Genomic DNA, 57,671 nt, shown 5'->3' on the forward strand with positions numbered 1-57,671 from the left:
GCCGACGACGAGGTGACGCAGCTTCAGGCCTGCGGGCCAGGGCCGGTCCAGGAGCGGCTCCGCCATGGGGGTGGCCGCGACACCGACGGTCACCCCGGCATCGCGCCACCAGTCCGTGAGTTCGGCCGGGTCCCAGCGGACGGCGTCGGGAGCGGGCACCAGCGCGGCACCCGACGTCAGTCCGGCCCACAGCTCCATCACATGCGGGTCGAACGCGACGCCGATCAGCAGGGACTGCCGGTCGCCGGGGGCCAGTCCGGTCTCGGCGCGGTACCAGTCCAGGAGGGTGGCCAGCGCGGGCTCCGCCACCGCGAGCGCCTTGGGGCGGCCGGTGGAACCCGAGGTCAGGACAGTGTAGAAGGCCTCCGGCGGTGCCGGACGGGCACCGGCGGCGGGCGGGGCGAAGGCGGCGACGACCGTGGCGGCGGCGTTGGCCCCCTCGCCGGGCAGCGGAAGTTCGACCCGCCCGGCGGCGTGGTGGCTCGCGGGCAGCAGGGCGGGGTCGCCGATCATGCAGACCACCGCGACGTCCTCGGTGACCGCGCCGATGCGGCGCTCTCCGGGGTGGCGGCCCAGCGGCAGATAGACCGCGCCGAGCCGGGCGAGTGCGATCGCCGTGGCGACCAGTGCGGCCGAACGGTCGAGGCAGACGCCGACGATGTCGCCGGGACGTATGCGGTCGCCGAGCGCGCGGATCAGCTCGTCGGCGGCCTCGTCCACCTGCCGGTAGCTCCACGTGTGGTCGCCGTCCACCACGGCGGGGGCCTGCGGGGAGCGGCGCACCCATTCCTGGTAGCGGGAGAGCACGCCGGACGCGCCGGACGCGGGCAGGGCCGCGCCGTGGGCGACGCTGGGCAGGACGGTCACCGGGTTGGCGCTGGTCAGGGTGTTCGTCATCACGACTCCTTCGGCGTGGACGCGGCGGACGCGGCGGACGCGGCGAGGGACAGGGGGTTGAGCGGACCCAGCGCGCGGGCCTGGTCGGCCAGGACCGGGTTGCGGAAGAGCAGCCGCAGCGGCGGCCGGTCGCCGAGCCGTGGTTCCAGCCAGGCCGCCAGGTGCGCGGCGAGCACGGAGTGCCCGCCGATCTGGAAGAAGTGCGAGGACGCGGTGAACCGGCGGTGGCCCAGCACCGCGCTCCAGCCCTCGGCGAGCAGCGCCAGCGCGGGGTCGTCGGCGAACGCGGCCGGGTCCAGCTCCGCGGCGGCCTCCTCCGCCGGCGCGGCGGGCTCCAGTGCGGCGGCCAGCCGGGCCAGCGCGACCCGGTCGGGCTTGCCGCCGGCCAGCGTCGGCATGGCGTTCAACGTCGCCCATCGTCCGGGGACGAGCGCGCCCGGCAGCCGCTGACTCAGCTCGCCGTGCATCTTCTGCTCGTCCCACACTTCGCTTTCGTCGGCGCTCTCCAGGAAGCCGACCAGCCGGGGTCCGCCGGCCGCCTCGCGGTCCAGGACGACCGCGCAGGACCGGCCGCCGAGCACGGCCGAGGCGGCGGCCTCCACCTCTTCCAACTCGATGCGGTAGCCGCGCAGTTTGATCTGGTTGTCCCGGCGTCCGAGGAAGTGCAGCAGCCCCTCGCCGTCCCGGTAACCGAGGTCGCCGGTCAGGTAGACCCGCTCGCCGCCCAGCGCCGGAATCGTCACGAACCGGGCCGCGGTCGCCTCCGGGTTGCCGAGGTACCCTTCGGCCAGCCCGGCCCCGGCGACGGCCAGTTCCCCGACCGCCCCGGTCGGCAGCGGACGGCGTGCCGTGTCCAGGACGTGGATCCGCTCGCCGGGCAGCTCGGTGCCGAGGGGGATCTCGGCGCCGTCCGTCAGGCTGTCGCGGGTGATCTCGTGCACGGTGGAGCTGATGGCCGCCTCGGTCACGCCGTAGACGTTGAGCACGGTGGCGTCGGTGTCGGCGAGGAACAGGCGCAGCGCGTCGGCCGGGATGCGCTCACCGCCGAGCACCAGCAGCCGCGGCGCCCAGCGGCGGTCGCGCAGCACGTCCCGCAACTCCGCGCGGGTGGCGAGGAAGTAGCTGGTGGGCAGGTTCGCGACGGTGACCCGACCGGCGGCGAGCAGCTCGGCCAGCTCGGCGCCGGTGGGCACTTCGCGTTCCGGTACGACCAGGCAGGCGCCCGCGTACAGCGACGGGAGGACCTCTTCGAGGGCCACGTCGAACGACGGCTGGGCGAACAGCAGCACCCGGTCGCCGGCCGCCAGCGCGAACCGCTCCGCCGCACCGGTCAGGTGGTTCACCAGCGCCGCCCGGCCCACCGCCACCGGCTTGGGTATGCCGGTCGAACCAGAGGTGTGGATGACGTACGCCGCACCGGGCACCACCGCGGCCGGGTGCGCGGCCGGATAGGAGTCGGCGTCCAGCGCGGTCACCGCAAGTCCCTCGGGCAGGGTGACGCCCGCGGCGGCGGAGGTGAGCACGAGCGCCGGCTCCAGCCGGTTCAGCAGCAGGTCCAGCCGGGACCGGGGGTCGGACGGGGACAGCGGGCAGTACACCGCGCCGATCCGCAGGCAGGCCAGCAGCGCCACCACCGAGTCGGCGCCGCGGGGCAGTACGACGGCGACCGGCCGACCGGCCGTCACACCCGCCGCCAGCATCCGGCGGGCGACCGCGGCGACCTGCTCGTCGAGGTCCCCGTACGTCAGGCGGCGGGCGCCGACCAGCAGGGCGGGCAGCGCGGGGTCGTGGGCGGCGGCCGGATCGAGCGGATCCGGGCCCTCCGACGCGACGGGCGCGATCGGCTCGGCGGCGGGCGCCGGGAGCGCGAGGTCGGCGAGCACGGTGCCGGGAGCGTCCAGGTAGCCGCGCAGCAGGTCCAGGAAGCGTTCGGTGAGGAGCTTCGCGGTGGCCTCGCCGAACAGGTCGGCGTCGTAGTCCCACACCAGGGTCATGCCCCGTGCCCCGTGCCGGGGGCTGACCCCGCGCCGGTCGTCCGGGAGCAGCACGACGTCGAGGTCGAAGCGGGTGGTGCCGGTGTTGAACCCTTCGAAGAGTGTGATGTCCAGGCCGGGCACGTCGATCTCGGGAAGCGGGGCGTCGTGCGCGCTGAACATGACGCTGAACAGCGGGTTGTCCGCTCCCGAGGTGTGCAGGCCCAGGGCACGGGTCAGTTCCTGGACCGGCACCTCCTGGTGCGGCAGGGCGCGGAAGAGGGTGTCCGTCACCTCGTCCATGGTGTCCTCGGCCGGGGCCGCCGGGTCCAGGCGCAGCCGTAGCGGGATCGTGTTGACGAACATGCCCACGGCGTCCTCGAAGCCGCGCGGGCGGTTGCCGACGGCGGTGCCGACGACCATCTGCTCGCGGCCGCTGTGCCGGCGCAGCAGTTCGGCGAACAGCCCCAGCAGCGTGGAGAACGGGGTCAGCCCGCGCTCCAGGGTGTGGACGCGCAGCCGCTCGGTCAGGTCCGCGCCGATCGACTGGCGCAACTGCCCGCCGCGGTGCCGGCGGCGCGCTCCGGGCCGGACCAGACCGGGCAGCGGCATGTCGAAGGAGGCGTCGCGCAGTTCGTTCGCCCAGTACTCCAGGCTCGACCGCCGCTCCGCCGTCGCCCGGTCGTCGTCCGCGTCGAGGGCCCGCACATGGTCGACGTAGGAGGTGGCGGCCGGCAGCGCGGCCGGCTCCCCCAGGACGTGGGCACGGTAGACGGTGAAGACGTCGCGCAGCAGGATCGCGAACGAGTGCCCGTCGTGGATCAGGTGGTGCTCGACGTGGATGAGCCGGTGCTGGTCGTCGGCGAGCCGGGCCAGCGTCCAGCGCAGCAGCGGCGCCTCGTACGTGTCGAGCGGGGTCTCCGCCTCCGTGCGCAGCAGCCGCGCGAACGCGGCCTCCGGGTCCGCCTCCCCGGTCAGGTCCACGGTGCGCAACCGGGGCTCGCACAGGTCGGCCTCCCGCTGCACGGGCATCGCGCCGGGGACGGCCACGAGCTCCAGGCGCAGTCCGGGGTGGCGGTCGAGGGCCGCGGCCAGCCCGCGGCGCAGCGCCTCGGTGTCCAGCGTGCCCCACAGGTCGAGGGAGGCGGTGAAGTTGTAGGCGCGGCTGCCCGGCTGCACTTGCTCGTGCAGCCAGACGATCTCCTGCGAGGGAGAGAGGGGGAGCATCGGCGATCCCTGGGGTTGTCGGGTCGGGGTTGTCGGGTCGGGGTTTTCAGGTGCGGGCGGAGGCACGGTCGTGCTGCCGCCCGCGGTTCACCGGCCGGTCCGCGGGTCACACGGTCCGGCCGTACTGGTTCGGGGCATCGGGCGCGGCGCGTCGGGTGCGGCGCGTCGGGTGCGGCGCCGGTCAGCCGACGGAAGCGGGGGCGGGCGCCGTGTCCGCGGCCGGGACGCGCACCGCGTCGCGGAAGGCGGCGAAGGCGTCCTGGGCCGCGTCGTCGTCGAGCACCGCGCGGTCCCACACCATCCGGCCGTGGAGCTCGGGTCCGTGGGTGACGGAGACCGCGAACGGGGCGCGCACCCGCCGGCCATCGAGGTGGACCTCGCGGCCCTCCACCCCGGCCAACCGCAGCGCGGGACGGCGCCGGGCGTCGTCCACCGTCAGCAGTCCGTCCAGCCGGCCGGACCACTGGGAGCCGGCCGAGCGGGCGGCGTGCACCACCTCGTCGAAGGGGGTGTCGGCCCGGTCCAGGTCGTCCCACCACTGCGTGGCCGTCTCGTCGGGGGCGTGCGGGACGTCTACCGTCGCCGCCGGGAAGACCACGGTGTTGAGGAAACAGCCGAGCACCGGCGGTGCGCCCGCCGGGCGGCCGCCCCACGGGTAGCCGATCGGTGGCACATGGCCCGGCCCGTACAGCACCCGGGACGCGGCCCGGCAGGCGTCGAGCAGCGTCGGGAACGGTACGCCGCAGGCGGGCGCGGGCAGCCGCAGTTCGGCGACGCCGGTGGGCAGGGCTTCGGGGGCGGGCGTCCGCGGGCGGAGCTGCGGGGCCCGTTCGTGCACCGCGCGCAGCCGGTCGCCCCAGTACGCCAGCGCCCCGGCGGACCCGGCGCGCCCTTCGGCGTCGAGCTGCAGGTGCACCGCCTCGCGGTAGGCGGCCAGTTCCGCGGCCACCTCGGCGGGCCCCGGCCCCTCGGACTCCTCGCGGTAGGCGGCGGTCAGTTCTTCGACGATGCGCGCGAGGGACTGGCCGTCGCACGCGGTGTGGTCCAGGACGACGGCGAGCAGCTCGTCCCCGGCGGACCCGTCCTCGACCAGGTACAGCCGCAGCGGTGAGCCCTGCGCGGTCCAGCCGTTCAGGACCCGGCGCAGCGCATCAGCCGCGTCCTCGCCGGGGGCGCGGACGACCCGTTCCACCGGTACGTCCGGCTCCGCGAGGCGGAGCACGGGCGTGCCGCGCACCACCTCAGGGCGGGCGCGCAGCACGGGGTGCAGGGCGGCGAGCCGGTTCGCCGCCCGGCGCAGCCGCGCCGGATCCACGGTGCCGCCGGGGAAGGCGAAGAACATCGGTACGAGGTCGGGCCGTCCCGCGGGGTCCATGGAGCGCACCAGGACGAAGCGCCGCTGGGCGCCGGTGACGGGCAGCAGGGAAGTACCGCCGCCGTCGGCGGCGATGCGCTGGTAGCGGGCCAGATACTGGTCCGTGATGGTGCGGGGCACGTGATCCTCACTGACGGGCGAAGCGGGACGGGACGGGGACGTTCCGGGTCGGCGTGGGGCGGTGCGGGGGTGGGCGGCGGGCCGGTCAGCTGACGGAAGTCGACTCGGTGCGGCCCTCTTCAACCGCGTCCTCAACAGCGTTTCCAGCGGCGCTCTCGGCGGCATGTTCAGCAGCGCTCTCGGCGGCGTGATCAGCAGCGCGCTCGACGTCGTCCGGCGCGGGCGGCAGATCACGCATCCGGATCAGCGGGGACAGCAGCAGGCGCAGCGGTACGACGAGGAACCCGACCGCGCAGACCCACAGGGCGGCGCGCGCCCCGAAGGCGTCGGCCACGGCGCCGCCCACCAGGGCCCCGAGCGGCAGCGTGCCCCACACCAGGAAGCGCAGGGTGGCGTTCATCCGGCCCAGGAGCCGGGGTGGGCAGAGGGTCTGCCGGAAACTCACCTGGGCGACGTTGTAGACGACCGCTCCGAAGGAGACCACCCCGGAACCGACGGCGAACAGGACCGCGGCGGCTCCGTGTCCCGACAGCGGCCACAGCAGCGCGAACGGGCCGGTGACCAGGGCGGACAGCCAGATGACGCGGGCCTGGCCGAGCCGGGCGGCCAGCTTGCCGGCGCAGAGCGCACCGGCGAGTCCGCCGGCGGCGGACGCGGAGAGCATCAGGCCGATGGCGGCCGGCTGCAGGCCGATGACCCGCACCAGGAAGATGGTTTGCGTGGCCATCAGCATGGCGGTGAAGAAGTTGCTCAGGCCCGTGGAGGTCGCGATGACGCGCAGCAGCCGGTGGCCGAGTACGAAGCGCAGTCCCTCGCCGATCTCCTTGCGCAGTGACGCACCGGGCACCGGCTCCGGTTTGCTCTCCGGCTTGTCGATGCGCGCGAGGAACAGCCCCGACACGACGTAGCCGATCGCGTCGGCCCCGATCGCCAGATGCGCCCCGACGAGCTGGACCAGCCCGCCGCCGAGGCCGGGCCCGGCGACCTGGGCCGAGGAGCGGATGGTCTCCAGCGCCCCGTTTCCCGCCATCAGCCGCTCTCTGGGCAGGAGTTCGGGCAGATAGCTCTGGTGGGCCACGTCGAAGAAGACCGTCGCCGCGCCGGTGACCAGCGCGACGGCGTACAGCTGCGCCATCGTCAGGACGTCGGCGACGGCGGCCAGCGGAACGCTCGCCATGGCCAGCGCCCGCACCACGTCGGCGCGGATCATCAGCGACCGCTTGCGCATCCGGTCGACCAGCGCTCCCGCGGGCAGGCCGATCAGCAGGAACGCGGCGGTCTCCGCGGCGGTGAGCAGCCCCACCTGGAACGCGGGAGCCTTGAGTTCGAGGACCGCCACCAGCGGCAGCGCGACCAGGGTGACCTGGGCACCGACCTGGCCGGCCGCGGCGCCGGCGAGCAGCAGGCGAAAGTCGCGCATGCGCAGCAGACCGCTCGACGCGGTTCGGGGTAAAGGGGACATGTGCCAGACCTTCACCGCAAACGCCGTCACCCGTCAAAGCGCAAAGAACACTTTCGGTCGAATCTTTTGCACTACCTCCACTAAATCAGCAAATCTTCCGCCAGATCCGGGCAACCTCGGGATGAACTATGCACGTTGGCGCCTTACGGCGACAGGATCTGACGGTCCCCGCCCGGCCGGAGCCGGATGAGCACTGGCGGTGCGCCGGGAATCGCACCTCTGACCGAAAACAGCCCCCGCGCTCTTTCAATGCCTTATGCACCTACCAACCCGTCGGCAGGACCGTCCCGTCGTATACCGTGCTGGTCGACGGCGAACGCGCGGATGCGAGGGCGGGATTCCATGGCGGAGCGGGCACTGATAGCCGATGTGGCGGGGCGCAAGCCCCAAGTGGATCCGGCGGCGTTCACCGCGCCCACCTCGGTCGTCCTCGGCGATGTCACGATGGCGGCGGGCTCCAGCGCCTGGTACCACGCCGTCCTGCGCGGCGACTGCGAGTCGATCAGCATCGGCGCCGACAGCAACATCCAGGACAACTGCTCGGTGCACGCGGACCCCGGGTTCCCCGTGGTCGTCGGCGAGCGGGTCTCGGTGGGTCACAACGCGGTGCTGCACGGCTGCACCGTCGAGGACGATGTCCTGATCGGCATGGGCGCCACCGTCCTGAACGGCGCGCACATCGGCGCCGGCTCGCTGGTCGCCGCGGCCGCGCTCGTACCCCAAGGGATGCGCGTGCCGCCGGGTTCCCTGGTGGCCGGGGTCCCGGCGAAGGTGCGGCGCGAGCTGACCGCGCAGGAGCGCGAGTCGGTGCTGTTCAACGCCGCGGGCTACGTCGAGCTGTCCCGCGCCCACCGCGCGGCCTTCGAGCCGGGTGAGGACGCGACCGGAACGGTGTGAGTCCGATCCGTCGGCCGCCGTGTCACTCGCCGGTGGGCGCCGCCACGGATCCGGGCCGTGCCGCCCACCGGCGCTTCCGGCGTCTCCACGGGGTCCGCGGCCTCGGCGGTCTCCGGCGGCTCGTGCGCCTTGGCACGGCGCTGGACGAAGAGGAAGGAGCCGATGCCGAAGAGCACGGCGGCCGCCAGCCCGAAGTAGCCGAACCGCTTGATCCACGGTTCCGCCACCACGCCGACGTTGTAGATGACGGCGGTGGTGCCGCCCGCCCAGACCACGCCGCCCAGCGCGTTGGCGATGAGGAATTTCCAATACGGCATCTTCAGCACGCCCGCCAGCGGCCCGGCGAAGATCCTCAGCAGCGCGACGAAGCGGCCGACGAAGACCGCCCACATCCCCCACCGCTCGAACGACCGCTCGGCGGTGGCGACATGGCCGGGTGAGAAGTGCTTGGGGAACTTCCGGCCGAGCTTGTCCAGCAGCGGTTTGCCGCCCTTGCGGCCGATCGAGTACCCGATGGAGTCACCGATCACCGCGCCCGCGATCGCGCAAGCACCGACGATCCACGGGTTGATGGTCCCCTGCGAGGCCATCAGTGACGCGGTGACGAGGACGATCTCGCCGGGGAGCGGGATGCCCAGGCTCTCGATCCCGATGACCAGGCCGACCACGAGGTAGACGGCGAGCGGGTCGATCGCCTCGATCCATTCCTGCACGTGCACTGCCGAGTCCTCCCCTGGACACCAAGCGGACCGTGTGCCGTGGCCCACGTCAGTGAAGCCTAACCGAACGGTTCCGCACGGCGGTCCGGTCGGCGGACGGCTCCCCCGGGCCCCGTCACCACAGGTCGGGGTCGGCCGACAGCCGCTCCTTCGCACGGGCGGCCAGCGCGGGATCCGGCTGCGGCGCCAGGTCGGAGTGCTTGACGGACCAGGCCGCCACGTACGGGCACAGGGGTACGACGGACCGGCTCTCGGTGGCGGCCAGCTCGTACAGCGCCCCGGCGAGCGCGCCCGCCACGCCCTCCCCCTGGTGCTCCGGTTCGACCACCGTGTGCACGGCCACCAGCGCGCTCCCGCCGCCGGTCCCGTCGTCCTCCAGCACGAAGTAGTCGATCCGGCCGAGCAGCTCGTCCCCGGCCCAGGCTCCCAGGCGGCCCGCCGCCCGATCGTCACGAATGTCCCTACCGTTGTCCATGCCGTCCATCATGCGCGACGGGGCGGACGAGCGCGGTACCAGCGGGGCCCGAAGGCCGAAACGAGCCCGGGCGCGGGCCGGCGGAGGCCGCCGACCCGCGCCCGGGTCGGGTCAGCGGTTGAGGCGCAGCGTCCAGATGATGCTCATCTCGCCGGTGACCGCGCCGTCCTCGCGGCGGATCGTGACGCGGACGGGGAACTCGGGGCGCTCGCCCTTGTCGAGTTCCGCGACGACGTCCGCGACGGGGCGGCCGAGCTCGGCGGTGGCGGTGACCGGGCCCATCGCGAGCTTCGCGTAGGCGATCTCCGCGCGCACCGCGAGCGGCACGGCGCGGGAGAGCTGGTCGCCGAAGGCGCTCAGCACGATCGCGCCGCTGGCGGACTCGGCCAGGGTGAACATGGCGCCGGCGTGCGGGCCGCCGACGTGGTTGTGGAAGTCGGGCTGGTCGGGCAGCGTGACGACGGCACGCTCCGCGCTGGTCTCCCCGAACTGCAGGTTCAGGGTGCGGACCATGGGCACAGTGGCCGCAAGCAGTTCGCCGGTCGAAGGCAGGGTCTCGGACATGCCTGAATGTTACCAGCGGGTAGCAATCCTGCCCAGGGCATCCGCGGCGCGTTCCTCTGGAACTACCGACCAGTAATGAGGGGCGGCGTGGAACCACAAGCCCGCACCCCCTAGTGTTTCTGGCCATGTGGCCAGGAGAGCAGCAGCCCGGGGGACAGCAGAACCCACAGGGGCCGTACCCGCAGGACCCGAACCAGCAACCGCCGTACCAGGCGCCGTCGCCCTACCCGACGCCGTCCCCGTACCAGACCCCGTCCCCTTACCAGACACCCGGCTACGGCTATCCGCAGCAGGCGCCGCAGCAGCAGTACCCGCAGCCCACCCCGCCCGGCCCGCCCCCGCAGTGGGGACCGCCCACCATGCCCGGCGGCCCCGGCCCCGGTGGGCCGCAGCCCGGCAACCGCAGGAACACGACGATCATCGTGTCGATCGTCGCCGCCGTGGCGGTGATCGCGGCCGTGGTCATCGGCGGCGTCTACCTGTCGGGCGACGACAAGGACAGCGACGTCGCCGACCCGGGCAAGAGCCCGAGCGTCTCGCAGAGCGCCACGCCGACCCCCACTCCCACCGCCTCGGACAGCGCGGCGGCCGCCGGCGGGACCGGCGACGACTCCCGCGGCGACCCGAGCGCCGTCGAGGTCAAGCCGGTGGTCCCGGGCTGGCAGGTCGTCCGCCGCACCGAGCGCAACGTCGCCTTCGACGTGCCGGCGAACTGGACGCTGGCCAGCGAGGGCACCCTCATCGGCTTCGAGGACAAGGGCAAGCCCGCGGTCACCATGGGCGCGCCCGCCTTCTACAAAGAGAACTGGTGCGGCACGAGCGACCGCGCCGCGGTGGGGACCAAGGGCGCCAGCGGCGCCAAGAGCGTCCAGGAGGCCGCCGAGGTCCAGGCCGAGTCGTGGGCGTACTGGGGCTACCAGGAGGACGGCAAGGTCACCGTCGCCAAGACCAGTGCCAAGCCGTTCAGCAACTCGCACGGCATCACGGGCTACTCCTCCTCCGCGACCGCCAAGAACGTGCCCAAGAAGGACAAGTGCTCCTCCGACGGCGTCGTCTACACGGTCGCCTGGGTGGACTCCGCCAAGGCCCTGACCGTGTGGGTGCTCTACGCCGACCGCGGCGCGGGCGTCACCGACGGCGTGCCGGACGCGACCATCACCACCATCATGGGCAGCATCCGCGAGCTGAAGAAGAAGTGAGCTCCGACGGCGGTGGGCCGGGCCGGCCCACCGCCGAAATCCGGTGGCACCGCGGCGGACCGGCCGCGATAGTCGCCAGGTGACTTCCGACGCCGCACCACGGACCCCCGGCCGGCCGCCCCGACTGCCCTCCTGGGCCGGCCGCAACTTCCAGCTGCTCACCGCGGCGTCGGTCATCACCAGCCTCGGCAACTCCGGGGCCCTCATCGCGGCGGCCTTCGCGGTCATCGAGTCCGGCGGCAGCGCCACCGACGTCGGCCTCGTGGCCGCGTCCCGCACGCTCCCGCTCGTGGTCTTCCTGCTCATCGGCGGCGCGCTCGCCGACCGGTTGCCCCGCAACCAGGTGATGGTCGCGGCCAACGTGCTCAACTCCGTCTCCCAGGCAGCCTTCGCCACCCTGATCATCTCGGGGCACGCCCAGCTGTGGCAGATGGCCGCGCTCACCGCGGTCGGCGGCACCGCGCACGCGTTCTTCTCCCCCGCCGCCGAGGGCATGCTGCTCGCGACCGTCGACCCGGCCCACGCCAACAAGGCGTTCTCGGTCTTCCGGGTCGGCATGAACGGGGCGACCATCGGCGGCGCGGCGCTCGGCGGGGCCCTGGTCGCCGCCATCGGACCCGGCTGGGTCCTCGCCGTCGACGCGGGCGCCTTCGCGGTCGCGGCGGCGCTGCGCTCCTTCCTCACCAGCACGGCGAACCCGCGGTCCGAGCCCGGCGGCGGCATGCTGCGCGATCTGCGCGACGGCTGGCGGGAGTTCGCCTCCCGACGCTGGCTGTGGGGCATCGTCGTGCAGTTCTCCGTCGTCAACGCGGTCTTCACCGCCTCCGAGGCGGTCTACGGGCCGCTGGTCTCCGAAGAACGCCTGGGCGGCGCCGGGCCCTGGGGCCTGGCGCTGGCGGCGTTCGGCGCGGGCACGGTGGGCGGCGGCGTGCTGATGATGCGCTGGAAGCCGCGCCGCATGCTGCTGGCCGGCACGCTCAGCATCTTCGCGCTGGCGCTGCCGCCCGCCGGGCTGGCCCTGGTGGTGCCCGCGGCCGGCCTCGCGGCGCTGATGTTCGTGACCGGCGTCGGGGTGGAGGTCTTCGCGGTCGGCTGGATGCTCGCCCTGCACCAGGAGATCCCCGGCGACAAGCTGTCGCGGGTCTCCTCGTACGACTGGTTCGGTTCGGTCGCCATGGTGCCGGTCGCGACGGCGCTCGCCGGCCCCGCCATGAACACCCTCGGCCGCTCCGCCGCCCTGTGGGGCTGCTCCGGGCTCGTCGTGCTGCTCACCGCCGCGGTGCTGCTCCTGCCCGAGGTGCGCGGGCTGACCCGCCACGAGACCTCCGCCGTCGCCGAGTCCGCGCCCGTCCCCGTCCCCGTCCCCGTCCCCGTCCCCGTCCCCGTCCCCGGAGCCACCGTTGTCGGGACGGCGCCGGCTCAGCCGACGGCGAAGGCGCCGTCCGGCGGCTCGGGCGACGGCACCGCCGTGGCGTCGTAGACCGGGGATGACCCGGCCGCGAGCCGGGCGAGGGCGCCCCCGTCGACGACCCGGGCGGGAAACGCGTCGGCGGCCGTCAGCCGGGCGATCCGGTCCAGCGGGAGCGGGTCGTGCGAACCGAGCAGCACCGCGTTGCCGAAGCGCCGGCCGCGCAGCATCCCCGGCTCCGCGATCACGCAGAGGTGCTCGAAGACCTCGCGCACGGTGGCGATCTGTGAGCCGAGGAACGCGAACGGCGCGGCATCGGCGAGGTTGGCCAGATACAGGCCGCCCTCCGCACGCACCACGGACGCGGCCGACCGCAGGAACTCCACCGTCGTCAGGTGCGCCGGCACCCGCGAGCCGCCGAACACGTCCGCGACCAGGACGTCGGCACTGTCCGGCGCGGCCCGCTCCAGCCAGCCGCGCGCGTCATCGGTGTGCACCACGACCGCCGGGTCGTCCACCGGCAGGTGTTCCGAGACCAGCGCCACCAACCCCTTGTCCGCCTCCACCACGTCCTGCCGCGACCCCGGACGGGTCACCGCCAGCCGGCGCGGCAGGGTCAGGGCGCCACCACCGAGATGCACCACGTCCAGCGGCCGGCCCTCGTCGAAGACCGCGTCCACCGCGTGGGCCAGCCGCCGCACGTACTCGAACTCCAGGTACGCGGGGTCGTCGAGGTCGACGTACGACTGGGGGGCGCCGTCCACGGTGAGCAGCCAGGCCCGCGCCCGGTCCACATCGGGCAGCAGCTTGGCGGTGCCGAAGTCGACGGCGCGGGTCACCGGTATCGGTTCTGGGTCCACCGCGCCATTGTCCCAAGCCGGAAGCCGTGCGGGCACCGACTCGAACCGGACGGGTCAGCCGCACCACACGTTGCGGACCTGCTCGGCGTGCACGGCGCTCTGGGCGCGGCCGGCCCGCGCGGAGCCGGCCCGCCGCGTCGGATCGAGCACGTTGCGCCCGAACGCGGTCCGTGACGCCCGGTTCGGGGTGATCAGCGCCACCTGCGCACCGGCCGCCGTCAGCGCGGCGGCTTGCGTCCGGGGTGCCGGGACCGGACCGCCGCCCCGGGCGATCGGCGCGAGGACCACCACCCGCTCGTAGCCCTCCGCGAGGTCGGCGTTGGCGCAGGACCGCACGCCGCCGTCGATCCAGCGCCGCCCTCCGGCGGTGATCGGCGGCCAGACGCCGGGCACGGCGCAACTCGCGCTCACCGCGTCGACGACGCCGACGCCCGCGGCTCTGTCGAAGACGGTGAACTCGCCGTTCTCCGCGTCCACCGCGGTGACCAGCAACCGCTGTTCCGGCCAGTCGTGCGAGACCAGCCGCCCGGCCATGGCGGCGCGCCGTTCCGCCTCGGGTGCGGTGCGCGCGGTCCGCGCGATGTGGCCCATGCGCAGCAGATAGGTCTGCACGTCGTGCGAGCGGGCCGCCGCCCAGACGTACCGGGAGATGAGCCGGCCGCTGAGACGGGCGACGGTCTCCCCGCTCGGGTCGATGAGCTGGCGCTCGTACAGCTCCTCGACCCCCAGCCGCCCGGAGGTGAGCTGCGCCCCGACGATGGCCCCCGCGGAGGTGCCGACGACCAGATCGGCCGTGCCGAGGTCCACCCCGGCCTCCGCGAGACCGGCGATCATGCCGATCTCCCATCCGATGCCGGTCAGTCCGCCGCCGCCCAGTACCAGCGCTGTGCCCTTCATGCCCAGGGTCCTCTCGCCACGGGCCGCGGCTCGGGCGGCTCCGGGAACACGGGAACAGTTGAGGAGCAGTGTGCCGCGTGTGCCGCGCGACGAACAGACGACGGGCCGTGTCCCCCGCACCCAGTGGTGCGGGGGACACGGATCCGGACGACGGTCGATCGTCGCCGGTCAGGCGTCGACGGCGGTGACGGTCCCCGCTCCGACCGTCCGGCCGCCCTCGCGGATCGCGAAGCCGAGCCCGACCTCGAGCGGTACGGGCCTGCCCAGCTCCACCGTCATCTCGGCGGTGTCACCCGGCAGCGCCATCGCGGCCGCGCCGAGGTCCACGTCCCCGACCACGTCCGCGGTGCGGATGTAGAACTGCGGCCGGTAGCCGGTGGAGACCGGGGTGCGGCGACCGCCCTCGGCGGCCGGCACCACGTACACCCGGGCGGTGAACCGGGTGCTCTGCGTCACGCTGCCGGGCGCCGCCACGATGTGCCCGCGCCGCACGACGTCCCGCTGCACCCCGCGCAGCAGCAGCGCCACGTTGTCGCCCGCCTGCGCGGACTCCATCGGCTTGCCGAAGGTCTCCAGACCGGTCACGACCGAGGCCGTGTCCGCACCGAGGACCTCGACCCGGTCACCGACCCGTACCGTCCCGCGCTCGACGGCGCCCGTGACGACCGTCCCGCGCCCGGTGATGGTCAGTACGTTCTCCACCGAGAGCAGGAAGGGGGCGTCGAGGTAGCGCACCGGCATCGGCACGTGGCTGTCGACGGCGTCCAGCAACTCCCCGACCGCCGCGGTCCAGCGCGGGTCGCCCTCCAGCGCACGCAGCCCCGACACCCGCACCACCGCGGCCGACTCCCCCGGGTACCCGTGCGCACTGAGCAGCTCGCGCACCTCCAGCTCGACGAGGTCGGTCAGCTCGGGGTCGCCGGCGTCGGCCTTGTTGAGGGCCACGACGATGTGCTCGACGCCCACCTGGCGGGCGAGCAGCACGTGCTCGGCGGTCTGCGGCATCACGCCGTCGAGCGCCGAGACCACCAGGATCGCCCCGTCGAGCTGGGCCGCTCCGGTGATCATGTTCTTCACGTAGTCGGCATGGCCCGGCATGTCCACGTGCGCGTAGTGCCGGGTGGCGGTCTCGTACTCGACGTGCGAGATGGTGATCGTGATCCCGCGGGCGGCCTCCTCCGGCGCCCGGTCGATCCGGTCGAACGGGACGAAGGTGCCGGTCCCCCGCTCCGCGAGCACCTTGGTGATCGCGGCGGTCAGCGTCGTCTTGCCGTGGTCGACGTGGCCCATCGTGCCGATGTTGAGGTGCGGCTTGGTGCGTACGTATGCCGTCTTGGACATGGGTGTTTCGCTTCTTCCTCGGAATTCCGCGCAACGCACCACGGTGTGGTGATCGCGCACAAGAACACGGGGACCCCCTGGGCCGTACCGACCCTCCCCCTGCGGGGTCCGCCGGAATGTCCGGGGAGGGTCAGCTTCGGGCGCCGTCGAGGAACGAAGCGAGGGCAGCCTCCAGCGCGTCCGCGACTGCGGACGTATCTGCGAAGGCATACCGGTTCATGCCGTTGATGATCCGTCACACGACATTCGCGGTCCAACGGTTTTCGCCCACCGGGTTGCGGTTTTCCCGATCGGGCGCGTCGACCTCATGATCGCTTGGCAACTCACGGTAATCATGCGGTAGCTTGCACCATCGCGCGCCGGGCTCCGGGAGCGCAGGCCACCGCCTGGCTCACGGATTCCGGTCTGCCTCCACCCGGTTGCCCCGCACCACCCCGTGCGCGAACCGGTCGTCGCCCATCACCGCGACCCGCGCGACAGCCACGATCAGCAACATGTCATGCTCATACCAATTGGAGTCGGAGTGGTCACGCAGTGAACGTTGTACGGCGCTTGGGCGATTCGCCACGGGTTCGGGGATGCCTGAACGAGACCAACTGCCCGGATGTCTTCGAATTGAGCACCGGCGACTTCGCCGTCATCGGGGAGGCGATGACCGACCGGCTTCGCGGTCTACTGCCCGACGACGCGGGCGTGGGACCCGACGAACACGTCGTAGTGATCCCGCGCGATGTTCTCGTCAGGGCTCGTCGGGACATTCCGGAGAAGTAGCGGACGGACGCCGAACGAGGGTGGGTGGCAGCGGCCGCTCACCCTCGGTGTCATCCGTTCCGGCGCAGCGGAGTCGTGGTGAGCGCGGCGACGTACGCGCGCTCGACTATCTCGGAGAATTCCGCCTCGGCCGTGCCCGGCGGAATCTCCTGGGCCCGCGAGACGCGCAGGCTCTCCCAGAACTCCCGCCAGAGCCGACTGGCGAACAGATGCTGGAAGGATCCTTCGATGTGCGCGGTGGCGTAACCGGTCTCGTAGGCGAGCAGGTGCAGGGAAAGGACCTGGTTCATGTACAGGTACTGCTTGTTCCGCAGATCTGATCCGTCGGAACTGTACGACGGCCAGGTGGCCGCCAGATCGGGATCGTCCATCGCCATCCGGTGCAGCGACATGTGCAGACCGCGCATCAACGCTTCCGAGGTGCGGTGCAGCTCGCCGTTGGCCCGCCCACTGACCTGACACTGCTCCTGCAGGGCGTCCTGCTGGGTCCGCAGCGCCTCGCGGTGCAACTCCACCTCGCGATGCTGTACACGGATGGCACCGGCCATGTAGACGAGCACCGCGGTCGAACTCACCGCCGAGGCGGCACCGAGCGCCTGGCCCGCGTTACTGCTGTTCTCGCTCTGCAGCCACGGAATGTGAACGAGCAGCAGGCTGAGCACGACGCACGAACAACAGGCCACCATTGTGGCGACCACGGCAAGAGCCACCTGCTTGGCACGAGTGTCCACCGATTTCTCACCCCCGGAATGCCAGTGGATGGCAGATTCCCTGCACGCAGTATCGATCCGCCGGGTGCCGTGCCCCAGAAGGAGATGCGGACGCCGCTCCTCCACAGCATCCGTGCCGTCACGGCGGCGTGGGTGTGGGTGCGGCCTGTGGGGCTCCCGCATCGTTGTGTGCCGAGAGCGTTCATCCCGGTTCGGGCCAGGGCCGGATACGCGGTCGCATGAGCTGTACCCGCCAGTAGCCCCGATCCGCACCACGCCCCCGTGCGACCGCCGTGCGCCCCCGCTTTGGAGGACCGGCCGCTCGCCTGACGACCGGGGTGCCCGTGGTCCCTCCGTCGCGGGCCGCACGATGCCGGCGACGGGGAGGGTGCGGACCCCGCCCGCTCCGGTTGTTCGCACGCCTCGGTTAGGCTCGCCTGATGCTCGACCGCCTCCCGACGTCAACCGGCCACGCCGTACGGTGCACCCGTGCGTTGCGCTCGCCGTGGGCCCGGCTGGCCCTGCTGGTCGCGCTGCTCATGGGCGCGGCGACGGCCGTCCTGCTCTGGCAGCCGCAGCACCTGATCATGGACGGCTGGCCCCAACTGTCGGGCGCCGCCGCCCTGGCGCTCTTCGGCGCCGCGTACGGGGTGTGCGCGTTCGCCTTCGTGCCCCGCCCGCTGCTCAACGTGGCGGCCGGCGCGCTGTTCGGGACGCAGGGCGGGCTGGTCTCCGCGCTGGCCGGCACCGTTCTGGGCGCCGGGCTGTCCTTCTGTCTCGGCCGACTCCTGGGCCGCGCCGCGCTCAGGCCCCTGCTGCGCGGGCGCCTGATCACCTCGGTGGACCGGCAGTTGAGCCGGCACGGCTTCCGCAGCATGCTCGCGATCCGGCTCTTTCCCGGCGTGCCCTTCGCCGCGGCCAACTACTCCGCGGCCGTCTCGCACATGCGCCTGGGCCCGTTCCTGCTGGCCACCGCGATCGGCAGCATCCCCAACACGGCGGCGTACGTCATCGCGGGCAGCCGCGCGTCGTCGCCGACCTCACCGGCCTTCCTGCTGGCCATGGGGTTCATCGCCGCGACCGGCCTCGGAGCCGTCCTGGTCGCCGCCCGGGCCCGCCGCACCCGGAACTCCCCGTCGTCCGGCTGACGTTTCCACGCCGCTCGCTGGTGACGGCCGGTGTGGTGGACGCCGGGGGCGCCGCGTTCGAGTGACCGGAGCCGCCCGGTCCGCGCCGGGCCGCCCGGTCCGCGCCGGGCCGCCCACTCAGGGCTGCGGCAGGACGGAGGCCGGGCGCGGCTCCGACCGGCTCACCTTCCGCAGCGTGACCCTTCGCACACGCCGTTTCGCCCGCATTGGTCGTCAGCGCGACCGGCAACCCGTAGCCTGTCGGGTATGCAAGCAACACCCGTGGCCGAGGCGAACGACGCCCTCCGCGCCTACCTTCACGCGCACGGTTCCCGTGCCTGGACCCCGGCCGAGCTCGCCGAGCTCGAACGTCTGCGGTCCGCGTTCCTGGCAGCGCAGCGCGCCCATTACCGGAAAGCCGCGTAGCGGCTGACCTTCCCGCCGGGCCCGCCGTTCACCGGCCGCCCGCACCCGACGACCGTCACGCCGCCCGCACCGCACATCGGTGCGGGCGGCTTCTGCTTCCGCCGCTACCAGCGCTCCGGGTGGTGGAGCGCGGGCGGCAGTTTCGTCGCGGCATCCCCGCGTGCCGCGTCCAGTTGCGACTGGATGAGGAAGACGGTCCCGGTGAGGTCGGCGCCGCGCAGATCGGCGTCCCGGAAGTCCGCGCCGATCACGTCGGCCATCCGCAGATCGGCGCCCGCCAGATCCGCCCCGATGAGATACGCCCCGCGCAGGTTCGCGCCCCGCAGGTCGGCGTCCCTGAGCCGGGCACCGATGAGGTCGGCTCCCCTCCGGTCCTTCTTCTTCCCCCGCACCTCGGCGCGTACGAGCTCACTGGCCCGCAGTAGCAGGGCGTTGACCTCACTCCGGTGCGCCGGCACGTCGAGTTCCATGAGGAGCTCGGGGTTGTACCGGGTGAGGCGTTCGGTCTCCCGCAGCGCGGCCTCGAGTTCGACGTGCAGCGGACGGGCCGGCCGCAGCGTCAGCGCCTCGGTCAGGTACCAGAGCAGTTCGTGCAGGTCCCGCATGACCGGGAAGACCCGGAACATCTGCTGCGCCGTTCGCGGCGCCTGCCGCCAGTCCTGGCCGCCGAACGTGACCTGCGAGACCTGCTGCCCGGCGCCGAAGCAGTCGTAGACGGTGCAGCCGCGAAAGCCCTTGTCCCTGAGGCGGGTGTGGATGCCGCAGCGGGAGTCCCGCTGCAGGTTCGGACAGGCCTGACCCGCGTTCTTGTCGATCGCGAAGTCCACCGAGGCGGAGAACGCCGGCACGACGCAGCACAGCGCGAAGCAGTTGCCGCAGTCGGCCCGCAAGGCGCCTCCGGAGCCACCCGCAGAGCCACTTTCGGGGCCACTTTCGCAACCTGAACCGGCCTGCGGCTCGGCCGGTGCACTTGCGCGTGCGCGGGTACGTGCGCGGTTCTCAGCCAACGTGCTCGGTCTCCTGTACGAAGCAACCGTGCCGCCCGGGGTCCGCCGGCACATCAGGGCATGGCTGGGTCCGGCACTCTCACCTCACACTTTATCGAACCCCGCACGCGGACTGCCACGCTCCGGGGCCGCCCGGCGCCCGGCCGTCGCCCAGCCGTCGCCCGGCCGGGGAATGGAAAGGCGGCGCTGCCGCGCCGCCTTGACCTTGACGCCGAATAGAACACATGAACTCCAATGCGCCGACTATTCGAACTATTGAGTTCCGCTTTCACGCTCCAGAGGTGAGCGCACCAATCCGGCGAATACCAGGAATCGCAGATGAGAGCCTCGCCGATATCGAACACCCTGCTTCGATCTCCCGTCGGCGCACGGGGGTTGCGAGCAGACCCGTAATGCCGTGCCGCCCCGATGTCGCATATGCCGTTTCTGAAAGCTGGATTCCGATTGCCGCACGGGGCCCATAGTCTTGTCGCATGCGCGGCACACACTCGACCCATGCGAATGATCGACTGCGCGCCTATGTCCAGGCGCACGGCGACCGATCCTGGACACCCGCCGAACTCAAGGAACTCGCCCGCCTCCGGGACGCCTATCTGGCGGCCCGCCGCGCCGAACGCGCGAGCGCCGCATAAGCGCCGCGTACCACCGGTCCCTCTCCCACACGTCCCCGGCCATTCTCTGCCGGGTATCCACCGGGTATGCGGCGGGCAGCCGCGCGCGCCGAGCGTCCGGCGTGCGCCTACTCCCCCGGGCGTAGTTCGGCTGCCTCCGGCCGGACGACGACTCCCGGACGCCCGCCGGGGAATCTTGGGGCATGCAAACCGACAACAGACGCCGTCTCCGTGGACGTGAGATATGGCGCGCCGCCCGGAGCAGCGAACGGCTCTCCTACGCGACCGGCGCCGCTCTCGTCGTCTCGGGCCTGGTGCACCTGGGAGTCTTCGCCGTGGACGGGGGTCCGTGGGAGGGGCCGGTCTCCTGGCGCAAGCCCTTCACGTTCGGGCTCTCCTTCGGTCTGACGCTGATCGCGGTCGCCTGGGTGACGTCGTACCTGCGGATGGGCACGCGCACCCGCGCCGTGCTGCTCACCGTGTTCGCGGCTGACTGCGTAGTGGAGGTCGCCGGCATCACGCTCCAGGCGTGGCGCCGGGTGCCGTCGCACTTCAACATGGAGTCGCCCGTCAACACCCTGGTGTCGATGTCGCTCGCCGTCGGTGGCGCGCTGCTCGTGGTGATCCTCTCCGCGTTCGCCGTCATCTCGTTCACCCGGCGGCCCGAGGGCCCGACCGGTATGCCGCTCGCGCTGCGCGCGGGTTTCGCCATCCTGCTCGTCGGACTCCTGTCGGGGGCGGCGATGATCGCCCGCGGAGTCATCCTGACCCGCACCGGCCACCAGGCCGCCGGTTACCGCAGCACCGCCTCCGTCAAGCCCCTGCACGGCATCAGCCTGCACGCCATCCTGGTCCTCCCCGTGCTCGCCCGGCTGTTGACGTTCACGACGTGGAGCGCGCAGGCCCGGTACCGGGCGGTGGTCGCTTCAGCCGGCTGCTACACGGCGGCCGTCGTCGGCGCTCTGGGGTGGGCGGTCCTGACGTACTGACAGGCGCTCGTGGGACGCGTCCGGCGGGCCGGTGGGCCGGTGGGCCGGCGGCTCGATGACGGTGTCACGGAGACCCGATGGCGGACAGCGGGGACGTCGGCAGGTCACGGGCGCGGCGTACCGGCGAGAAGACCAGGATCAGAGCGGCGAGCGGCACACCCGCCGTCGTGATCCACATGGCGGCGCGCAGGCCGAGCACGGTACCCAACGTGCCGCCGAGCAGCGCCCCGAGCGGGATCGTGCCGAAGTTGATGAACGACGTGCTGGCGGTCAGACGGCCGAGCAGCTCCGGTGGGCAGTAGCTCTGCTGGAAGCTCGCCTTGAGGACATTGCCCGCCACCACTCCGACGGACACGCAGAAGCCGCCCGCCACGTAGAGCAGCATTCCCGCGCCGCCGACGGTGAGCGGGATGAGCAGGGCGAACACCGCGAAGCCGAGCTCGAACAGGAGCGTGGCGCGCGCCGTCCCGACCCGGGCGGCGACCCTGCGGGCGGCGAAGGCGCCGGCGACCCCGCCGCTTCCGGCGGCCGCGATCAGCGCGCCGACCGTACCGGCGCCCACCCCGACCTCCCGCACCAGGAAGACGACCAGGATCGACTGGAACCCCATCAGCGCGAGGTTCGACGTCGCGCCGAAGAGCGTCAGGGTGCGGATCCAGGGATCGCGGGTGGCCAGCCGAAGCCCTTCGCCGACCTCCTTCACCAGTGCCCTGGGCGGACGTTCGGCTCGCGCGGTGCGGGGTTCACGGTGCCGGATGCCCGACAGACAGAGCAGCGAGACGAGGAACGTGGCGGCGTTGGCGAACATCCCGTCGACCGCGCCCGCCAACTGGGCGATCAGCCCGCCGGATCCGAGCCCCACGATCTGCGCGGCCGATGCGCTGCCGTGCAGTTTGGCGTTGCCTTCGGGCTGGTCGGCCGGGGCGAGGATGCTGGGGAGGTAGGCCGTGTAGGCAGTCTGGAAGAAGACCAGGGCCGTACCCGTCAGGAGGGCGATCACGAGCAACAGGCCGACGCTCAGCACACCGGCCCACGCGGCGACCGGGACGCTGACGTAGAGCAGGAGCGAGACGCCCGCCGCGATCAGCATGATCGGACGGCGGCGCAACCGGTCGACCCAGACGCCGACGGGAAGCCCGATGATCAGCCACGGCAGCCAAGTAGCAGCCGCCAGCAGGCCGACCTGGAAGGTGGTGGCGTGCAGCGCGCCGACGGCCGCCAAGGGCATCGTCACCCCGGTGACGGACGCGCCGAACTTGCCCGCCGTCTCACCGCACCACAGCAACCGGAAGTCCCGGTGCCGGCGCAGCAGCCCGCCGCGTAGGCCGACGTCCGGGCGTACGCGGTCGTCCGAGCCTATGCCGTCACCCGGACGCGGGTCATCCGCGGGAACTCCGTCGTCGTGGAGCGCGCCTTCGCCCGGACCGTGGCCCGTGTTCGTACTCACGCGCCGTCACATTCCTTCCGGGGGAACGACTGGAGCTGGATGATGACGGGCAGGGCGTCCTCGCCGGGTTCCGCGTCGGGGTCCGGGGCATGCCGGTCGATGACGGCCAGCAACTCGGCCGCGAGCGCTTCCAGTTGCGCGGGCGTCATCCGCAGGTCGGTCCGGTCGGAGAGGGTGCCGACGCCCTGCCAGGGACCCTGCCAGTCGTCGGCGAGGTAGTCGACGACCCGGGAAAACGTCTGCTGGACCAGTTCGTGCATATAGACGGAGAGGGCGCCCCGGGTGTCCGGGTCGTAGCGGAACTCCGTGCTGTCGAGCGTGCGCCGTTCCCTGACCGCCTGCCACCAGCGCTCGCGCTTGGTGCCCCGTCCGGTCACTTCCTCGATGAAGCCGTGCTCGGCGAGCTGACGCAGGTGCCAGCTGACGGTGCCGGTGTTCTCCCCCAGCCGCTCGGCGAGACGGGTCGAGGTGGCGGGCCCGTCGAGCTTCAGCAGTTCGAGCATCCGCATGCGCAACGGGTGCGCCAGCCCGCGCAGGCTGCGGGCGTCGATGTGCCGGACGGGGGTGCCTGGAGCGGACGCGTGCGACGAGCGTTCAGGGTCATCGGCCATAGCGGCATCGTATGCTACAGAGAACACTCTGCAAAGGATTATCTGCAGAGAAACCTCTGTCTATGTGGGCTCCGCGGCCGCTCGGCTACCGCCCCGCCGCGCCAAGCGGGGTCAAGGCGAGGGGATTCCCCCGCACAACGTCGAGCACGGTCCGGTCGCCGAGCGGACGCGACAGCCGGAACCGCGCGGGCGTCGTGCGCAGGGCCGCGTCGCAGAGCGAGCCCTCGGGCAGCCTCCAAGGGCCGACGCGGCCGATGAGGACGACAACGTTTCCCGTCTCGTACACCTGGCCGGGCAGGACGTCGACGCACGACCCGTGGGCCACCCGGGTAGTGAGGACCAGACCGTCGGAGGAGATCCCGTTCCAGCCCACCCCCGCCGCCAACCCCTCGATCCCAGACGCGGGTTGACCCGACTGCGGACCTTCCGGCGGTTGGTCGGGAGAGATGGCGGGATAGGTGAACGGCTGGGCGTAGCCCTCGATCGTGAACTCCCAGACGGGGATGGTGGCACGCCCGCGACTCGTCGCCAGTGTCCGGGTTCCGGCCTTGACCGCGGTCACGCGCAGCCGCCGATCGCAGTCCACCCCTGCACAGTCGGATCTGCTCCGCACCAACCCGTCGAACACGTGACGTGCTGTCAGCAGATGTCTTCCGGAGGACGATCCGTCCGACCACGTCACCGTCGCCTGCTGACCGTCCGGGCCTGGTGCCGGGAGCCGCGTGGCGAGGTCGAAGTGCCCCCTCAGGAAAGCGATTTTGTCCCCCCCGCTGTGGAACGCGTCCGGCGGAAGCCACGCGGCCCCGTCGAGCGGTCTGTACCCGGCGCGCCAGACGCGTTCCGCCGCCGATCCCGTCCAGGCTCTGGCCACTTCGGCCGCCCGCCGGGCGGCGGCCCCACTCGGACGCCCGGCGTCCCCGGCGGCCACCGCGTCGTCCCCGCTCACCAGGACCCCCCTTCCGGCGGGGGCGTCCGACGCCGTCCGCACCCCATCGGCGCCACACCCCGCGACGGTGAGCGACACGCCTAACAGGATTGCACTGACGCGAACGGCACGGCTGCGCATGACGGTTCCTCCATGACGACGCCCCGGCGGCGTGCCCCTTCGACGTGAGTCGGGTAACGGCGGTTCCGGGTACCGTGGGCCCGGAGAAGCCGATCATGCGGCGCCCGGGTGCGGATGCCGTCAACGCTCCAGGGGGCTGTGCCATGACGACGGACATCGAGATGACGAGCGGCATCACCTACGGGACCGGCGGCCAGTGCCTGGATGTCCACCGGCCCCCGTCCTCGCCGTCGGCGGCGCCCGTGGTGCTGCTCTGGCACGGCCGCGGCCCCGACGAACGGGACGTGCTAGCGCCGCTCGCCCGGGGTGCCGCGGGGCTCGGAGCCGTCGTCTTCGTACCGGACTGGCGTCCTGACGCCCCTGACGGCGGCCGGGCCCAGCTCGCCGAGTCGGTGACGTTCGCGCGCGAGAACGCGGCCCGCTTCGGCGGGGACCCCGAGCGGATGGTCCTGGCGGGCTGGTCGCTGGGCGCCAACGCCGTGCTGGGCGTCGCCCTCGATCCCGCCGCGCTCGACGGCTGGCGGCCGCGCGCCGTCGTGGGTATCGCCGGCGGCTACCGCCTCAGGGCGCCGACCACCGGAACCGTCCCGATCGACGACGCCTCCCGGCGCGGCGGTGCGGTGCCCCCCATTCCGGTCCACCTGGTGCACGGCACGACCGACCCGGCGGTGGACATCGAGCAGTCACGTGAACTGCGCGACGCCCTGGAGGAGCACGGATGGCCGGTGCGGCTCGACGAGCTCGCGACCGACCACGCGGGCGTCGTCATGACCGAGTACGACGTAGAACGTCAGCGCTGCCTGCCCAGTACGGCGCCGCACGCCGTCGACGCCGGCACGCACACCGCCCGCCTGTTGGCCCGCGCCGCCGGAATCCCCGGCATCTGACTCGGCACCCGACACTCGACCTGGGGTCACGGGACCATCGTGAGCCCCGCGGCTCCCCCACCACGGCTCAGGACCATGGTGCGGATGTGATCGCGGGCCCTGACGTAGTCGGCACGGCCCGGGTTCTTACGCAGCGCGTCATTGAGGGTCACGACGCGGTTCGGCGGCCCGAGATCCATCAGCTGCGGAATGAACTCGGCCTTCCGCACGCTCCACCGCTGCCCGGCCGCCGCGGGCGGAGCGAACGTGAACCGGGCGATGGACCCCATGTTGCCGCGGGCGTCCTGCTTGTCGTCGTAGGTGAACATCTGCCCGGCGACCTGATCGCCCATCCCGTAGACGACCCACGTGCCGTTGACCTTCTCGTACGCCTGGGGAATATGGGCGTGGGTCCCGAGGATCAGATCGATGTCGGCCCGCCCGCCGGTCCGCGCGGCGGTCAGTTGCCTGCCGACGGTCAGCTGCATCTCGTCCGGGTCGTCCTGCCACTCGGTCCCCCAGTGCAGGCTCACCACCACCACATCGGCCCCCGCCTTCCGGGCGGCCCGGGCGTCGGCGATGATCCGGTCCGGGTCGATGAGGTTGACCGCCCACGGGTGCCCTTCGGGCTGCGGGAACCCGTTGGTGTCATAGGTGTAGGCGAGCTGCGCGACAGTGGCGCCCCCCGCCTTGAGCAGCGCCGGTCTGCCCGCCTCGGCGGCGGTACGGGCCGAGCCGGCGTGCCGGACCCCGACCGCGTCCATGGCGTCGAGCGTGTGCCGCACCCCGTCCGCGCCGTCGTCGAGCGTGTGGTTGGAGGCGGTGGAACAGGAGTCGTAGCCGGTGTCCTTGAGCGCCTGGGCGACCTGCGGCGGCGACTTGAACGTCGGATAGCCGGTGAAGGGGCCGTCCTTGCCGCCATACACCGTCTCCATATGACAGATCGCCAGGTCCGCCGCGCTCACCACCGGTTTCACGCCCGCGAGCATCTTGTGGAAGTCGTAGCCTGACCCTCCGGCGTCCGCCTGGGCCTGCCGGATGATCACCGCATGGGGCAGGACGTCCCCCGAGGCGACGAGCGTGAACCCTTGCGCCTGCGCGGCAGCGCGTGCCAGTTCCCTCTTCGAAGCGGGTACGGCGTGCGGCCCGGCGCCACCGCCGCAGGCACTGACGGCAACGGTTCCGAGGGCGGCGGCCGCGGCCAGCGCTCTGTGTCGTGTGCGGATCGGCATCGGCGCGACTCCATGATCGGGAGATCCGACTATCAGCCGATCACACCACGCCATGCGCAAGACCCTCGGCCCCAGCCGCCCCCGTCACCCCTGCGAGGCCACGCGATCAGCCCATCCGGGCTAACCACCGGCGCCGGGCCAGTCCGCGTAGCGGATCCGGGAGAGCTCCAGCACCTCCCCGAGCGCACCCCACTCGTCCTTCCCCAACCGCGTCAACGGCCGCAGCTTCCGCACCTCGGGATGCCCGTCGACCAGCACCGCCTCGGACACGGCCGCGTGCACGACCCGCCCGAACACCACCGTCGAGTCCCCCATCCGCAGCATGCTGTGCATCTCGCACTCCAACGCCACCGGCGACGCCGCCACCCGCGACGGCCGCACCCGCAGACTCGGCTCCCGAGCGATACCCACCGCCTCGAACTCACTCACTCCGGCCGGAAAGTCCGTAGCCGTCGCATTGATCTGCTCGAACAGATGCTCCGGAGCGAAGTTCACGACGAACTGCCCCGTCCCCTCGATATTGCGCAACGAGTCCTTCCGCCCGACCGAGGTGAACTGCACGATCGGCGGACTGACACACGACACGGTGAAGAAGCTGTGCGGGGCGAGGTTGTCAGTGAAGCCGTCTGGGCTGATCGTCGACACCCAAGCGATCGGTCGAGGCACAACCACCGAGGTCAGGAGCTTGTAGAAGGCGGTCCGGTCGACGACCGCGGGATCAAAGTCGATGCGCATGCCAGCCAGTATCCACACAAGTCGGCCGTGGACCACCGTGTTCGTGACCACGGCGGACTGTACGTGGCGCCGACGTCGGGCGCCGGTTCAACCTGACGCTGACGCAGCTCCGGCAGGGCTCGGCGCTTACCCATCCGCCGACAGTCCCGTCGTGCGCAACCGATGTACCGTCTGCGCCGAAGTCGCGCGGGGCACTTGGGCCGCCAACGCCGACAGCAACCCTTCCCAGGCATGGGGGAGTCCCGCGTCCACGGCCGACCGGTAGGCGGCGCAGGCCTCGTGCAACCGTCCCTGTTCCAGGTACAAAGCGCCGAGCATGCTGTGGGCCTCCGCGTCACCGGCCGTGCAGCCACGGATGTAGGCGCGTTCGGCGGCGGCGGCGTCGCCCCGTTCCTCACGCACGCGGCCCAGTGCGGTCCAGGCGGCGGAGGCGCCGAGAGCGTCGGCCCGGAGCACCGCTCGCCGAGATCCGTCCCGGTCCCCCACCCGCTCCCGCATCCGAGACAGTGCAGCCCATGCCGCGGGAGAGCCCCGGTCGGCGGCCAGATCTGCGGCGAGCTCAGCTCCCTCGGAATTGCCGGCGCTCTCTCGGCGGCGAGCCAGCCTGATCCAAGCCTCCACGTCACCCACGCGGGCCGCCTCCGCCGCGGCGTGGGCGGCGCCCGCGGCGGAGCCGCGCTCTGCGCGCGCCTCGGCCAGCGCAGTCCAGGCCTCCGGGTCGCCGGTGCGGGCCACTTGCGCCGCGGCCGCCTCCGCGGCCACGCTGTCACCGTCCGAATCGGCGAGCAGGGCAAGTTCGCGCCAGGCCGCTCCGACGCCCAGAGCGGCCGCCTCGCGATGAGCGGCGGCCGCCCCCGACGTGTCACCGGCTGCATTCCGCAGTTGCGCCAGCAGCGACCAACCCTCGGGGTTTCCCGAACTCGCGCCGCCGATGGCTGCCGCCACAGCTGACGCATGGTCACCGAGTGACCACTGCAGCCGTACCAGAAGTGCCCAGGCCGCAGTAACGCCCGCGTCGGCCGCCCGGGTGGCGTGTTGCACCGCCTCGACGAGACCGCCGGCTCGTTCGGCGACCTGCGCGAGGCCCATGTGCCCCCACCCATCGCCAACGCTCACCGCCTGCTCGAACGCTTGCGCCGCCGCCGGGCCGTGCGACGCGCGCATCCGGCCGAGCGTCCGCCAGGCCTCCGCATGCCCCGCAGCCGCTGCCAGGGCAGCGACGGCATCCGCGCCGGCCGGATCCCTCGCCTCCTCCCGGATCCGGGCCATGGCCGGCCAGGCCCACACATCGCCTGCCTCGGCCGCACGACGGTAAGCGTCGTAGGCAGCAGAGTCGTCTCCGGCGCCCTCCCGCGACACGGCAAGGGTCGCCCAGGCGAGGGGGTCCATGGCGGCAGTCTCCTCGGCGGCGGCCCGTCCGTCGGTGGTCTCCCGCAGCACGGCCAGGGCGGCCCGGGCCCGGCTGTGACCCTTCTCGACGGCGTTCTTGTACAGCTCGGCGGCATAGCCGTAGCGACGCCGCTGCTCGGCGGCACACCCTAAGGCGTAGAGGTCATCGGCCGTCCTGGCATAGACCGCTCCGGTCCAGAACCCGGCCGGTGGTGCCCGATGTGCCCTGACCCGGCGTACGTGCTGCTCGAGGTAGTCGTCCGGGCGGTAGCTGTCGGGGTCGCCGACGTCCCGCGCGTACCGTTCCGCGATCAGCGGCACCGGACCGCCTGCCGTGGTGGTCAACGCGCTGATGGCCGCCGGGAACCACTCCTTGCCCGCGGTCGCGCGGGCTGTGGAGTCCATGAACCCCGCCGCGGCCTCCCTCAGCAGACGGGCCGGCACGGCGCTCGCGTGGCCGAGCCTGCGCGCTTCGACGGCGGCCGTCAGCACGGCGTGCTCGGGCGCGGTGAACCATTGGTCGGGGCCCATCTCCCAGCGGCGGACCAACTCCGGTCCCCCGGTGAGGTGCTGCAGGACACGGTCGCCAGGCCCGGCGGCCCGTACGGCGGCGGCCAGGCGCGGGTCACGGGCCGCTGCCGCGGCCACGGCCGAGGAATCACCCGACAGCGTGTCCGGCACCGTGATCATCGCGTGGCGTCCCGTCAACAACGCGTGGGTGTGCGGGGTCTCATCCCCGCTGTCCCTTCGGCTCTCCGTCAGTCGCCTCAGGTGTTCCGGCCACATGGTGCCCACCACGGAAAGGGGAGCGACCTGGTCGAGCAGCCGAGCCAGCGCCCTGGCGGCCCGCTCACCCGGGGCACCCGTCAAATAGCGTTGAGCCTCGTCGAGCCAGAGCACGGTGCGCGGGCCGATGTGCGACGCCTCGATCCACGCGGCCAGTTCGTCAGCGTCCGCCGGGTGCACCACGGGCCAGTCCGGCAGGACGGCCGCCACCGCCTCATAGGCGGCACGGGTCTTGCCGCTCGCCGAACGACCCACCAACAGGACGAACGCGGCGTCGTTCGTGGCGGCCGTGCCGGCCAGCCGCTGCCGCAGGGTCTCGTCATGCGGGCGCGGGAGGTACTCCGTCAACGGCAGGTCGACTGTTCCGTCGGGGCCCGGCGCGGGATGAACTCCCAGGCGTACGGGATTCCATTGGGCGGCGGTGCGGCTTCGGCCCCCGCTGTCAGACATGCGCCTCGGGAACATTTCTGCCGAGGTGCTCGACGGCTGGGCCCACGGTGTCGAATATGTGGAACACCTTAATCAGGCCGGTCAGCCGGAACATCTTCAGGACACTGTCCTTCCGCACGACCAACACCAGTCCGCCGTCGTGGGCGCGGACCCGCTTGAGGGCACCTATGAGCATATCCAACCCGGAGGTGTTGATGTGATCGAGGGCGGTCAAGTCCAGGACCACATGGAGCCTTCCCTGGACCACGAGGTCAACCAGCAGCTTGCGCACGGGCGGCACCGTGAATCCATCCAACGTGTCGCCCCCGACTCTCACCAGGGTGATGTCCTCGGAGAGGTGTTCGTACGCGTGGTCGCCCGATGTGACGACGCCCTGCTCGACTGCGCGCCGCTCGCGGGCCCGTTCCTCGAGGGCCGTACTTCGCTGCTCGATGCCTTTCTCCGCGCCTTCCCGCACGCAGTCGGCGGCAAGTGTCGCGACCGCGCTCGGCACGGCGTCATGAATGCGGAAGCCCCTGAACGGGCCGACCTTGGACAATCCGGCGCGCACCCGCTCGCTGGTGACGACCAAGGCGAGGGTCCCGCCTCTGAGGTGCACGCGCTGCAGGCCGGCGACGAGCACGGCCGAGCCCATGGTGTCGGCGACGTCGACCGCGCTCAGGTCGACGACCAGGACCAGCCGCCCGTCGTCGACCACCTCCACCAGTGCCGTGCACAGTTCCCGTGCGAAGCGGTCGTCGAGCACGGCGCCGCCCTGCCCGTCGCTGCCGACCCGCACGACAGTGATGTCGGCGCGCAGCTCCTCGTACGACATCTTCAGCTGCACCAAGCCCCCTTCATCTCTGGCTCTGCGGATCTTCTCCGCCCGGAGGTAGCGTGAACTCCCAGGCGCACGGGGTCCCACTCGGCGGGAGCGGTACGGCGGCGAGCCCCATCGTCATGCATGGGCGCGGAGATCCTCCCGGCCGAGGAACTCGACGGCCGGGTGCACCGCGCCGAAGATGGGAAACACCTTGGTCAATCCAGTGATCCAAAACTGCTTCCGCACTCTGTCGGACGCCACGACCAGCGCCAGCGCGCCGGCGTGGACATGGACGCGCTTGAGCGCGCCGACGAGGACACCCAGCCCGGTCGAGTCGATGGACTCAACGGCGGTCAGGTCGACCACCAGGAAGAAGCGGCCCTGTTCCAGCAGATCGACCAACGCCTCACGTAGGGACGGCGCACTGTAGACGTCCAGTTCCACCTCAACCGTCACCAGACTGATGCTCTCGGTCAGGTGCTCACGAGTGAAACCGTCCGACACGACGACGCGGGTCGCTGCACCGGCGGATTCCCTGGCGAGCCGCTCGCGGGCCCGTTCCTCAAGGGCAGCGCGTCGCTGCTCGATGCTTTCGTCAGCGTAGTCCTCAAGGAGCTTCCCGACCGCGCTCGGCACCGTGTCGTGGAGACGGAAGACCCTGGTCAGTCCACTCTTGGTCAAAACGGCGCGCACTCGTTCGCCGGTGACGACCAACGATAGCGACCCCCCTTTGAAGTGCACCCGCTTCAGGCCGCCGACCAGCACACGCAAGCCGCTAGCGTCGATGTCGGTTACCGCGCTGAGGTCGACCACCATGAGCAGCCGCCCCTCTTCGGCCAACTGCACCAGCATCTGCCTCAGCTCCGGTGCGGAATCGAACAGGAGCACGTCACCCTGGGCCTCACCATCGACGCGGACGACGGTGATGTCGTCGCGCTGGTCCTCGTACGACACCTTCAGCTGCACCAGGCCCCCTCCTCTCCCGCACTCGGGATCCTATCGACCTGGCACGCGCTACACAGGGATGAGCGCCATGCGAGCCGCATCCAGGAACGCCTCCTGCGCCACGCGGTGTTGGCTGCCGGACGCAGTGGTGGCGAGGGAACTCCACAGCGCCTCCGCCGCCGCCGTCACGGGGTCCGGTCCCTCCAGATGTACGACATTGAGCGCCTCCCCCACCGCGCCCATCGCGGCGTCGTACTCCCGCCGCCGTGACGACTCCTCCGCCGTGCCGATGGCGCTCTGCCAAGCTGACAGGGCCAGTTGCGCGCTGTCGGTCCGGCTCAGAAACGTCACGTATGCCCCCCGCCGAACGGCACGCTGGTTCGCGAGCGTCTGTTCGGCGAGCGTCCGGCGGGCCACGTCGAGCTGTGCCGTGGCCTGGAGTTGGCCCGCGTCCCAGGCGGCGGCTGCCTGTTGCCGTCCGGCCTCCCAGGCGGCGGCAGCCTGCCGTTCCCCCGCCGCCCAGGCGGCCGCGGCCTGACGCTTGGCGGCTGCCAGGCTGAACACCCCCGTCAACGCTCCGCCGCCGATCGCGGCGCCTGCGGCGACGAGCGCCGTCATCACTGCCTCGTCCACGTCAGGCGCCCAGCCCCGCCGCTACCACGGACCTGGCCTCCTTCTGGACCAGGCGCGGATGATCCTGTCCGAGGATGGACTCGCCGTAGGACTTGCAGGAGTCCCCGGTACCCAAAGGCCGGCCCGCCCAGGATGTGTTGGCGGCGGCGCCCTCGATGTCCCCCCGAGCGAGCAGGGCCAGGATGATGCCACCTTTGTCGGTCGTCCACGCCGAGCTGTTCCGGCGCAGGCAGGACGCCCCCGCCGACTCTTGGCCGCCGAAACCAAGCGTGCTGTCGAAGGGACCGTTCACGAACCACTCCGACCCGAAAGGGACTTCGACCAGCGGGCGGCCGACGTCCTCGTTGGCACCCGTTGTTCCCACTCCCACCCAGCACGACCCACCGGTACCACGTTCGCCAGACATGCGCTGACCGTACCGGTCTACCTTGGCCCCGCACCCGCACTGCCCCACGTTGGATCGAGGTCTCGTCTTCGTGAGTTCCTCGAGCGGAGGGCGGGGCCAAGGCCAAGGAGGCAGCCTCGCTGTCCTCGGGTACGGACCCACCGGGCGTGGAGTCATTCACCCGCACACATCTACTGGCCTCACGACCCTCTGTGTCAGCCCGGTCTCGGGCCACCGAGGTCCCCCGTCCGTCGTCCAGGAGTCCTTTGTGCCACCTCCCTGGGCTTCGGGTGGCCGGCGGCCCGGTCCTGCGGCTGACCGACTGGATCAAGGGTGTGACGAACCCCGCTTCTGGGCGGCCTGTTGCTCCTGGTCGACCCGAGCGCACCGTTGGCCGTGGTCGCTGCCTTGGCCGTGACAGCTGCCGTCACCGCAAGGGGCGATGGTGCTGCGGCAGCTCACCGTCCGAAGTCCGGCAGTCTGCGGATCGGATGTCGGACCGTGCGCCGGACTCCGGCGCCGGCCTGGCTGATCGGTGGTCTGGCCTCGTCGAACCTGGCCTTCGGTGTTCTGCAGGCTGCCGCCCCGATCACGGTCATCCACCAGTTCCACCACTCCCCCGCCCCGGTCGGCGCGATCTGGAGCGCGGCAGCCGTCGCCTCCCTGCTCGCCGTGTGGGTCGCCCGCCGAGCCATCGACCGTTGGCATGTGTGGCCGGTAGGCGCAGTAGCCGCCGCCGTGTCCACCGCAGCCTGCCTGGCCATCGCGCTCACTCCAACCTTCTACTCCTATGTCGAGTCGGTGGCCGTACTGATGGCTGCCGCGTGCGGTCGTTGGGAGCGCGGCGTCAGCCGACCTGTCCGGTCGGCCGCATGGTGATGTGGTTGATGTCCACGCCCGCGGGCTGATGGACGGCGAAGACGATCGTGTCCGCGACCTGCTCGGCGGTCATCACCGGCGCCGTCTCGGGGGTGCCGCCGCGCTCGTCCCAGAACGGGGTGTCCACCACCCCGGGGGCGACGACCGTCACGCCGACCCCGTCCTTGCCGACCAGCAGACGGGTGTTCTCGGCCAGTGCGTGCGCGGCCCACTTGGTGACCGAGTACAGGTTGCCAGGCGTGTTGCGCACCCCGGCGACCGAACCGATGATCACGATCCGGCCCTTGGACTCCCGCAGGTGTGGCAGGGTCTCCCGCACCAGCAGGGCCGGGCCCAGGACGTTGGTGAGGACCATGACGCGCATGTCCTCGGGGGCGTGGCTCTCCAGGTTGCCGGGCAGTGAGAAACCGGCATTGGCGATGACGTTGTCCAGTCGGCCCCACGCCTCCACCACGCGGCGCACGGCGGAGGCTACGTCGTGCGCGTCGCTGGTGTCGCCGGTGATCGTCAGCAGCCGCTCGCCCGCTGCGGCCGAAGCAGCGAAAGCGGCGAGCTTGCCCGCGCCACGTCCGGTGACGGCCACGCGGTGGCCCTGCTTGAGCAGGGCGCGGGCGGTGGCGGCGCCGATTCCGGTCGAGCCACCGGTGATCAGCGTGACGGGTTCCATGGGACGGCCTCCTTGGCGATGTGGTCATCGGGGCTCCGCCAGGCCCCCGGATGCCGATGAACACGAGGTGGCGCGTGAGGTCGACCGACTTCAGGTCGCCGGTTCCCCGAAACGCCTGCACTATACCCAGCGATCTTCCCGCTAAGCCGGTACGCCATCGCTGACTGGCCATGATGCCGCACGAATGGGGCCGAACCCGCGCTGCTGGCACCCCTGTTGGGACTGCGCGGCGCGCAGGTCCCAGGCTGCGCTCACGCTGTCGGTGTCAGTGACGGCTGTGATCACCTGGACCACATCCAGGGCCTGCTGAACTGCTGGACCGGCATCTGCACCACCTGGGGGCGTCCGCCCCAGCGGATGCCCCTCTCGCTGCGGATGCGAGCACGCTCCTTGCGTTGAGCGGCCAGGACGTCGGGGTGGCGGGCGCTGGTGTTGCGCCAGCGCAGGTAGGCGTGCGGAGTCCGGGTCTGGACGGTGTGGTTGCGGTGGTTGGAGTTGGCGATCGTGAACTGCCGCAAGGGCCCGAAGTGGGCCTCGATCGGCTTGGCCCAGGACGCGTACGTCGGGGTGAAGCACAGCTCGACCCGATTCTTCGTCGCCCATCGCCGGATCTCCTGGCCCTTGTGGGCGGACAGGTTCTCCAGGAGCACGGAGATCGGGGCGCCGTCCGAGCGGGCCGCACGGATCGACTTGAGGGCGGCCAGGGTGTTCGCGGCGCCCTTCTTGCGGCGGTTGACACCCCACAGGGTGTCGTCGCCGACCGAGTAGCAGCCGTGGAAGTAGCAGACGCCGTGGGTGCGGTGGTAGGTCGCAGGGTGTCGTTCGGGGTGCCCAGCCGGAGCCGCCGGTGGCCAGAGCGACCATTCAGCGTGCGCACGAGGCGACATAGCCCATCTACCGGCCGGCGCCCAGGCCCTCAGGGCTGTCCCGGAATCCCTGGCGGGCGCCCGACGACGGCTACGGCACCTCGCCTGTTGTCGGAACGCCCGAATACGTCCAGTATGCGAGCGCTCCCCCGCCGTGCGATGTACAGCACCTGACGCCGCGCGCTGATCCACCAGGGATTACGGAACAGCCCCTAGTACTACAGCCGGAGATCTTGTGACGGGGTCCGTGTGCCGTCGTTGACCGGGCATGATGCTGGATGTGACGGCTGAGCTGATAGCCGAGTGGCATGACGAACTAGCCAAGCTGACCGGCTCGTTGGAGAGCCTGTTCAACCGGCCGGAGCCGCGGGTGGTGTTCGCGCAGTTCATCGAGGGCCTGCTGGCGGAGCTGCCGAAGAAGAACGGCTGGACGCTCTCGGAGCGGGCCGGGCATGCGACCGCGGACCGGATGCAGTGGCTGCTGAACGGGTCGGTATGGGACGCCGACCAGCTGCGCGACGAGGTCCGCGACTACGTCGTGGAGCATCTGGGCGACGCGGACGCCTCGCTGGTGATCGATGACACCCAGGCCCAAAAGAAGGGCACCAAATCGGTCGGGGTGGCCTTCCAGCACTGCGGGCTGACCGGGGACGTGCGCAACTGCCAGACGATGGTGATGCTCACCTACGCGACCGCCGCCGGACACGCCTTTATCGATCGCCGCCTGTACCTGCCCGAGGAATGGACGTCCGACCGGGAGCGGTGCCGGGCTGCCGGTATCCCCGACGAGACCGCCTTCGCCACCAAGCCCGAGCTGGCCATCGCCATGCTCGACCGCGCCCTCGCCGCCCAGGTCCCCTTCACCTGGGTCCTGGCCGATTCCGGCTACGGGCGCGATCCGCAGTTGCGCGCCTGGTGCCACACCCGGGCGGTGCCCTACGTACTGGGCGTCCCGGTCGATCTCCCGCTGGACGGCCCGCCCGGCAGACCCCGCCATCCCGCCGTCAAACGCGCCGACGACCTGCTCCACTACGCCCGCGTCCGTGACCAGTGGGAACGCCGCTCGTGCGGCCACGGCGCCAAGGGCGATCGGCTCTACGACTGGACCGCCTTCGCCGTCGAGGTCAAGGATGAGAGGCCGGCCAGGGACTTCTCGCACTGGATGGTCCTGCGTAGATCGCTCCACCCCAACCGGCGCGGCAAGGACGGACAACTCCACCGGGAGATCGCCTACTTCCTGGTCCACGCGCCCGCCCGCACCACCGTCGTCGAGATCATTTCCCGAGCGGGCGGCCGCTGGCAGATCGAGGAGGACAACGAGATCAACAAGCAGCTCGTCGGCCTCGCCCAGTACCAGGTCCGCAGGTGGACCCCCTGGCACCGGCACGTCACCGCCTGCATGCTCGCCACCGCCTTCCTCGCCGTCCAACGCGCCGCCGTCCCCGAACCAGAACCAGAGAGCGACGCCGGACAGGAGCCCCATCCGGGAAAAGCGCGGACCACGGCCGAGGGCGAGGCCACCGGCTGATCCCCGGACCGCTGCTGCGGCCCTCCGCCCACACCATCCGGCACTGCCTGGCCGCCACCCGACTCAACCCCCACCACCCCGTAGAGACCATCCTGACCTGCGAGTTCTGGCGCCGCCTGCACCAGACCCGGGCCATGGTCAGCCACTACCGCCGCCGCGGCGACCCCCTCCCGCACCACCTACAAGCCTGGGCCCACCATCGACCGATCCCACCGATCACTGACCCTCAAGATCTCCGGCTGTAGTACTAGTCCAGGGCCACGGCCTGGGCAAATTGCGCCTCATGCAAACGTGCGTACGGGCCGCCCGCAATCACCAGGTCCGCGTGTGCCCCCTGCTCTACGATTGCTCCGCCCTCCATGACCAGAATGCTGTCGGCATCACGGATGGTGGAGAGTCTGTGAGCGATGACAAAGCTGGTCCGCCCGTGACTCAGTCTCTTCATCGCTCGCTGAATCAGTACTTCCGTTCGGGTGTCGACCGAACTGGTGGCCTCATCAAGCACCAGGATCACCGGATCGGACAGGAAGGCTCGTGCGATCGTGATGAGCTGCTTCTCGCCCGAGCTCACCCCTGCCCCTTCGTCATCGATCACAGTGTCATATCCATTCGGGAGCGTACGAATGAAGCGGTCTGCATGTGCTGCGCGGGCAGCGTCCTCGATTTGCTCGCGGGTGCTTCCCTCCGACCCATAGCCGATGTTCTCCGCGATGGTGCCGCCGAAGAGCCAAGTGTCCTGTAGCACCATCCCGATTCGCGCGCGCAGGTCGTCCCGTGCCAGCGTGGCGATGTCCACGCCGTCCAAGAGGATCTTGCCGGACGTCAGTTCGTAGAAGCGCAACAGCAGATTGACAAGGGTGGTTTTTCCCGCGCCGGTCGGTCCGACGATCGCCACGGTGCGACCCGGCTCCACCGACAAGGACAGATCCTCGATAAGAGGCCTTTCCGGCTCGTAGCGGAATGTAACCGACTCGAACTCGACCCGGCCGCGGAGCTTGCTCCAACGCACGGGAACGTCAACAGGGTCCGCACTCTGCTCGGGCGCGTCCAGCAGTTGGAATACCCGTTCTGCGGATGCAATTCCCGACTGGACAATGCTGAAGAGGCTGGCCACCTGTGTTAGCGGTCCGCCAAACTGTCGCGAATATTGGATAAATGCCTGGACGTCGCCAATGGACAATCCTCCGGATGCCACGCGCAGCCCGCCCACAACCGCCACCGCTACGTAATTAAGATTTCCGATGAATGCCATCATGGGTCCCATTATCCCGCTGATGAACTGAGCCCGGAATCCAGAACGCAGCAACAACTTGTTATGTTCAGCGAAAGCTTCCGCAGATTGGGCTTCGCGGCCGAAAGCCTTCACCAGCGAATGACCTGTGTACATCTCTTCGACGTGCGCGTGGAGATGCCCGGTGGTATTCCACTGTTCTGCGAACTGCGGCCGCGCGAGTCTGCGAACCCAGGCTGCGGCCAGTATCACCACAGGTAGGGTAACCAGCGTGATCAGTGCCAACAGGGGAGAGATCCAGAACATCATCGCCAGCACGCCCACGATAAGGAGAAGCGAATTTGTAATCTGAGTCATCGTCTGTTGAAGCGACTGGACAACGTTGTCGATGTCATTCGTGGTCCGACTGAGGATTTCCCCACGCGGTTGCCTGTCAAAATACGACAGAGGCAGGCGCGACAGTTTGACCTCAACAGCTGAACGCAGCTGGCAAGCCATACGTTGAATGAGCGTAGTCACCAATCGGCCCTGCATGATCCAGCACAGCCCGGAAATCGCGTAAACCACGAGTGCAACGAGAAGCACGGCGCCCACGAAGCGGAAATCAATGCCCACCCCGGGTGAGAAATCCGTCGTCTGCGCAATATTCGCGAGGGTGCCTTGGCCGTGTTCACGTAGGTTCTCGACCGCCTGGGCTCTGGTGAGGCCGGGTTCCATCTGTCTGCCGACAACCCCGGCGAAGACGGTGTCCGTGGCGCGGCCTAGAATCTTTGGGCCGGCGACGTTCAGCAGGATACTAACGGTGCCGAGTGTCATTACCCCATAGGCCAATCGGCGCTGCATCCGCATCATTTCCAACAGACGGGCGCCGCCTCCCTTCCGACTCTCCGGCCGGCTGTTGGGCGCTATTTCTTTGTCAATATGGTGGCCGGCGAAGGGCTTGGGGGCACGTTGCTGCTCCGTCGGTCGTGTTGCTTTCACGTATATGCACCAGCCCGGAAATGTGTCGGCACGCCTATGAGCTCCCCAAAATGGATCTTCGTCCTTGTCCCGCAGGTTAGTTTTAGCGTCTGGCGGCTTCCTCCTCGGTGACCTGTGAAAGCACGATGTCCCGGTAGATTTTGTTACTCGACATAAGCTTGAGGTGCGTCCCACTACCGACAATCTTGCCCTCGTCGAGCACGACGATGCAGTCGGCATCCCGGAAGCTGCTCACCCGCCGGGTGACGTTGATGATCGTCGCTCCGGCAGTCTCCGCAACCATTGCGGCCCTCAGTGCAGCCTCCGTTGCCGGATCCAACGCGGAGAAGGAGTCATCCAGGAGGTAGATTTCCGGACGACCAACCAAGACTCGTGCGATGGCCAGCCGTTGCCGCTGACCTCCGGACACGTTCGATCCGCCCTGAGAAATGGGCGCCTCCAGACCGCCCTCCAAGAGCTCCACGAATTCCTTCGCCTGTGCGGTTTCCAACGCGCGCCACAATTCGTCATCCGTCGCATCGTCCTTGCCGTAGCGAAGGTTTGAGGCAACTGTTCCCGACAGAAGGTGCGCTTTTTGCGGAACGAGGCCGATGGTCCTGCTCAGCAATTCAGGAGCTATTCTTGCCACGTTGGTGTCGTTCACAAGAACTTCTCCGGCGGTGGGATCGAAGATGCGTGATACCAGCCCCAGAAGCGTGCTTTTTCCGCTTCCCGTGGATCCGACGACCGCGGTCGTCGTGCCAGGCCTCGCGATCAGGTCCACACCACTCAGCACGGGTTTTTCAGCTCCCGGGTAACCGAACTGAATACCGCGCAATTCCAAGCCACTTCGCGTGGTGAATGTGCGTACGGGCTCGTCTGGTGACCGCACGCTCGATTCGGTCCCAAGTACCTGCCCGATGCGCCGCGCGCACACCTCAGCCCTTGGCAGCATAATGAACATCGACGTGGCCATATTCACGGATATCAAGATCTGCATCAGGTAGCTCAGGAAGGCCGTCAGAGCTCCAATACGCATACCGCCGCTGTCGATCCGGTGCGCGCCGAACCATACCACCGGAACAGTTATGACGTTCACCATGGTCATAAGCATCGGAAACATCAATGTCGTCAGTCGACCCGCCCGTACGGAAGCATCGGCCAGGGCAGTGTTTGCACGTTCGAAACGCCGTCGCTCGTAGTCGCTTCTGACGAACGCCCGGATGACTCGAATTCCCAAGATTTGCTCGCGCAGGACACGGTTGACAGCGTCGATTCGGTCCTGCATTACGCCGAACACCGGACGCATCCGACGGATGACGGCGCCGACCACGAAGCCCAACAGAGGGATTGCAGCCAGCAGGATCAGCGACAGCGGCAGGTCCTGATCCAACGCCATGATAATTCCCCCTACGCCCATGAGCGGCGCCGAGACCATGGTGGTGAACGTGGCGAGGACGAGCATTTGGACCTGCTGCACGTCATTCGTGGTTCGGGTTACCAGTGACGCGGTGCCGAACAGCCCAACCTCGCGGCCTGAAAAGCTTTGGACCCGATCGAATACAGCAGAGCGCAGGTCATGACCGATGGACATCGCCGTCCTGGCGCTGAAGAATAGCGCCCCGATTGCGCACAGCACTTGAAGTACCGTAATGGCAAGCATGACAGCGCCGAACCGGACAATGTAGCCGGTATCGCCCGCTACGACCCCTTGGTCGATAATGTCGGCATTGAGCGCCGGAAGATACAGGGTGGCGGCCGCCTGTACGATTTGTAGGAGCACGATGGCAGCGATCGACAACTTGTGCGGTCGCAGATAGTGGCGAAGAACTTGCATCATCATTGTCAGCCAGCCTAGATCCACTTGGCACTCAACATAAGAGTGCGGTTCCTCGCGTTATTACCTCCGCGAGGATGGCCAGTCCGCTTGGAACCGCGTCCGGGGTCCCCTCGACCCCACCCTGCGCATCCCGGAGGAATAGCTGGGCGGCGAGCGTTGGCTCGGACCTGTTCGGCAACGACGACGAGTCCAGCAGCACCGAGGCGCTCTCGGCGCGGACCGCGTCAGCGAGGAGATTCTGCCCGCCCTGCGGTCGCTGCCGAGTCGCCGCCCGAAGGGTTCCAGTTGGTGATCTCCGAGTGCGCGTCCACCGACCTCCCGCCGGTGCGCTCGTAGAGGATCTGGCGCACCAACCTGCCGGAACGGCTGACCGCGAGGTAGCCGCCGACCCGATGTCGTCCACGTCTTACCCGGTCCCGCCGTCCCGCAGCGACTGGGCGCGGCTCGCCTCGCTGAGCTCATGGCAGGTGTTCGACCGCCGCACCGCCGTCCGACTGGAGCGGACCTACGTAGCTGTGCCGGGAGCAGTAGATCGCAAGCACGGAGTGGTCAACTGGGCGAAGGGGGCCGGCCACCATGTGCCTCACACGGCGGCGCGAGGGCCCGGCACGGTGCTTCCTGCCGTCACCGACTGCGAGCGCCGGTGATTGAACAGCCGCTCGACAAAGGGGAGCTCCCACGTCTGGCTGTCACCATCGAAGCCACCGAACTGGTGCAGGAAGTCTTGATCACCAGGTTCGAACTGCGCGATGAGCTTGGCAGGGACATCTTCCGGGTACAGCCGTGCGGCGTAATGCAAGGCATAAAAGACGCTGTCTTCGCAACCGTAACTGCGGACACGTTCGGGAAGACTATTCAAAACGTCGACCGGTGTCCTGCGAAGGATCTCAACCAGGTCGATGAATTTCAGCAGCGTGAGGTCCTTGCCGATCTCTATGTAGTACAAGGTGGTGGCCTCTACGTGGAGCTGTACACACGCGTCAATGATTTGATCTGCTGGGTCGAGCATACGCGAGGGTTCGCCATAGATGACCGTGTCGACCGCACGCTCGAGAAATGATTCTGAGTCCGCGGTGATACCCGAGCTTTTCTGGAAGAGGCTGAAGCACGGATCGATTATGAACATCTCGACATCGTCTCGATGTGCGAGTTTGACATAAGGCAGGGAAACATTGGTCAGATTGACCTGCCAGAACATCCTCGTCTTTCGGTCGAAAGGTATCACTTCCTCTCCGCTGCGCGACTGCTGTCCCTGCACGTACCCGAGGCCAGACACCACCTTTTCAAAGTCGGGAAAATCCTCTCGCCTCAGAAGCACATCGAGATCGCCCATGCGCCGAACTCCGATATCGTGATAAACCCCCTCGCACATGACTGGCCCCTTGCGAATAGCGTGTTTTAGCCCAGCGTCGTTGAGTCCGCGCAAGAGCTTTGCGTACTCATCGCCCAGGGCGAGATTGCGCCTGCGGTTCCCCTCGTAGACATAGGAGTAGATCCATCGATAGGGCGCAAGAGAGCGTCCAACATCGGACTGGGCCAGGCGGAGTTGGATGAGATTCTTTCCCACCAGAGGCAGCACTCCATGTCGACCTGCCTGGTCGAGGAAGTATCCCCAATCCAAATTCTTTCCGTTGATTGTCAAGAAGTCGAATATTTGCTTCTTCAGATCGTTCGCCAGTCGCAGGCGCGCGAGGGCGAACAGGAGCTGGGCCTCCGGCCGCGCACCACTGACGTCGTTGGGATCCGCACCGGCTGCGGGGTCCATCAGATTCGCATCCGTATCCAACATATTGGGCTCCATTCGAAAGGACTCAAGGCCTGGACGTTATGTTGTGAGGTCAGGCGTCCGGGCCGGTGGGCCGCAATTGCTCCAGGACTTTCCACAGGCCGGCGGGATCTGCGAAACTCGTCGTCGTCAGCAACTCGTCCGGGATACTGATCGAGTACAGGTCCTCGAGGTCGATGAGCAGGCTGACGGTGGCCAGCGAATCCAGTCCGAATTCCACGAGAGGTAGGTCGGGGGTGACCGGGCTTTCCTTGTCCAGCAACGGCAGATAGATGCGGATCGTGTCCTCAAAATTCGGTGGCCACGGAACGGTTCCCATGAATTTCTGACCTCCTGTAGAGCGATGAGGGAAGGGGCTGCTCGGGCAGGCTCTGGTGCGGTGACAGGATCAGCGAGCGCTGCATCGGACGGCCACAGAGCGCTTCACGCCAGTCGGACCGCCCGGTCCAGCAACGTCAGGGTGCCCGTGGCCGTCAGAAGACGATCATTGGAGTAGTTCAGGCTGGCTGAGCGCAGATCCCGGAAGTGGCGTTCGAGTGGAATCGTTGAGCTCTTCAAGTACCCGGTGGACAGTCCAGCAAGTTGGACGAGCCGGTCGACTGCTTGAAACGTCATTTCGGCTGCCGTCACCTTGAGGGTGTTCAGATGGATCTGGGTAGTCGGGTTGTCCACAGAGATTCCGGCCTCTCGGTGGGAGACGATCTCGGCGGTAACGCGGTGCAGGTAGGCACTCACGAGTTCCAAGTCCATCCGCGCACGGGCCAGCCGCTCGGCCGTCAAGTCAGACCGAGAGTTCAAACTCTGCGGTCGCTTCGGAGAGCGTATGAGGCCGACGAGGTCGCACATCGCCGAGCGGGCCGCGCCGAGCCAACACGCGGCCCAACCCAGGTGACCTGTCGCGATCATGCTGTCCGTGGCCACGGCTCTGAAACCCCCGGGCTCGCCGACAATGTGGTCTGCGGGGACTTCTCCCGTCAGCTTCATGCCCACGCTGCGGGTTCCGCGCATGCCCAACGGGTCCCAGTTGCCACGAGTCTCCACCCGGAGCTGGTCCCTGGGCACGTACACCAGACTCACCTTGCTGTCAGGAGCATCCGCGGTGGCGCGCATGGTCATGAGGAAGCCGTCGGCATGTTCCCCACCGGTGACGATCGGCGCATCGCGTTCGATGGTCACCGTTTGACCAGACTGCTGGAGGGATGCCGTGACCGTCAGCAGATGACCGCCCTTGCCGGAGTCAGTGGTGACCGAGGCGATGTACACCTCGCCGCGGGCGATCTTCGGAAGCAGTTCCTCTCGCAGCCGGCTTCCGGCGTGCCGGACCAGTGCGTCCACCTGCTGGCAGTGCATCGCCCAGATCATCGCCGTGGACAAGCAGCCGGCAGCGAGCACCTGGGCGACCTCGACCAAGTCCGCGACGTCACCACCCAGTCCGCCGTACTGCCTCGGGATCAGCAACCCGAACAGTCCGCTCTCGCGCAGCGCGGCGACGCCGGCTACCGGGAAGGCAGCCGTTGTGTCGGTAGTGGCAGCGTGCTCAGACAGCACCGATTGCACAGCTCGCGCCGTGTCGAGAGCAGTCATCCGTACAGCCGTATTGGCGCCATCCATGCAGTACCTACCTTCACAGGCCCAAGGGGCCGTTGGTTGTGGGCACCGACTTGGCCTCTATCGATGTCCGGACGATGTTCAGCTGCGAGGCCGATTCGACGACGTTCCCTCGCAGCACGATCTCCGCGGGCGCCGGCCGGCTGAGGAAAGCCAGGAGACTTGCAGTGAGACCGTAGGCACCGGTGTTGGGGAAGGCCAGCAAGTCACCGGCGTTCAGATGCCGCACCGGTATGTCGCGGCCGATCACATCGGCAGGCGTACAGAGAGGCCCGGCGAGAGTCACGCGCCCAACACTCTCGCTGGAAACTGTGCCCGCATCCGAACACGGCGTCGCCGCCGGCCGCAGCAGACGGCCCAGCCCGGCCATACCGCCCAGGTGGTGGATGCCGCTGTCGAGGAGTACGAAGGTGCTGTCATGCGCACTCTTCACGTCGACGGTGGTGCAGAGGAGCGTTCCGCACTCGGCCACCAGGTATCGGCCGGATTCGAACGCAACCTCCGGCCGACCTTCGCGCCAGCCGGTGAGGTGTGCGTCCAAGGCGGTTTCCAAGGATGCGCGCAGCAACGGGTACCGAGGGCGCTCGCCCGGCTGGGCGTATGGCGCGGCGAAACCGCCGCCGAGGTCGACAACGGACATCTCCATCCCTGCTTGGTCCCGGAGACAGGCGGCCAAGGCGATGCTTGCCGTGAGTTCCGCGATGAGTGCGCCTTCATCGCGCGCATTGCCAAGGGGGAAGAAGTGGGCGCCGACAACGTCTGCACCCTCGACTCCAGTGAATTGGTCCGGCTTGTGCAGTACCTCCTCGGCCTCGACGCCGAACTGTGATACTCCACCCATGCGAAGCCCGGAGGCTCCGACGGATCGGGAGTTGATCCGCACCAGACACTCGGCCGTGACGTTGGCCTTCGCGGCCACTGCCCCCACTCGCCGCAGGTCAGCTGCAGATTCCACGGAGAATCGGCGTACCCCCGCGGTGAGGGCTGCGGCAATCTCCAAGCGGCCCTTGGCCGGGCCCGTGAAAAGGCAGTCGGCTCCTTTGAAGCCGGCCTGGAGGGCAGCACCGAGTTCGCCCGTCGAGCTGATCTCGGCCTTACAGCCTGAAACCCGCAACTCTTGGGCGAGCAGTGGATGGGGGTTCGCCTTCAACGAGTAGTACAGCGAACTGGGCTCGGGCAGCACGCAACGAAGGTCTTCCCGTGCTGCTCGCAGCGTGTCCAGCTGGTAGACGTACATCGGGCTTCCGAAGTCTTCCACAAGCTGGGACAATTCCCCCATCGCGTCATCCCTCCACCAGCGCATGGAGCGCTGTTCGGTCGATTTTTCCTGTCAGGCCACGCGGAAGAGCCTCGACCACCCGGCAAATACCGGGCACTTTGTTCACCTCGAGCCGATCTCGCACCCCACGCAACACGTCCGTTGGTGAAATGGAGGCGACGACACAGAGCACAGCGTCTCGCTGCTGCCCTGGCGGCACGACGGCCGCGTCGGACACTCCGCTGACCTGACGCGCCGCTGCCTCGATTTCCTGGGCACTCGTGCGGGTTCCTTTGAGTTTGAAGATGTCGTCGCGGCGCCCGTGGAAGTACAGGTATCCCTCCGAGTCGAGCCACCCGTAGTCCCCTGTGTGCAGGCGCACTTCGCCGGTTTCGGCGTCACGGCGGAAGACCTCGTCAGACAACGCGGGAGCCTGCCAGTATCCGGCCATCACGTGGGGGCCGGAGACCACGAACTCCCCGATGTCGCCCACGGGGACCGGTGTGCCCGATCCATCCACGACACGAACCCGCGTTCCTGTCAGGGGGAGTCCGACCGCGCCAGGACGGCTCCGGTCGCCGTCCGGCTCCATGATCGACACACGCTTGCACTCACTGATGCCGAACATCAACTGCACCTGCGCACCCGGGAACCGTTGGCGCAGACCATCGATCATGACCTGCGGCATCTCTTCTCCGGTGTTGGTGAACAACCTGATCCGGGTGGACAGACGGTCCCGCCGCCCCAGTTGAAGGAGCAAGGTCGCGAGCGATGGCACCACGGGGACGACGGTGGCTCCGCACTGACGGGCTGCCGCCAGGAGCCCAGCGTCGAACTCGGTTGATACCAGAACCAGTTCGGCTGCTGCCAAGCCTGCGAGGAACACCTGGTACAAGCCATAGTCGAAGGACAGTGGCAGGCGGCAGAAGATGACGTCGTCAGCTTGGTACCGCAGCCGGTCGGCAATGGCGGAGGCCGCGAAGATCACCTGGTCATGGGGACACACGATGCCCTTGGGCGCTGCGGTACTGCCGGACGTATATATGAGGAGCGCCGGCGCCAGGGGGGCGGCTTCCGACCAGTCCGCGGACGGTGCCGGCCTGCCACCCCGTGCGTCGCGATGGATGGCGCCGAGCAACTCACCGTCGTCGGGGGGCAGGTCCGATCCGCGGGCAAGAACGAGCGTCGGCCGGGCATCCCGGATGATCCCCTCTCGCGGGAGGCCCTTCACCGCGACTCCCAGCGGCACGAACGTGGCGCCAACGCGAGAGCAGGCGTAGAGCAGGGCCACCACGCGCCGGTCGGCCGCAGCGTGGATCAAGACCCGATCGCCCGGCCCCACTCCGCGCAAGCGAAGCCAAGCGCTGTACTGCTGACTGCGGGCCGCCAGCTCCGCATAGGTCCAACCCCCGCCCGCATCACGAACAGCAGGGGCGTTCGGGTGAGAGGCCCAGGCAGCGTCCAAAATCTCATGCACGGCCATGAAGCGGCGCAGCGGGTTCGCGGCGGTCGGGGCAGACGTCTCCATAAAAATGTACCCCCAGGTGGATTTTCTTAAGCGCGCTGGCACCCATTCCCTACGCACAAATCGCCATAATTAAGGCACGGCGATTCAGTGGGCTGTCTTGCCGGCCTCTGCGTGAGAGCGCGCGCAAGTCGGAATTCGCTCAGGGCGATGAACTCACCATGGACGCCGCCGTTCAAGGTCGACGCGCTGCAAGGAATCGATCATGAGCACGAGGCTGCCGGAAGTCACAGCGAGGTGTCAACCACGCCTCCCGAGGTGGCCAGTATGCGCGACTTGGTTGATATTGTCAGTCCTTAATAGTCTATGTAACCGCTTACCTAAATGGGGCCAATAATCGGGTTATCCGGCGACGTAGTTAACTAAACCAGCAATTAAATTTCGCGATACATATTTCAAGCCATCCGTTGACACGGAGTTGATGAACTGATGTACGTTTGTAGTGGATCAACCAGCCCGTGCCATTCAACTGGCCTCAGCCGGCGTTCGTGCAAATGTCGGCGACGAGTAGCCCGCACTGACGTGCCGGCTGAAGATAGCCAAGGGGCGTAGCGGCTCCCACCGTCGATGCTGACCCAGTCAGGGTTCGGACACCGGTCAAGCAAGATCAGGAAGTACATCCGAAACGCCACGGCGCGAGGAGAATCAAACATGCCTGATTCACTTTTCAAGCAAGTATCGGCCAATAAGTACTCGGCTGAAGAATTGCTGCTCAACGATGGGCGCGAGAGAATCATCTCGGAGATCTCTCCGTATAGTGATCATGGACCAGTACACGCTTCAACCTGCTACGTGTGGCCTTCTTCCGAATGCCCGGTGGGGTGCGGCCACTGCAACTATGCCGCCCCGATGTCACTGGGCACCCTGACCAGGTACAGCGTCGCGCGTGACCCGGAACCGGTGCTGCGGGTGATGAACAGTATGGGTCTGTGGAAAGCGGTGCTCTCAGGCGGCCGGCGAACCGATGGTGGAGCCGGAGTTCTGCGAGCGTTTCGTGCACGAGATCGACTCGCCGAATCTGGAGGAAATAGAGCTCATTACAGCCGCGCACTTCGCCGCGAATGTCGATGAGACCCGTACCAGACTACGTCGGCTCGTCGACGCGTGGCGCGCCCGTTCAGGAGACTTGGCCAGCGCCAACTTCACGATCCGGATCAGCCTCGACTGGTTCCACGCCCAACGTATCGGGGTGGAACCGGCGGCCCGAGTCATCCGCATGCTCGGGGAGGACGACTTCCGAGACGTGGGCTGCTACATACGTTCAGTGCTGCTCAAGGATGACACGACCATCCTTCAACTTTGCGAGGCTCTCGGGGGACGGCTCACTGAACCCAGTGACTATCAGCAAGAGATCCTGCTGCCAGATGGTCGCTCCATCCTGGTCTACTACAAGAACTTGATCGTCGACGGGCGTATGAGCGAACGGAAGTTGTCCCGCCTTCCGGTAAGTCTCCCCACCGAGTCGCGTGCGGACGTCTTCGGTGAGCGATTCAAGAGCGAGAGCGGCAAACAGGTTCCGGCTCGTGTCTACAACGGGCCGGAAGTTCGACATCTGGACGGACTGGCCTGTCTTATCGAAGACGATGGGAAAATCCGTATCCTCGAGGGCAACGATCCCCACCGATGCCCAGATGTCCGCAAGGTGGACAGCTGGTCAGAGGCCATTACTTTTCTCTACAGCGATCCGATCACCGTGTATTTGGTGGACAACGGACCCCAGGCTTTGGCAGCGCTGATGTCCGACGCGTTTCCTGATTCGGCCCGGATGGCTTCGGATACGAACCAGCTCTACCATCTGACCGAATTGCTCCTGAAATCTCCGGATCGCCGGCTCTACGCAACCTTGCGCACATTGGAGACGCAGATAGCAGAAGGCCGGGTAACGGTGGACGGCAGTGCGATGACCGGTGCGTGGAACCTCCTCGCGCAGCAGGGTATCGCTGTGGGGAGCCGGGGTTGACGATACCGGACCGGGACACCTTAGCCGTCTTCCCGGTGGCGGGGCCGCCTGGGGCCGGAAAGACGACGGCCTTGATCACCCTCGACCGCCAGTTCCCGCATCTGGCTCGCTTCGGCGTTCGGGAATACGGCCTGCGGATCGCTCATGAAGGGGAGCCGCTGGGAATTGAGATGCGGGAGACACTGCTGCAGAACGAGCTGTTGTCGAACGAGCTTGTCCTCCGTGAGTTCTTGCACTTCCTTGATCGAGTCCCGGCCGAGGTCCGGTCGATCGCCGTAGAGGGCTATCCCCGGGATCGCAACCAATGCGCCGACTTCATGGGAGCAATCGCGTCGAGGAAGGCGCGCATTGGTGCTTACGTCATAGTCGATGTCCCCGACGACGTGGTGAGGGCACGCGTAGCCTGCCGGCGTATTTGCGCGCGATGTGGGCTGCCCTCATCAACGGACTCAAACGCCAAGAATTGCTCGGAGTGCGCAGGCCCTGTCAAAGCCCGCAGCGACGATGCGTCCAGCCGACTCAGCCGTCGGCTGGACGACTATCGGCGCCTTGGGGGGGAAGTGCGTTCCTACTTCGCAGGGTACGACATGGTAAAGAGTATCGACGGGCTGAGTAGTCCGGATGAAGTCCGCAGACGGCTCACGGAACTCATGCTGAGTGGCTGAGCCGGGCGGATCCTCCGGCCAGTGACTTGCCCTGCCTTGGTGGCCCTTATGCGGCCCCTTGCGATGGGACGCGTATTCCTTATAAGGAAAGGGGAAGAAGTGTCAGATTCTGCGCTGAATATGATGACTGTGCGGAAGGAGGCGCTCGACTCTATGGCGACGGGTCGCCATCTGCCCGTTCCCCGGCGCCCCTTCAGCGGAATCCACGTTGCACTGAGCGAGCATCCGCCGCTGAGCGGGCCCTCGGTAGCGCCGGCCACCCTGGTCCAGGAAGTAGCCGACCGCCTGGTGCAGGCCCAGGGGATGCCGAGCCAGGGAGCAGCAGTCGTTGTCGGGCTCTCGCAATATTTCAGTCTGAACGACGCACGGATGTTCCATGAAACACTCTTCCGCGCGGTCTGGGGGGAAGTTCAGCATCGGTGCAGCCATGCGGAAGAGACCGGACCGGTCAAGCAATACAGGATCAAGACCAATATTACTTCCGATGGCGCAATTCCGCCCGAACTCTACGGCAGTACCTGGAGTTTCAAGCAGCTTCACATAGACCGGGATGCGCTGTTTTTCTCTCATCTGTACGGCCCGGCATCAGGATTCAGCGGCGGCGAACTCCTCCTTTTGGATATTCGCGTCTATATGTTGCGACACGCCCTTCGCTTTTCGGACGTATTCACCTGGTCCGACGAGCCCACCGAGGGCAGCAAGCCGGTCCTGCGCTCGGAGCACCAGGACGCCGCCATGGCCGAGTCAGGAATCAATCTCGGCGCACTGGGCGCCGATGATGTGCTTTTCGTGAATAACTCGCCGCACGCGGGAATACTGCACGGGGTGATGCCGGTGGTCATCAAGGAACCGGACCGCTTCGTTCGAGAATTTCATCGATGCAGCGTAAAGGAAATCGACGGTTCGTAAATATTTGACTTCACCACGATGAAAGACAATCTTCCATGCTTGACGCGAAGACAGGTACCAGAATTGACTTTCCTTGCAGCAAGAAAGACACAGATCGTTGCTACTCTGGGTCCAGTCAGCGAAACACGGTCCTGCCTTGAAGGCCTTATTCTCGCTGGAATGGACATGGTCAGGCTCAGCATGAGCAACGGCACACGGGAGCAGCACATCAACACCGTGGCGCTGGTCCGTGAGTTGGCAACGGAGTGCGGTCGACCAGTCAGAATCCTTGCGGATTTGCAGGGGCGGAAAAATCGTCTCGGGCGGCTCCCAGGTGGCCAAGTAGAGTGGCTGACAGGCGATCACGTCGTACTGACGACGTCCCAGGAGCAGTTGACATCTCATCGTACGTGGACCCTGTACCCCTGGATCCCGAATCTCGTCCAGCCTGGCTCCGCGGTACTGATCGACGACGGCGCAGTCGTCCTGACCGTCCAGCACGCGGACAGTGCGGAAATGCACTGCACCGTCGCCGAAGGTGGGACCGTCACCGACGGCCGAGGGTTCACTATTCCGGGCGCAACCACATTCGAGCCGGGCCTCAATCAGAAGGATGCCGACGACCTCCTCTTCGCCGCGGACCTCGGCGTTGACCTGGTCGCGCTGTCATTCGCGTGCTCGGCAGAGGATTACGCTGCTGTGCACGCGTTGGCACCGTCCCCCCTTGTCATCGGAAAGGTCGAACATCCGGACGCGGTGAAGGCTCTCTCGTCGATGGCGGGAGCTTTCGACGGCTTGATGGTCGCGCGCGGCGACCTCGCACTGGAGATTGCCTTCGAGGACGTCCCTATTGTGCAGAAGAGCGCAGTGCGAGAATGCTCCCGCATGGGGAAAACATCCATGGTCGCCACACAGCTGTTGCACTCCATGAGAGAAAGCAGCCTGCCGGCGCGCGCAGAAGTCGCCGATATCTTCAACGCAGTTGTCGACGGCGCGGACGCCCTGGTGCTAACGGGAGAGACAGGATACGGCAAGCACCCGGTGCGGGTGGTCGAGGTCATGCGACGTGTGATCGAGAGCGCCGAGCGCCATCTTATGGATGCGGGGCCCAGCCGAACATCCAGCCGCTAAATGCGCTGCCCTGCAGCTCCACGCAAGGAGGTAATGAAAAGTGGCAGTTCGCACAGTACTCGTCACCGGCGGCGCCGGCTACCTGGGTTCGTGCCTTGTCGACCTGCTCGGTCGCCAAGGGTACACAGTCATCTCCCTGGACAACGGGATGATCCCCGATCATGAATCTTCGCATGAGAATGTCCGGCATATACGGGCCGATATTCGGGATGTGAGCGACTGGCGCTCCCTGATGCCGACCGTGGATGCCGTAGTGCACCTGGCAGGGCTCGTCGGAGACCCTGCCTGTTCGGTGAATCATGACCTGACGTGGGAAATAAACTATCTGGGAACCGTATATGTTGCCGAGGCCGCTCGCAAGGCGGGCGTCCAGCGGTTCGTCTTTGCGTCTACGTGCAGCAACTACGGTCTGTCTTTCGGTACGAGTGCTGACACCTTTTCGCCACTTTTTCCTCAGTCCGTTTATGCGGCAAGCAAAATTCAGGCCGAACATTATCTTCTGAGCGTGCGAGGCGCTGATTTCAGCCCTGCGATATTGCGTTTTGCCACCCTTTTCGGGATCTCCCCAAGAATGCGATTTGACCTTGCTATAAATATCATGACGGCAAGAGCCGCAATGGAGGGCTCGATCCTGGTGATCAACGGGGAGCAGTGGCGCCCATTCTTGCATGTGCGCGATTGTGCCAAGATTGTAGCCTCTCTCATACCTGTGGACTGGAGCCGTCCAGGCGCCGAGATATATAATTGCGGATCAGACAGAGAGAACTTCAAGATCAGTGAGATCGGACGGATCATTCAAGAAGAGATCCCACTGGCCACGCTGGACATCAAGAAGTCTGCCGACGACATGAGAGACTATCGCGTCGATTTTGACCTGCAACCGAATTCGATCAACTTTAATAGCCCGATAGGCGTCAGGGAGGGAATACGAGAGATCCGAGACGCGCTGGAGCAGGGTCTTTTTGCTGACTATTCGAACAGGGATTACAACAACTATGAGACGTTGATCCACCGACTGCAAGAAGGTCATTTGTCGACAAGTCTGCGGCATGATCACCCATGGCCTGAGCTGGTTTCAAGCAGTGTATGAAAGTCTATTTGGCCGCGGTGCCGGCCAAGGCAGGAGTTGAGGGGCATGGGTTACATCCAAGAGATGCGGGCGTTGGTTGGAACGAGACCACTACTTCTTCCGGGCGCGCTCGCCATCATCCGGAACGATCAACATGAGATCCTGCTGACCCGGCGCACGGACACGAAAGAATGGTCCCTTCCCGGGGGCCACATGGAACCGGGCGAAACGCTTGCCGAGACTGCAGCACGCGAAGTTCACGAGGAAATTGGTCTAGGGGTGGAGGAGCTCGAGTTTATTGATTTCTACTCGGGCCCGGAATTCTTTTACCGATACCCGAACGGTGATGAGATATACAAGGTAACCGCCGTCTTCGCCACGCTGTTCTCCGGGGGGGATCTGAATCTTGACGACGCCGAGGTGCTAGAGGCACTCTTCTTCAGTCGTGACAACCTTCCCGGCGATCTATTCAGCCAAGAGCGGTACATCATCGAGAAATACTTCGAAAACCGCTAGTCATCCAGTGTTGTGGAGGAACCCTCTGTGGGCGCGATCGAGAAAACGTTCCCGTTGAATGCCGCCCAAGAGAGAAATCTGAGAAACTGGGCCGAGGAAGACATACCTTCAAAAACCCTCGCCGTTGTGGTCCCGCTTGTTGCCGCACAAAGTCTGACTGACGTCCGGACCTCGATCGATTACCTCATAGGTCGACATGAAGCTCTGAGGAGCCGGTTGGGGAGAACCCTTCACGGAATGCCAGTCCAGGAAGTAATGGAAACGGCATGGGTAACTTCCGGCCTTGAATGTGATTACCATCAAGTGTCGTCCAGTCAGGATCCCGTCGAATTTGCCTCCACTCTTCGGGCAAAGTACATAGATCCCATCCAATATTCGTCTCGTTGCTCTTTCTATTTGAAAGGAGACGAAGTAGTAGCGGTCATGCTCTCCGTCTCACATGTCTTCGTTGATGGAATTAGCCGACGCATTCTGACACGAGAGCTTACAGATTTTTTGCATGGCGGCCGGCATTCACCGGAATCTCCGCCTCAGGCAAGCGACTACAGTGACGACGCAGCGTCTCCCATCGTTCAAAAGAACACACAGTACTGGAAGACTATTCTTGCCACGGTGCCTCGATCATGCACCTATTCAGGCGCGGTCCGGGATCCGTACGAACGTGTCGAAATGGCGAAGGTAACACTGACTCCAGACCAGGCCTCTCGAATAATGGCGGCATGCAGTGTGCTTCGAGTGACCCCGTATGCCCTGTGGGTGACTTCCATGAGCGCTCTCGTTCAGCGTGCCACCCGGCAGTACAATCAAGTATTCCGGTCCACCTACGCAAATCGCCTAACTGCAAAGGACTATCGCGCAGTAGCTCAATTGGCGCAGGCAGCCTTCGTTCCGCTCATGGGGACGGAGCATGAGTCTCTGATGGCACGTGCACGTGGTGTTTATAGTTCTACTCTGCGCACGTACAGGCATGGCCTTTACGATGCAAGTCACACCGTGGAGTGGCTGAATCGTCCGTCGGCACACATGGGTGCGACGTTTCAGCCTGCTTTCGAAGTCAACTATCTTCCGGCATCCACTTCCGATCGATCGTTGGTTGAGAAATCTATGATCGGTGGCGACTATGAAATCAAGACCGTAGGCGAGAGGATGGCTATAGATGCTCCGTCAGCAAAAGCCGACCTCGCCATACTCGTATCCTACGAATATTCTCCATGGATTCGACTTGATGCCCGAAGGCCCGTCTACAGTCAACGACGGACCTCTGAGTTGCTTCGGAACTTGTTGAGCATTATGGATGTCCTGTGTGCTGCGCCCGAGACCTCTATTTCGGACCTGTCTGTTCGCGAGTTTCGGTCCATGTCCGGGCAGCTCTTCGGCCACCGCAGCGGAGTCTTCATCGATACGTCGACGACTACGAGCCTTGTCATGGGGTTTCCCGCCGTACAAAGCTGCAGGCTGGAGATGCGTGCTGATACTCTGGTGGCCCACGTTCAGGCTTCTGAGCCCGTGGAGGTGAGCGAAATGCTGGCCTACTATCAGGCACGACAACCGTGGTTCTCTGGATCCGTCGTCCCTGACGCTTTCTGTTTCTGCGGGACGCCTATCGCCACTGGTTCCTCCGCGTGTCACGCACCCGCGACCTTGTAGCGTTCTGTTCCCGACGTTGAATGCGTGGTATCGGCGCAGCTGAATCTGCGGGTCGGCCGTTCGGATGGCTCGTTGCGTGGTGTGTCAGTGCTGGTTACCCGCCGGACCTTGACCCTGCCGAACCTCACCCGCCCTGGCGGGAGTTGATTTGCGGGTGCGGTTCACCCCAAGTGATCGCCCGTTCCTGGCAGCCCTGCTGCACCGGTTGCCGTCGGAGGCACTGCGCAGGGTGCGACTGCTGGTACGTCCGGGGACGGTGCCGCGCCGGCACCGCGATATGGTCGCACGCCGCCATGCTGCCGTCTCCCCGCCCTAGCGCCCGGGAAGGCCTCGGACCGTGCGCTCCATCCGCACCCTGGTTCTGCGGCTCGCACGGGAGAGTCCCCGGTGGGGATATCGCCACCTCCACGGTGAACTCCGCGTCCTCGGGATCAAGGTGGCCGCCTCCCCCGCCTGGCAAACCCTGAAGGAAGCCGGCATCGAACCGGCGCGGCCAACCCCGTGTTCGCCGAGAAGAGCCCCGCGGGCCCGCAAGGGCTGCGCGCTCCAGGCCTGTCCTACAGCCGATAGCGTTGAAGCGACGTAGGTGACGGGATCGGAGAGTGATGAGCGGTACTGGAGCGGAGGTCGACGGCAGCCCGCGCGGGGTGTTCTCAGTGGACTCGACCGACCCGGACGCCGCACCGCGGGGACTCGACGCCTTCCGGCGCGGGTGGGAGACGCAGATCGGCGACGATGTCTTCCAACTGCCGGCCTTCAGCCCGGACACCGTCGGGGACTTTCGGGTCAAGGGACAAGTGACCAAGGTGCACGGTGCGGCGATCGCCGATCTTCACGCCGCTTCGGCGACCCGGACCGCGGACGCCCCGGGCGGCGATCAGGATCTGGTGGCCATGTACGTGGTGCAGCGCGGCGCGTGGACTCTGGGAGGGCCGCCCGGTGACGGCGAGCAGACCGTGTCGGCCGGGCAGTTCCTCGTCCGGCACGTCGGGAACCTGACGGCTTTCGAGACGACGGCGCACCTCACGGCGAAGTTCTTCGTTCTGCCTCCCGACGAGCTCAAGCCCCTGCTCGGGAACCGGGTCATCACCGGGCCGGCGGACTCGGCCGAGATACGCCTGCTGACGGCCTTGACAGACATGATCCACACAACGGCGGCCGACCTCGGCCCGGCCGGTGCGGAAGCCGCCCACGGGGCCCTGATCGAACTGGCCAAGGCGGTGGCGAAGGGCCGGTTCGACGATGTGGAACCCCGGCTGGCTCCCGCGCTCACCCAGGCGGCCAAGGACCTCGCGGACCGTCGGCTCGCTGATCCCGACCTTTCTCCGGCGATGCTCGCGCGCGAACTCAACGTCTCTGTCCGTACGCTGCACCGGGCATTCGCCGCTGTGGGAGAGCAGGTGACCGCCTACATCCGCCATCGGCGACTGCACGAGGCCCGGTTCGCCCTCACCGCGCCGTCAGGTCGCCTGAGTATCTCGGAACTCGCCGCACACTGGCAGTTCGCGGACGGCAGTCACTTCACCCGAGCCTTCAAGAAGCACTACGGTCAGACTCCCACCGAGTACGCCCGTTCGACCGGAGCAGCGTCGCACCCGCCGGGCCGCGGGTCGGCCGATAGCGCGTGACCAGAGGTACGACCGCGGTTCAGCGGCTGCCTCCTGCTTTCGCGCGTATGCGACAGCCGTCCGCACTGGCCCTGGGCCGGGTAGCTCGCCGGCAGCTGGTCGAAGGTTCCGACCAACTGCCGGCGGCCCAGGCGGCGTCGGGATAAGCGCGTTGGGGAAGCGCCGTGGATGCTGAAGAAGGTTCAGTCGATCAGCTCGGCGGCCCGCTCGGCGATGGCGTAGACGGTGGCGTTGGTGTTGGCCGAGGGGATGGACGGCATCACCGAGGCGTCGGCGACCCGCAGCCCGGATATTCCGTGCACGCGGAGGTTGGCAGGGTCGACGACGGCATCGGCGTCGGTTCCCATGCGGCAGGTGCCGGTGTAGTGGAAGTAAGGTCCGGTGGCCTTGCGGAGGAACTCGTCCACGTCTTCGCCGCTCGTCCCGGAGCCCGGCACCGCTTCCTGCTTGCGCCAGTCGGCGAACGCGTCGCCCTCCCCGATGCGGCGAGCCAGGGCCAGGCCCTTGCGCATGATCTCCAGGTCACGGTCGTCGCTCAGATAACCCGGGTCGACCACGGGAGCGCTGCCGGGATGGGCGTCCGCCAGGCGCACGGTGCCGCTGCTGTGCGGAGCCATCGCGGCGAAAGCGATCGAATAGCCGTTGGCCGGCGGCTGGCCCCATGCCGACGGGAGCGGTGCGGCAACGACGTAGACCTGAAGGTCCGGCCGGCCCGCGGTGGGGTCGCTGTGCAGCAGGCCCATCATCTCGGCCGGCGGGTTGGCAGGAATGAACGGTACGGGCCGGGTGGCCTCGTACACCACGCCGGCCATCGGGTGGTCCTGCAGATGGGAGCCCACACCCGGCAGGTCGGCGACGACATCGATGCCGTGTTCCTCCAGGTGTTGTGCCGGGCCGATCCCTGACAGCATCAGGAGGTGTGCGGAACCGATGGCTCCCGCGGTCAGCACCACCTCGGCGCCGTCGACGGACCGGTGCTCCCCGCCAAGGGTGTACTCGACGCCCGTGCAGCGGCCCGCGGTGACGAGCAACCGCTCCACGGTCGCGTCCGTGACGACGTCCAGGTTCGGCCGGTCCAGGAACGGACGGATGTAGGCGTCGGCCGCGCTCTGCCGGGCGCCGCCAGGCAGATTCATGTCACTCCACCCGAACCCGGTCTCCAGCCCGCCGCCGATGTCATCGGCGCGTGCGAACCCGGCCTCCACGGCGGCGTCGACGCCTGCCGTGGCCAGGGGATGGGGTTCCGGGACCGGGGCGACCACGACCGGCCCGTCCGTGCCCCGCACGGAGGCATCACGGCCGCGCGTGCTCTCGCTGCGGGCGAAATAGGGCAGCAGATCGTCGAAACCCCACCCTGGAGCGCCGAGGCCGGCCCATTCGTCGTAACCGGAACGGTGCCCCCGTAGGTGGTAGAGGCCGTTGATGCTCGATGATCCGCCGAGTGCCTTGCCGCGCAGCACGTCAGCGGCCCGGCCCGTACCGGCCTGCACGGTCGAGGCGCCCAGCCAGAGGGACGACGGGTCGAACCCCAGGAAGCCCCAGGGAGACGCCATCGTCTCGGTCGCGTCCCGGGCTCCCGCCTCCAGCAGCAACACCCGCACGCCGGGGCGTTCCGAG

The 57,671-nt window shown here is 68.2% G+C and carries 49 protein-coding genes and 4 pseudogenes (2 of these 53 only partly in view); 20 read left to right on the forward strand and 33 right to left on the reverse strand.

What is annotated here, in order from left to right:
• The 4 genes from M2266_RS03200 to M2266_RS03215 form a co-directional block, all read right to left on the reverse strand.
• Window positions 1–897 carry the 5' portion of a non-ribosomal peptide synthetase gene (locus M2266_RS03200; protein ID WP_277436721.1) on the reverse strand. 993 nt of this gene lie to the left of the window's left edge, so 897 of the gene's 1,890 nt are visible here — the first part of the coding sequence; its start codon is at window positions 895–897; its stop codon lies off the left edge, out of view.
• Complete coding sequence (locus M2266_RS03205; protein ID WP_277436722.1) at window positions 897–4,097, reverse strand: amino acid adenylation domain-containing protein; 3,201 nt, start codon at window positions 4,095–4,097, stop codon at window positions 897–899. Before M2266_RS03205 ends, M2266_RS03200 begins: the two co-directional genes overlap by 1 nt.
• A gap of 181 nt (window positions 4,098–4,278) precedes the next feature.
• Window positions 4,279–5,592, reverse strand: coding sequence for a non-ribosomal peptide synthetase (locus M2266_RS03210; RefSeq protein ID WP_277436723.1), 1,314 nt, complete (start codon window positions 5,590–5,592; stop codon window positions 4,279–4,281).
• An 85-nt stretch (window positions 5,593–5,677) separates the two neighbouring features.
• Window positions 5,678–7,012, reverse strand: a complete 1,335-nt coding sequence (locus M2266_RS03215; RefSeq protein ID WP_277436724.1) for an MFS transporter — start codon at window positions 7,010–7,012, stop codon at window positions 5,678–5,680.
• 384 nt (window positions 7,013–7,396) lie between these two features.
• Here M2266_RS03215 and M2266_RS03220 point away from each other — a divergent pair, with 384 nt between their 5' ends.
• Window positions 7,397–7,951: a gamma carbonic anhydrase family protein gene (locus M2266_RS03220; protein ID WP_277436725.1), complete on the forward strand. Its 555-nt coding sequence runs from the start codon at window positions 7,397–7,399 to the stop codon at window positions 7,949–7,951.
• On the opposite strand, the gene M2266_RS03225 is transcribed toward M2266_RS03220, so the two are convergent.
• The 3 genes from M2266_RS03225 to M2266_RS03235 form a co-directional block, all read right to left on the reverse strand.
• Entirely contained in the window at window positions 7,882–8,670 is a 789-nt protein-coding gene (locus M2266_RS03225; RefSeq protein WP_277436726.1) for a DedA family protein, read from the reverse strand. The two genes, M2266_RS03220 and M2266_RS03225, sit on opposite strands and share 70 nt — an antisense overlap.
• 115 nt (window positions 8,671–8,785) lie before the next feature.
• Window positions 8,786–9,145, reverse strand: a complete 360-nt coding sequence (locus M2266_RS03230) for a GNAT family N-acetyltransferase (protein WP_277436727.1) — start codon at window positions 9,143–9,145, stop codon at window positions 8,786–8,788.
• Window positions 9,146–9,256: 111 nt separating this feature from the next.
• Window positions 9,257–9,709, reverse strand: a complete 453-nt coding sequence (locus tag M2266_RS03235) for a DUF4442 domain-containing protein (RefSeq protein WP_277436728.1) — start codon at window positions 9,707–9,709, stop codon at window positions 9,257–9,259.
• A gap of 125 nt (window positions 9,710–9,834) precedes the next feature.
• Here M2266_RS03235 and M2266_RS03240 point away from each other — a divergent pair, with 125 nt between their 5' ends.
• Complete coding sequence (locus M2266_RS03240; RefSeq protein WP_277436729.1) at window positions 9,835–10,908, forward strand: hypothetical protein; 1,074 nt, start codon at window positions 9,835–9,837, stop codon at window positions 10,906–10,908.
• A gap of 79 nt (window positions 10,909–10,987) precedes the next feature.
• Window positions 10,988–12,388 (forward strand): MFS transporter, encoded by a 1,401-nt coding sequence (locus M2266_RS03245; protein ID WP_277436730.1) that lies wholly within the window; start codon window positions 10,988–10,990, stop codon window positions 12,386–12,388.
• Here the strand turns inward: M2266_RS03245 and M2266_RS03250 are convergent.
• From M2266_RS03250 to tuf, 3 genes are all read right to left on the reverse strand, one after another.
• Window positions 12,328–13,176 (reverse strand): fused MFS/spermidine synthase, encoded by an 849-nt coding sequence (locus M2266_RS03250; RefSeq protein WP_277436731.1) that lies wholly within the window; start codon window positions 13,174–13,176, stop codon window positions 12,328–12,330. The genes M2266_RS03245 and M2266_RS03250 overlap by 61 nt on opposite strands.
• A gap of 54 nt (window positions 13,177–13,230) precedes the next feature.
• Window positions 13,231–14,073, reverse strand: coding sequence for a patatin-like phospholipase family protein (locus tag M2266_RS03255; RefSeq protein ID WP_277436732.1), 843 nt, complete (start codon window positions 14,071–14,073; stop codon window positions 13,231–13,233).
• Between the two features lie 168 nt (window positions 14,074–14,241).
• Window positions 14,242–15,414 carry an elongation factor Tu gene (gene tuf / locus M2266_RS03260; protein WP_277436733.1) on the reverse strand — a complete coding sequence of 391 codons (1,173 nt, stop codon included), beginning with the start codon at window positions 15,412–15,414 and terminating at the stop codon, window positions 14,242–14,244.
• A gap of 615 nt (window positions 15,415–16,029) precedes the next feature.
• Between tuf and M2266_RS03265 the strand changes: the two genes are divergently transcribed.
• Window positions 16,030–16,185, forward strand: coding sequence for a hypothetical protein (locus M2266_RS03265; protein ID WP_346780863.1), 156 nt, complete (start codon window positions 16,030–16,032; stop codon window positions 16,183–16,185).
• Between the two features lie 50 nt (window positions 16,186–16,235).
• Here M2266_RS03265 and M2266_RS03270 read toward each other — a convergent pair whose 3' ends face one another.
• Window positions 16,236–16,916, reverse strand: coding sequence for a DUF6082 family protein (locus M2266_RS03270; protein WP_277436735.1), 681 nt, complete (start codon window positions 16,914–16,916; stop codon window positions 16,236–16,238).
• 419 nt (window positions 16,917–17,335) lie between these two features.
• Between M2266_RS03270 and M2266_RS03275 the strand changes: the two genes are divergently transcribed.
• Window positions 17,336–18,043, forward strand: a complete 708-nt coding sequence (locus M2266_RS03275; RefSeq protein ID WP_277436736.1) for a TVP38/TMEM64 family protein — start codon at window positions 17,336–17,338, stop codon at window positions 18,041–18,043.
• 246 nt (window positions 18,044–18,289) lie between these two features.
• On the forward strand, window positions 18,290–18,448 hold the full coding sequence (locus M2266_RS03280) for a hypothetical protein (protein WP_269276199.1): 159 nt from the start codon (window positions 18,290–18,292) through the stop codon (window positions 18,446–18,448).
• Window positions 18,449–18,552: 104 nt separating this feature from the next.
• Here the strand turns inward: M2266_RS03280 and M2266_RS03285 are convergent, their stop codons facing one another.
• On the reverse strand, window positions 18,553–19,338 hold the full coding sequence (locus M2266_RS03285; RefSeq protein ID WP_277436737.1) for a pentapeptide repeat-containing protein: 786 nt from the start codon (window positions 19,336–19,338) through the stop codon (window positions 18,553–18,555).
• A gap of 590 nt (window positions 19,339–19,928) precedes the next feature.
• On the opposite strand from M2266_RS03285, the gene M2266_RS03290 reads away from it, so the two are divergent.
• Together M2266_RS03290 and M2266_RS03295 are read left to right on the forward strand one after the other, a co-directional pair.
• Complete coding sequence (locus tag M2266_RS03290; RefSeq protein ID WP_277436738.1) at window positions 19,929–20,087, forward strand: hypothetical protein; 159 nt, start codon at window positions 19,929–19,931, stop codon at window positions 20,085–20,087.
• A gap of 182 nt (window positions 20,088–20,269) precedes the next feature.
• Window positions 20,270–21,055 carry a hypothetical protein gene (locus tag M2266_RS03295; RefSeq protein ID WP_277436739.1) on the forward strand — a complete coding sequence of 262 codons (786 nt, stop codon included), beginning with the start codon at window positions 20,270–20,272 and terminating at the stop codon, window positions 21,053–21,055.
• A 64-nt stretch (window positions 21,056–21,119) separates the two neighbouring features.
• Here M2266_RS03295 and M2266_RS03300 read toward each other — a convergent pair whose 3' ends face one another.
• From M2266_RS03300 to M2266_RS03310, 3 genes are all read right to left on the reverse strand, one after another.
• Window positions 21,120–22,415, reverse strand: a complete 1,296-nt coding sequence (locus M2266_RS03300; RefSeq protein ID WP_277441051.1) for an MFS transporter — start codon at window positions 22,413–22,415, stop codon at window positions 21,120–21,122.
• Window positions 22,416–22,498: 83 nt separating this feature from the next.
• Window positions 22,499–23,113, reverse strand: coding sequence for a helix-turn-helix domain-containing protein (locus tag M2266_RS03305; protein ID WP_277436740.1), 615 nt, complete (start codon window positions 23,111–23,113; stop codon window positions 22,499–22,501).
• A gap of 85 nt (window positions 23,114–23,198) precedes the next feature.
• Window positions 23,199–23,699, reverse strand: a complete 501-nt coding sequence (locus M2266_RS03310; RefSeq protein WP_277436741.1) for a hypothetical protein — start codon at window positions 23,697–23,699, stop codon at window positions 23,199–23,201.
• Window positions 23,700–24,322: 623 nt separating this feature from the next.
• Here M2266_RS03310 and M2266_RS03315 point away from each other — a divergent pair.
• Window positions 24,323–25,066, forward strand: coding sequence for an alpha/beta hydrolase (locus M2266_RS03315; protein ID WP_277436742.1), 744 nt, complete (start codon window positions 24,323–24,325; stop codon window positions 25,064–25,066).
• 26 nt (window positions 25,067–25,092) lie between these two features.
• Here the strand turns inward: M2266_RS03315 and M2266_RS03320 are convergent, their stop codons facing one another.
• The 8 genes and pseudogenes from M2266_RS03320 to M2266_RS03355 all read right to left on the reverse strand — a co-directional run.
• The gene (locus M2266_RS03320) at window positions 25,093–26,277 is read right to left on the reverse strand and encodes a CapA family protein (RefSeq protein ID WP_277436743.1); all 1,185 of its coding nucleotides are present in this window, start codon (window positions 26,275–26,277) and stop codon (window positions 25,093–25,095) included.
• 120 nt (window positions 26,278–26,397) lie between these two features.
• Window positions 26,398–27,012, reverse strand: a complete 615-nt coding sequence (locus M2266_RS03325; RefSeq protein ID WP_277441052.1) for a flavin reductase family protein — start codon at window positions 27,010–27,012, stop codon at window positions 26,398–26,400.
• 126 nt (window positions 27,013–27,138) lie between these two features.
• Window positions 27,139–29,535 (reverse strand): hypothetical protein, encoded by a 2,397-nt coding sequence (locus M2266_RS03330; RefSeq protein WP_277436744.1) that lies wholly within the window; start codon window positions 29,533–29,535, stop codon window positions 27,139–27,141.
• A 94-nt stretch (window positions 29,536–29,629) separates the two neighbouring features.
• Window positions 29,630–30,463, reverse strand: coding sequence for an STAS domain-containing protein (locus M2266_RS03335; RefSeq protein WP_277436745.1), 834 nt, complete (start codon window positions 30,461–30,463; stop codon window positions 29,630–29,632).
• 111 nt (window positions 30,464–30,574) lie between these two features.
• A complete protein-coding gene (locus M2266_RS03340) occupies window positions 30,575–30,916 on the reverse strand; it encodes an STAS domain-containing protein (protein ID WP_277441053.1) in 342 nt (113 codons plus the stop codon).
• A gap of 159 nt (window positions 30,917–31,075) precedes the next feature.
• A pseudogene (locus M2266_RS03345) lies at window positions 31,076–31,405 on the reverse strand (STAS domain-containing protein); the annotation flags it as partial.
• 48 nt (window positions 31,406–31,453) lie between these two features.
• Window positions 31,454–32,017, reverse strand: a complete 564-nt coding sequence (locus tag M2266_RS03350) for a hypothetical protein (protein ID WP_277436746.1) — start codon at window positions 32,015–32,017, stop codon at window positions 31,454–31,456.
• Between the two features lies 1 nt (window position 32,018).
• A pseudogene (locus tag M2266_RS03355) lies at window positions 32,019–32,357 on the reverse strand (hypothetical protein); the annotation flags it as partial.
• A 546-nt stretch (window positions 32,358–32,903) separates the two neighbouring features.
• Here M2266_RS03355 and M2266_RS03360 point away from each other — a divergent pair.
• Window positions 32,904–33,281, forward strand: coding sequence for a hypothetical protein (locus M2266_RS03360; protein WP_277436747.1), 378 nt, complete (start codon window positions 32,904–32,906; stop codon window positions 33,279–33,281).
• Here the strand turns inward: M2266_RS03360 and M2266_RS03365 are convergent.
• Together M2266_RS03365 and M2266_RS03370 are read right to left on the reverse strand one after the other, a co-directional pair.
• Window positions 33,250–33,948: an SDR family oxidoreductase gene (locus M2266_RS03365; protein WP_277436748.1), complete on the reverse strand. Its 699-nt coding sequence runs from the start codon at window positions 33,946–33,948 to the stop codon at window positions 33,250–33,252. The two genes, M2266_RS03360 and M2266_RS03365, sit on opposite strands and share 32 nt — an antisense overlap.
• A 281-nt stretch (window positions 33,949–34,229) precedes the next feature.
• Window positions 34,230–34,781: pseudogene (locus M2266_RS03370) on the reverse strand (transposase); the annotation flags it as partial.
• Between the two features lie 313 nt (window positions 34,782–35,094).
• Between M2266_RS03370 and M2266_RS03375 the strand changes: the two are divergent.
• Complete coding sequence (locus M2266_RS03375) at window positions 35,095–36,342, forward strand: IS701 family transposase (protein ID WP_277436749.1); 1,248 nt, start codon at window positions 35,095–35,097, stop codon at window positions 36,340–36,342.
• Window positions 36,343–36,589: 247 nt separating this feature from the next.
• On the opposite strand, the gene M2266_RS03380 is transcribed toward M2266_RS03375, so the two are convergent.
• The 7 genes from M2266_RS03380 to M2266_RS03410 form a co-directional block, all read right to left on the reverse strand.
• The gene (locus tag M2266_RS03380) at window positions 36,590–38,434 is read right to left on the reverse strand and encodes an ABC transporter ATP-binding protein (protein WP_277441054.1); all 1,845 of its coding nucleotides are present in this window, start codon (window positions 38,432–38,434) and stop codon (window positions 36,590–36,592) included.
• A 202-nt stretch (window positions 38,435–38,636) separates the two neighbouring features.
• On the reverse strand, window positions 38,637–40,376 hold the full coding sequence (locus M2266_RS03385; RefSeq protein ID WP_277436750.1) for an ABC transporter ATP-binding protein: 1,740 nt from the start codon (window positions 40,374–40,376) through the stop codon (window positions 38,637–38,639).
• A 580-nt stretch (window positions 40,377–40,956) separates the two neighbouring features.
• The gene (locus M2266_RS03390; protein ID WP_277436751.1) at window positions 40,957–42,162 is read right to left on the reverse strand and encodes a nucleotidyltransferase family protein; all 1,206 of its coding nucleotides are present in this window, start codon (window positions 42,160–42,162) and stop codon (window positions 40,957–40,959) included.
• Window positions 42,163–42,211: 49 nt separating this feature from the next.
• Window positions 42,212–42,478 (reverse strand): phosphopantetheine-binding protein, encoded by a 267-nt coding sequence (locus tag M2266_RS03395; RefSeq protein WP_277436752.1) that lies wholly within the window; start codon window positions 42,476–42,478, stop codon window positions 42,212–42,214.
• 104 nt (window positions 42,479–42,582) lie between these two features.
• Window positions 42,583–43,743 carry an acyl-CoA dehydrogenase family protein gene (locus M2266_RS03400; RefSeq protein ID WP_277436753.1) on the reverse strand — a complete coding sequence of 387 codons (1,161 nt, stop codon included), beginning with the start codon at window positions 43,741–43,743 and terminating at the stop codon, window positions 42,583–42,585.
• A gap of 40 nt (window positions 43,744–43,783) precedes the next feature.
• Window positions 43,784–45,046, reverse strand: coding sequence for a type III PLP-dependent enzyme (locus M2266_RS03405; RefSeq protein WP_277436754.1), 1,263 nt, complete (start codon window positions 45,044–45,046; stop codon window positions 43,784–43,786).
• A 4-nt stretch (window positions 45,047–45,050) separates the two neighbouring features.
• Entirely contained in the window at window positions 45,051–46,553 is a 1,503-nt protein-coding gene (locus M2266_RS03410; protein ID WP_277436755.1) for an AMP-binding protein, read from the reverse strand.
• A gap of 961 nt (window positions 46,554–47,514) precedes the next feature.
• Between M2266_RS03410 and M2266_RS03415 the strand changes: the two genes are divergently transcribed.
• From M2266_RS03415 to M2266_RS03455, 9 genes and pseudogenes are all read left to right on the forward strand, one after another.
• Entirely contained in the window at window positions 47,515–48,510 is a 996-nt protein-coding gene (locus M2266_RS03415) for a hypothetical protein (RefSeq protein WP_277436756.1), read from the forward strand.
• Window positions 48,507–49,175, forward strand: coding sequence for a nucleoside monophosphate kinase (locus tag M2266_RS03420; RefSeq protein ID WP_277436757.1), 669 nt, complete (start codon window positions 48,507–48,509; stop codon window positions 49,173–49,175). The genes M2266_RS03415 and M2266_RS03420 overlap by 4 nt, the downstream gene beginning before the upstream one ends.
• A gap of 153 nt (window positions 49,176–49,328) precedes the next feature.
• Window positions 49,329–50,084, forward strand: a complete 756-nt coding sequence (locus M2266_RS03425) for a hypothetical protein (protein WP_277436758.1) — start codon at window positions 49,329–49,331, stop codon at window positions 50,082–50,084.
• Window positions 50,085–50,102: 18 nt separating this feature from the next.
• Window positions 50,103–51,194 carry a pyruvate kinase gene (gene pyk / locus M2266_RS03430; RefSeq protein WP_277436759.1) on the forward strand — a complete coding sequence of 364 codons (1,092 nt, stop codon included), beginning with the start codon at window positions 50,103–50,105 and terminating at the stop codon, window positions 51,192–51,194.
• A gap of 40 nt (window positions 51,195–51,234) precedes the next feature.
• On the forward strand, window positions 51,235–52,284 hold the full coding sequence (locus tag M2266_RS03435; RefSeq protein WP_277436760.1) for an SDR family oxidoreductase: 1,050 nt from the start codon (window positions 51,235–51,237) through the stop codon (window positions 52,282–52,284).
• A gap of 45 nt (window positions 52,285–52,329) precedes the next feature.
• Complete coding sequence (locus M2266_RS03440; RefSeq protein ID WP_277436761.1) at window positions 52,330–52,779, forward strand: NUDIX hydrolase; 450 nt, start codon at window positions 52,330–52,332, stop codon at window positions 52,777–52,779.
• A gap of 27 nt (window positions 52,780–52,806) precedes the next feature.
• Entirely contained in the window at window positions 52,807–54,426 is a 1,620-nt protein-coding gene (locus tag M2266_RS03445; protein WP_277436762.1) for a condensation domain-containing protein, read from the forward strand.
• A gap of 133 nt (window positions 54,427–54,559) precedes the next feature.
• Window positions 54,560–54,916: pseudogene (locus M2266_RS03450) on the forward strand (integrase); the annotation flags it as partial.
• Between the two features lie 115 nt (window positions 54,917–55,031).
• The gene (locus M2266_RS03455) at window positions 55,032–56,054 is read left to right on the forward strand and encodes a helix-turn-helix domain-containing protein (RefSeq protein ID WP_277436763.1); all 1,023 of its coding nucleotides are present in this window, start codon (window positions 55,032–55,034) and stop codon (window positions 56,052–56,054) included.
• Window positions 56,055–56,236: 182 nt separating this feature from the next.
• Here M2266_RS03455 and M2266_RS03460 read toward each other — a convergent pair whose 3' ends face one another.
• A protein-coding gene (locus M2266_RS03460; protein WP_277436764.1) for a GMC family oxidoreductase N-terminal domain-containing protein crosses the window boundary here: on the reverse strand, window positions 56,237–57,671 show its 3' portion. It continues 89 nt past the right edge of the window; the window shows 1,435 of its 1,524 coding nt (coding positions 90–1,524); its start codon lies beyond the right edge, outside the window — the gene reads right to left on this strand; its stop codon occupies window positions 56,237–56,239.

Origin of the sequence: Streptomyces sp. SPB162, from assembly GCF_029504575.1 — a bacterium.
Lineage (GTDB): Bacteria > Actinomycetota > Actinomycetes > Streptomycetales > Streptomycetaceae > Actinacidiphila.

Coding starts and splice junctions, on each gene's coding strand:
- M2266_RS03315 (WP_277436742.1), top strand. CDS start 24,323: ATGACGACGGACATCGAGATGACGAGCGGCATCACCTACGGGACCGGC.
- M2266_RS03255 (WP_277436732.1), bottom strand. CDS start 14,073: ATGAAGGGCACAGCGCTGGTACTGGGCGGCGGCGGACTGACCGGCATC.
- M2266_RS03410 (WP_277436755.1), bottom strand. CDS start 46,553: ATGGAGACGTCTGCCCCGACCGCCGCGAACCCGCTGCGCCGCTTCATG.
- M2266_RS03425 (WP_277436758.1), top strand. CDS start 49,329: ATGGCGACGGGTCGCCATCTGCCCGTTCCCCGGCGCCCCTTCAGCGGA.
- M2266_RS03235 (WP_277436728.1), bottom strand. CDS start 9,709: ATGTCCGAGACCCTGCCTTCGACCGGCGAACTGCTTGCGGCCACTGTG.
- M2266_RS03385 (WP_277436750.1), bottom strand. CDS start 40,376: ATGATGATGCAAGTTCTTCGCCACTATCTGCGACCGCACAAGTTGTCG.
- tuf (WP_277436733.1), bottom strand. CDS start 15,414: ATGTCCAAGACGGCATACGTACGCACCAAGCCGCACCTCAACATCGGC.
- M2266_RS03390 (WP_277436751.1), bottom strand. CDS start 42,162: ATGTTGGATACGGATGCGAATCTGATGGACCCCGCAGCCGGTGCGGAT.
- M2266_RS03240 (WP_277436729.1), top strand. CDS start 9,835: ATGTGGCCAGGAGAGCAGCAGCCCGGGGGACAGCAGAACCCACAGGGG.
- M2266_RS03280 (WP_269276199.1), top strand. CDS start 18,290: ATGCAAGCAACACCCGTGGCCGAGGCGAACGACGCCCTCCGCGCCTAC.
- M2266_RS03440 (WP_277436761.1), top strand. CDS start 52,330: ATGGGTTACATCCAAGAGATGCGGGCGTTGGTTGGAACGAGACCACTA.
- M2266_RS03455 (WP_277436763.1), top strand. CDS start 55,032: ATGAGCGGTACTGGAGCGGAGGTCGACGGCAGCCCGCGCGGGGTGTTC.
- M2266_RS03405 (WP_277436754.1), bottom strand. CDS start 45,046: ATGGGGGAATTGTCCCAGCTTGTGGAAGACTTCGGAAGCCCGATGTAC.
- M2266_RS03230 (WP_277436727.1), bottom strand. CDS start 9,145: ATGGACAACGGTAGGGACATTCGTGACGATCGGGCGGCGGGCCGCCTG.
- M2266_RS03205 (WP_277436722.1), bottom strand. CDS start 4,097: ATGCTCCCCCTCTCTCCCTCGCAGGAGATCGTCTGGCTGCACGAGCAA.
- pyk (WP_277436759.1), top strand. CDS start 50,103: ATGAAAGACAATCTTCCATGCTTGACGCGAAGACAGGTACCAGAATTG.
- M2266_RS03275 (WP_277436736.1), top strand. CDS start 17,336: ATGCTCGACCGCCTCCCGACGTCAACCGGCCACGCCGTACGGTGCACC.
- M2266_RS03220 (WP_277436725.1), top strand. CDS start 7,397: ATGGCGGAGCGGGCACTGATAGCCGATGTGGCGGGGCGCAAGCCCCAA.
- M2266_RS03400 (WP_277436753.1), bottom strand. CDS start 43,743: ATGACTGCTCTCGACACGGCGCGAGCTGTGCAATCGGTGCTGTCTGAG.
- M2266_RS03320 (WP_277436743.1), bottom strand. CDS start 26,277: ATGCCGATCCGCACACGACACAGAGCGCTGGCCGCGGCCGCCGCCCTC.
- M2266_RS03295 (WP_277436739.1), top strand. CDS start 20,270: ATGCAAACCGACAACAGACGCCGTCTCCGTGGACGTGAGATATGGCGC.
- M2266_RS03395 (WP_277436752.1), bottom strand. CDS start 42,478: ATGGGAACCGTTCCGTGGCCACCGAATTTTGAGGACACGATCCGCATC.
- M2266_RS03415 (WP_277436756.1), top strand. CDS start 47,515: ATGGTGGAGCCGGAGTTCTGCGAGCGTTTCGTGCACGAGATCGACTCG.
- M2266_RS03365 (WP_277436748.1), bottom strand. CDS start 33,948: ATGGAACCCGTCACGCTGATCACCGGTGGCTCGACCGGAATCGGCGCC.
- M2266_RS03290 (WP_277436738.1), top strand. CDS start 19,929: ATGCGCGGCACACACTCGACCCATGCGAATGATCGACTGCGCGCCTAT.
- M2266_RS03305 (WP_277436740.1), bottom strand. CDS start 23,113: ATGGCCGATGACCCTGAACGCTCGTCGCACGCGTCCGCTCCAGGCACC.
- M2266_RS03215 (WP_277436724.1), bottom strand. CDS start 7,012: ATGCGCGACTTTCGCCTGCTGCTCGCCGGCGCCGCGGCCGGCCAGGTC.
- M2266_RS03325 (WP_277441052.1), bottom strand. CDS start 27,012: ATGCGCATCGACTTTGATCCCGCGGTCGTCGACCGGACCGCCTTCTAC.